This window comes from Mangrovimonas aestuarii, from assembly GCF_028767185.1.
Taxonomy (GTDB): domain Bacteria; phylum Bacteroidota; class Bacteroidia; order Flavobacteriales; family Flavobacteriaceae; genus Mangrovimonas_B; species Mangrovimonas_B aestuarii.
On sequence record NZ_JARACK010000012.1, the window covers coordinates 1 to 57,671 of the forward strand.

52 protein-coding genes and 1 riboswitch (1 of these 53 running past the window's edge) are annotated in these 57,671 nt (G+C 35.2%); of the genes, 27 read left to right on the forward strand and 25 right to left on the reverse strand.

What is annotated here, in order from left to right:
* The 5 genes from PWU04_RS12905 to PWU04_RS12925 all read left to right on the forward strand — a co-directional run.
* The coding region (locus tag PWU04_RS12905) for a T9SS type A sorting domain-containing protein (protein ID WP_274476536.1) at positions 1 to 1,249 on the forward strand (1,249 nt) is incomplete at its 5' end.
* A gap of 224 nt (positions 1,250 to 1,473) precedes the next feature.
* On the forward strand, positions 1,474 to 2,820 hold the full coding sequence (locus tag PWU04_RS12910; RefSeq protein WP_274476537.1) for a DEAD/DEAH box helicase: 1,347 nt from the start codon (positions 1,474 to 1,476) through the stop codon (positions 2,818 to 2,820).
* A gap of 25 nt (positions 2,821 to 2,845) precedes the next feature.
* Positions 2,846 to 4,156, forward strand: a complete 1,311-nt coding sequence (locus PWU04_RS12915; RefSeq protein ID WP_274476538.1) for a DEAD/DEAH box helicase — start codon at positions 2,846 to 2,848, stop codon at positions 4,154 to 4,156.
* Between the two features lie 40 nt (positions 4,157 to 4,196).
* The gene (locus PWU04_RS12920) at positions 4,197 to 5,552 is read left to right on the forward strand and encodes a DEAD/DEAH box helicase (RefSeq protein ID WP_274476539.1); all 1,356 of its coding nucleotides are present in this window, start codon (positions 4,197 to 4,199) and stop codon (positions 5,550 to 5,552) included.
* Between the two features lie 63 nt (positions 5,553 to 5,615).
* Entirely contained in the window at positions 5,616 to 6,077 is a 462-nt protein-coding gene (locus PWU04_RS12925) for a cold-shock protein (protein WP_274476540.1), read from the forward strand.
* A gap of 65 nt (positions 6,078 to 6,142) precedes the next feature.
* On the opposite strand, the gene PWU04_RS12930 is transcribed toward PWU04_RS12925, so the two are convergent.
* The 3 genes from PWU04_RS12930 to PWU04_RS12940 form a co-directional block, all read right to left on the reverse strand.
* Positions 6,143 to 6,511, reverse strand: a complete 369-nt coding sequence (locus tag PWU04_RS12930; protein ID WP_274476541.1) for a hypothetical protein — start codon at positions 6,509 to 6,511, stop codon at positions 6,143 to 6,145.
* A complete protein-coding gene (locus PWU04_RS12935) occupies positions 6,512 to 7,711 on the reverse strand; it encodes an alanine dehydrogenase (RefSeq protein ID WP_274476542.1) in 1,200 nt (399 codons plus the stop codon). It abuts the gene before it with no gap.
* Positions 7,712 to 7,853: 142 nt separating this feature from the next.
* Positions 7,854 to 8,270: a glyoxalase gene (locus PWU04_RS12940; RefSeq protein ID WP_274476543.1), complete on the reverse strand. Its 417-nt coding sequence runs from the start codon at positions 8,268 to 8,270 to the stop codon at positions 7,854 to 7,856.
* A gap of 121 nt (positions 8,271 to 8,391) precedes the next feature.
* On the opposite strand from PWU04_RS12940, the gene PWU04_RS12945 reads away from it, so the two are divergent.
* The 5 genes from PWU04_RS12945 (at position 8,392) to PWU04_RS12965 (ending at position 11,740) form a co-directional block, all read left to right on the forward strand.
* A complete protein-coding gene (locus PWU04_RS12945) occupies positions 8,392 to 9,294 on the forward strand; it encodes a DUF72 domain-containing protein (protein WP_274476544.1) in 903 nt (300 codons plus the stop codon).
* A complete protein-coding gene (locus PWU04_RS12950) occupies positions 9,294 to 9,683 on the forward strand; it encodes an acyl-CoA thioesterase (protein WP_274476545.1) in 390 nt (129 codons plus the stop codon). Before PWU04_RS12945 ends, PWU04_RS12950 begins: the two co-directional genes overlap by 1 nt.
* A 94-nt stretch (positions 9,684 to 9,777) precedes the next feature.
* A complete protein-coding gene (locus PWU04_RS12955) occupies positions 9,778 to 10,284 on the forward strand; it encodes a lipocalin family protein (protein WP_274476546.1) in 507 nt (168 codons plus the stop codon).
* 13 nt (positions 10,285 to 10,297) lie between these two features.
* On the forward strand, positions 10,298 to 10,966 hold the full coding sequence (locus tag PWU04_RS12960; RefSeq protein ID WP_274476547.1) for an OmpA family protein: 669 nt from the start codon (positions 10,298 to 10,300) through the stop codon (positions 10,964 to 10,966).
* A 180-nt stretch (positions 10,967 to 11,146) separates the two neighbouring features.
* Positions 11,147 to 11,740, forward strand: coding sequence for a Crp/Fnr family transcriptional regulator (locus tag PWU04_RS12965; RefSeq protein WP_274476548.1), 594 nt, complete (start codon positions 11,147 to 11,149; stop codon positions 11,738 to 11,740).
* Positions 11,741 to 12,462: 722 nt separating this feature from the next.
* On the opposite strand, the gene PWU04_RS12970 is transcribed toward PWU04_RS12965, so the two are convergent.
* Entirely contained in the window at positions 12,463 to 13,128 is a 666-nt protein-coding gene (locus tag PWU04_RS12970) for a sterol desaturase family protein (RefSeq protein WP_274476549.1), read from the reverse strand.
* A 157-nt stretch (positions 13,129 to 13,285) separates the two neighbouring features.
* On the opposite strand from PWU04_RS12970, the gene PWU04_RS12975 reads away from it, so the two are divergent.
* Positions 13,286 to 13,768 (forward strand): DinB family protein, encoded by a 483-nt coding sequence (locus PWU04_RS12975; protein ID WP_274476550.1) that lies wholly within the window; start codon positions 13,286 to 13,288, stop codon positions 13,766 to 13,768.
* Positions 13,769 to 13,894: 126 nt separating this feature from the next.
* Here PWU04_RS12975 and PWU04_RS12980 read toward each other — a convergent pair whose 3' ends face one another.
* The gene (locus PWU04_RS12980) at positions 13,895 to 16,675 is read right to left on the reverse strand and encodes a M16 family metallopeptidase (RefSeq protein WP_274476551.1); all 2,781 of its coding nucleotides are present in this window, start codon (positions 16,673 to 16,675) and stop codon (positions 13,895 to 13,897) included.
* Between the two features lie 304 nt (positions 16,676 to 16,979).
* On the opposite strand from PWU04_RS12980, the gene PWU04_RS12985 reads away from it, so the two are divergent.
* Complete coding sequence (locus PWU04_RS12985; protein ID WP_274476552.1) at positions 16,980 to 17,816, forward strand: OmpA family protein; 837 nt, start codon at positions 16,980 to 16,982, stop codon at positions 17,814 to 17,816.
* Between the two features lie 90 nt (positions 17,817 to 17,906).
* Here the strand turns inward: PWU04_RS12985 and PWU04_RS12990 are convergent, their stop codons facing one another.
* The 10 genes from PWU04_RS12990 to PWU04_RS13035 all read right to left on the reverse strand — a co-directional run bounded on the left by PWU04_RS12990 (position 17,907) and on the right by PWU04_RS13035 (position 29,495).
* Entirely contained in the window at positions 17,907 to 18,956 is a 1,050-nt protein-coding gene (locus PWU04_RS12990) for a HesA/MoeB/ThiF family protein (protein WP_274476553.1), read from the reverse strand.
* Positions 18,953 to 20,077, reverse strand: a complete 1,125-nt coding sequence (thiH, locus tag PWU04_RS12995) for a 2-iminoacetate synthase ThiH (protein WP_274476554.1) — start codon at positions 20,075 to 20,077, stop codon at positions 18,953 to 18,955. Before thiH ends, PWU04_RS12990 begins: the two co-directional genes overlap by 4 nt.
* Positions 20,078 to 20,079: 2 nt before the next feature.
* A complete protein-coding gene (locus tag PWU04_RS13000; RefSeq protein ID WP_274476595.1) occupies positions 20,080 to 20,853 on the reverse strand; it encodes a thiazole synthase in 774 nt (257 codons plus the stop codon).
* A 13-nt stretch (positions 20,854 to 20,866) separates the two neighbouring features.
* Positions 20,867 to 21,499 carry a thiamine phosphate synthase gene (locus PWU04_RS13005; protein ID WP_274476556.1) on the reverse strand — a complete coding sequence of 211 codons (633 nt, stop codon included), beginning with the start codon at positions 21,497 to 21,499 and terminating at the stop codon, positions 20,867 to 20,869.
* A gap of 3 nt (positions 21,500 to 21,502) precedes the next feature.
* The gene (locus tag PWU04_RS13010; RefSeq protein ID WP_274476558.1) at positions 21,503 to 22,246 is read right to left on the reverse strand and encodes a hydroxymethylpyrimidine/phosphomethylpyrimidine kinase; all 744 of its coding nucleotides are present in this window, start codon (positions 22,244 to 22,246) and stop codon (positions 21,503 to 21,505) included.
* On the reverse strand, positions 22,200 to 22,838 hold the full coding sequence (locus PWU04_RS13015) for a thiamine phosphate synthase (RefSeq protein WP_274476559.1): 639 nt from the start codon (positions 22,836 to 22,838) through the stop codon (positions 22,200 to 22,202). The genes PWU04_RS13010 and PWU04_RS13015 overlap by 47 nt, the downstream gene beginning before the upstream one ends.
* A 3-nt stretch (positions 22,839 to 22,841) precedes the next feature.
* Positions 22,842 to 24,701, reverse strand: coding sequence for a phosphomethylpyrimidine synthase ThiC (gene thiC / locus PWU04_RS13020; protein WP_274476560.1), 1,860 nt, complete (start codon positions 24,699 to 24,701; stop codon positions 22,842 to 22,844).
* Between the two features lie 45 nt (positions 24,702 to 24,746).
* Positions 24,747 to 24,950 (reverse strand): sulfur carrier protein ThiS, encoded by a 204-nt coding sequence (thiS, locus tag PWU04_RS13025; RefSeq protein WP_274476561.1) that lies wholly within the window; start codon positions 24,948 to 24,950, stop codon positions 24,747 to 24,749.
* A gap of 90 nt (positions 24,951 to 25,040) precedes the next feature.
* A riboswitch (TPP riboswitch) is annotated at positions 25,041 to 25,134 on the reverse strand.
* A 222-nt stretch (positions 25,135 to 25,356) separates the two neighbouring features.
* A complete protein-coding gene (locus PWU04_RS13030) occupies positions 25,357 to 26,373 on the reverse strand; it encodes a zinc-dependent alcohol dehydrogenase (RefSeq protein ID WP_274476562.1) in 1,017 nt (338 codons plus the stop codon).
* Between the two features lie 293 nt (positions 26,374 to 26,666).
* Positions 26,667 to 29,495: a M16 family metallopeptidase gene (locus PWU04_RS13035; RefSeq protein ID WP_274476563.1), complete on the reverse strand. Its 2,829-nt coding sequence runs from the start codon at positions 29,493 to 29,495 to the stop codon at positions 26,667 to 26,669.
* A 128-nt stretch (positions 29,496 to 29,623) separates the two neighbouring features.
* On the opposite strand from PWU04_RS13035, the gene PWU04_RS13040 reads away from it, so the two are divergent.
* Positions 29,624 to 29,905 (forward strand): DUF3817 domain-containing protein, encoded by a 282-nt coding sequence (locus tag PWU04_RS13040; protein ID WP_274476564.1) that lies wholly within the window; start codon positions 29,624 to 29,626, stop codon positions 29,903 to 29,905.
* Positions 29,905 to 31,155 (forward strand): mechanosensitive ion channel family protein, encoded by a 1,251-nt coding sequence (locus PWU04_RS13045; protein WP_274476565.1) that lies wholly within the window; start codon positions 29,905 to 29,907, stop codon positions 31,153 to 31,155. Before PWU04_RS13040 ends, PWU04_RS13045 begins: the two co-directional genes overlap by 1 nt.
* Here PWU04_RS13045 and PWU04_RS13050 read toward each other — a convergent pair.
* Positions 31,152 to 32,633 carry a T9SS type A sorting domain-containing protein gene (locus PWU04_RS13050; protein ID WP_274476566.1) on the reverse strand — a complete coding sequence of 494 codons (1,482 nt, stop codon included), beginning with the start codon at positions 32,631 to 32,633 and terminating at the stop codon, positions 31,152 to 31,154. The two genes, PWU04_RS13045 and PWU04_RS13050, sit on opposite strands and share 4 nt — an antisense overlap.
* A gap of 649 nt (positions 32,634 to 33,282) precedes the next feature.
* Here PWU04_RS13050 and PWU04_RS13055 point away from each other — a divergent pair.
* Genes PWU04_RS13055 through PWU04_RS13065 form a run of 3 tightly spaced genes read left to right on the forward strand, consistent with a single transcriptional unit; the run spans position 33,283 to position 38,356 of the window.
* Positions 33,283 to 35,187, forward strand: coding sequence for a polysaccharide biosynthesis protein (locus PWU04_RS13055; RefSeq protein ID WP_274476567.1), 1,905 nt, complete (start codon positions 33,283 to 33,285; stop codon positions 35,185 to 35,187).
* Between the two features lie 11 nt (positions 35,188 to 35,198).
* On the forward strand, positions 35,199 to 35,984 hold the full coding sequence (locus tag PWU04_RS13060) for a polysaccharide biosynthesis/export family protein (RefSeq protein ID WP_274476568.1): 786 nt from the start codon (positions 35,199 to 35,201) through the stop codon (positions 35,982 to 35,984).
* Between the two features lie 8 nt (positions 35,985 to 35,992).
* Positions 35,993 to 38,356 (forward strand): GumC family protein, encoded by a 2,364-nt coding sequence (locus PWU04_RS13065; protein ID WP_274476569.1) that lies wholly within the window; start codon positions 35,993 to 35,995, stop codon positions 38,354 to 38,356.
* Here PWU04_RS13065 and PWU04_RS13070 read toward each other — a convergent pair.
* Entirely contained in the window at positions 38,348 to 39,523 is a 1,176-nt protein-coding gene (locus tag PWU04_RS13070; protein ID WP_274476570.1) for a proline dehydrogenase family protein, read from the reverse strand. The two genes, PWU04_RS13065 and PWU04_RS13070, sit on opposite strands and share 9 nt — an antisense overlap.
* Before the next feature lie 105 nt (positions 39,524 to 39,628).
* On the opposite strand from PWU04_RS13070, the gene aroB reads away from it, so the two are divergent.
* A complete protein-coding gene (aroB, locus tag PWU04_RS13075) occupies positions 39,629 to 40,696 on the forward strand; it encodes a 3-dehydroquinate synthase (RefSeq protein ID WP_274476571.1) in 1,068 nt (355 codons plus the stop codon).
* Positions 40,697 to 40,786: 90 nt separating this feature from the next.
* Positions 40,787 to 41,089 carry a hypothetical protein gene (locus PWU04_RS13080; protein ID WP_274476572.1) on the forward strand — a complete coding sequence of 101 codons (303 nt, stop codon included), beginning with the start codon at positions 40,787 to 40,789 and terminating at the stop codon, positions 41,087 to 41,089.
* On the opposite strand, the gene PWU04_RS13085 is transcribed toward PWU04_RS13080, so the two are convergent.
* The 3 genes from PWU04_RS13085 to PWU04_RS13095 form a co-directional block, all read right to left on the reverse strand.
* On the reverse strand, positions 41,090 to 41,614 hold the full coding sequence (locus tag PWU04_RS13085; protein WP_274476573.1) for a DinB family protein: 525 nt from the start codon (positions 41,612 to 41,614) through the stop codon (positions 41,090 to 41,092).
* A gap of 81 nt (positions 41,615 to 41,695) precedes the next feature.
* Positions 41,696 to 42,175, reverse strand: coding sequence for an Lrp/AsnC family transcriptional regulator (locus PWU04_RS13090; RefSeq protein ID WP_274476574.1), 480 nt, complete (start codon positions 42,173 to 42,175; stop codon positions 41,696 to 41,698).
* A 78-nt stretch (positions 42,176 to 42,253) separates the two neighbouring features.
* Positions 42,254 to 43,408, reverse strand: coding sequence for a M14 family metallopeptidase (locus PWU04_RS13095; RefSeq protein ID WP_274476575.1), 1,155 nt, complete (start codon positions 43,406 to 43,408; stop codon positions 42,254 to 42,256).
* A gap of 358 nt (positions 43,409 to 43,766) precedes the next feature.
* Between PWU04_RS13095 and PWU04_RS13100 the strand changes: the two genes are divergently transcribed.
* Positions 43,767 to 44,195: a helix-turn-helix domain-containing protein gene (locus tag PWU04_RS13100; protein WP_274476576.1), complete on the forward strand. Its 429-nt coding sequence runs from the start codon at positions 43,767 to 43,769 to the stop codon at positions 44,193 to 44,195.
* A 36-nt stretch (positions 44,196 to 44,231) separates the two neighbouring features.
* Positions 44,232 to 44,603 (forward strand): DNA topoisomerase IV, encoded by a 372-nt coding sequence (locus tag PWU04_RS13105; protein ID WP_274476577.1) that lies wholly within the window; start codon positions 44,232 to 44,234, stop codon positions 44,601 to 44,603.
* 20 nt (positions 44,604 to 44,623) lie between these two features.
* Here PWU04_RS13105 and PWU04_RS13110 read toward each other — a convergent pair whose 3' ends face one another.
* Both PWU04_RS13110 and PWU04_RS13115 read right to left on the reverse strand, forming a co-directional pair.
* Positions 44,624 to 45,124 (reverse strand): hydrolase, encoded by a 501-nt coding sequence (locus PWU04_RS13110; protein ID WP_274476578.1) that lies wholly within the window; start codon positions 45,122 to 45,124, stop codon positions 44,624 to 44,626.
* 13 nt (positions 45,125 to 45,137) lie between these two features.
* On the reverse strand, positions 45,138 to 45,899 hold the full coding sequence (locus PWU04_RS13115; protein ID WP_274476579.1) for an MBL fold metallo-hydrolase: 762 nt from the start codon (positions 45,897 to 45,899) through the stop codon (positions 45,138 to 45,140).
* 105 nt (positions 45,900 to 46,004) lie between these two features.
* Here PWU04_RS13115 and PWU04_RS13120 point away from each other — a divergent pair, with 105 nt between their 5' ends.
* Positions 46,005 to 47,456, forward strand: a complete 1,452-nt coding sequence (locus PWU04_RS13120) for a TonB-dependent receptor (protein ID WP_274476580.1) — start codon at positions 46,005 to 46,007, stop codon at positions 47,454 to 47,456.
* A 51-nt stretch (positions 47,457 to 47,507) separates the two neighbouring features.
* Here PWU04_RS13120 and bcp read toward each other — a convergent pair whose 3' ends face one another.
* Entirely contained in the window at positions 47,508 to 47,963 is a 456-nt protein-coding gene (gene bcp, locus PWU04_RS13125) for a thioredoxin-dependent thiol peroxidase (protein ID WP_274476581.1), read from the reverse strand.
* A 34-nt stretch (positions 47,964 to 47,997) separates the two neighbouring features.
* Here bcp and PWU04_RS13130 point away from each other — a divergent pair, with 34 nt between their 5' ends.
* Complete coding sequence (locus tag PWU04_RS13130) at positions 47,998 to 48,660, forward strand: endonuclease III domain-containing protein (protein ID WP_274476583.1); 663 nt, start codon at positions 47,998 to 48,000, stop codon at positions 48,658 to 48,660.
* A gap of 28 nt (positions 48,661 to 48,688) precedes the next feature.
* Here PWU04_RS13130 and PWU04_RS13135 read toward each other — a convergent pair whose 3' ends face one another.
* Complete coding sequence (locus PWU04_RS13135) at positions 48,689 to 48,835, reverse strand: hypothetical protein (protein ID WP_274476584.1); 147 nt, start codon at positions 48,833 to 48,835, stop codon at positions 48,689 to 48,691.
* 58 nt (positions 48,836 to 48,893) lie between these two features.
* A complete protein-coding gene (locus tag PWU04_RS13140) occupies positions 48,894 to 49,478 on the reverse strand; it encodes an RNA polymerase sigma factor (RefSeq protein ID WP_274476586.1) in 585 nt (194 codons plus the stop codon).
* Positions 49,479 to 49,837: 359 nt separating this feature from the next.
* Between PWU04_RS13140 and uvrA the strand changes: the two genes are divergently transcribed.
* From uvrA to PWU04_RS13160, 4 genes are all read left to right on the forward strand, one after another.
* Complete coding sequence (uvrA, locus tag PWU04_RS13145) at positions 49,838 to 52,624, forward strand: excinuclease ABC subunit UvrA (RefSeq protein WP_274476587.1); 2,787 nt, start codon at positions 49,838 to 49,840, stop codon at positions 52,622 to 52,624.
* A gap of 716 nt (positions 52,625 to 53,340) precedes the next feature.
* On the forward strand, positions 53,341 to 54,645 hold the full coding sequence (locus PWU04_RS13150) for a tyrosine-type recombinase/integrase (protein WP_274476588.1): 1,305 nt from the start codon (positions 53,341 to 53,343) through the stop codon (positions 54,643 to 54,645).
* Positions 54,646 to 54,654: 9 nt separating this feature from the next.
* Positions 54,655 to 55,461, forward strand: coding sequence for a helix-turn-helix domain-containing protein (locus PWU04_RS13155; protein ID WP_274476589.1), 807 nt, complete (start codon positions 54,655 to 54,657; stop codon positions 55,459 to 55,461).
* Positions 55,462 to 55,700: 239 nt separating this feature from the next.
* Positions 55,701 to 57,671: the 5' portion of a tetratricopeptide repeat protein gene (locus tag PWU04_RS13160; RefSeq protein WP_274476590.1), read on the forward strand. 675 nt of this gene lie beyond the right edge of the window; only the first 1,971 of its 2,646 coding nucleotides appear in the window; its start codon is at positions 55,701 to 55,703; its stop codon lies beyond the right edge, outside the window.

The window sequence follows — 57,671 nt, forward strand, 5'->3', positions numbered from 1 at the left end:
ATCTCCAAGTGAAACTACAACTTACACTGTGACAGGTACTAGTGGATCTGCTACTGATACAGATCAGGTAGTTGTGAACATAAACGCATTGCCAGAGGTAAACGCTGGAAACGATGTGACCATTACATCAGGTGATAACGTAACCCTTACCGCAACTGGTAACGGAACGTTTGAATGGAGCAACGGTGAAACCGGAGCATCAATCACTGTATCGCCATCGGCTACAACAACCTACACAGTAACAGCTTCAAACAACAGCTGTACTGCAGAGGACACTGTAACGGTAACTGTTAATGAACCTACGGCACCTGCAATTGAAGTTAGTGCAGGACCTGATGTAACTATTTGTGAAGGAAACAGTGTTACACTTACAGCTACAGGAGCAGATTCATATGAGTGGAGTAACGGAGAGACAGGAGCGAGCATTACAGTATCACCATTTGAAACAATAACATATACTGTAACAGGAACTAGTGGAGAAGCTACAGGATCAGATCAAGTAGTGGTAACTGTAAACCCTTTACCTGAAGTAAACGCTGGTAACGATATAACAATCACTGAAGGGCAAAGTATAACCCTTACAGCTACTGGTATTGGAAACTTTGAATGGAATAATGGTGAAACCGGAGCATCGATTACTGTATCACCAATGGTAACTACAACTTATACTGTAACAGCTACTAACAATAGTTGTTCAACAACTGATATGGTAACTGTAACTGTTGTAGCTGCTGTACCTCCAGTAGAAGCTTATGCAGGTGAGGATGTAGATCTTTGTAAAGGTGAAAGCATTACGCTTACAGCTACCGGTGGAACAGAGTATTTATGGAGTACTGGGGAAACATCCCAAAGTATTATTGTATCACCTAATAGTACAACTACTTATACTGTGACAGTTTCTGACGGAATTACTTCAGATACAGATGATGTAAAAGTGTTTGTTAGCAACTGTAACTCTCTTGGAGGTGGAGGTGATACTAACTTTAAAAATGATCCTTTCGGAATTAAAGTTTATCCAAACCCAACTTATGATGTGGTAAACCTTCAAGTAACAGGTGCAAAAGCAGGAGCGACAGTACAGTTGTTCGATATGAAAGGAACTCTTTTAATGAATACGACATTAAGTGATGTTAATGAAAATGGTGAAACTTTAAATACATTCAACTTATCACAATATCCAAAAGGTTTTTATTTATTGACTGTTACCCAGGACGGGGCACAGGAAACCAAGAAGATTATACTTAAATAGTGATTCTGTTTGTTGATAATAGAACAATTATTTGATCCCCAAGCGCCCGATTTACATCGGGCGCTTTTTATATATATAAAATAATTATCAACTGTTTAATAAAGTGCTCTTTTCTTATACTCCTCATAATAAGTGTTTGTATTTCAAATAGCCAAAACATCAACATATCTCAATTCTATGCTATTACCGGAGAAAGAGTCCCTATCTTTGCAAAAAATCATTAGATGTCAAAATCATTTTCCCAATTGGGGATTATTGCTCCGCTGCAACAAGGTCTTTCCGATTTACAGATAAGCACACCAACAGAAATTCAAGAGAAAACTATCCCTGTAATTTTAAACCAACAGGATGATCTTGTAGGTTTGGCGAAAACCGGTTCAGGTAAAACTGCTGCCTTTGGGTTGCCGCTATTACAATTAATTAATACTGAATTACCCCATATTCAAGCTGTAATAGTAGCCCCTACAAGGGAACTTGGACAACAGATATATAATAATTTAATTGCTTTTGCAGCCCATCATCAAAAGATATCCATGGCCGCAATCTGTGGAGGCATCCCTATAAAACCACAAATAGAACGTCTTACTCAGGACACACACATAGTAGTAGCTACACCAGGGCGTTTAATTGATTTGATAAACCGAAAGGCTATTTCCATTAACCAAGCACAATATTTTGTTATGGATGAGGCAGATGAAATGATAAGTGTCCTAAAAGACGGTTTGGATAAAATTGTAGCCGAACTTCCTAAAAAGAGAAGGACATTCATGTTTACAGCTACAATGCCCGGAACCATAAAGCAATTGATACAAAACTATATGTCCAAGCATGTTGTGCAGCTGTCTGTCGATATGAAAACGTTGGGACATCAGGGCATAGACCATCAATATGTTGTGGTTAATCCTATCGAGAAACTAGAGGTGCTTATGCATTTTCTAAGTGCTAGAGAGGGGCAGCGTGGTATTATTTTCTGCAAAACTAAAGCGGCCGTGAATAAACTGGCAAAAAATCTGGCCATCAATAAGTTTTCCTCAGGTGCACTCCATGGAAGTTTAACACAAGGGATTCGCAATCGAATTATGGGACAATTTAGGGAAGGACATATTAATATTCTTGTAGCCACAGATTTAGCCGCAAGAGGAATAGATGTTAAGGATGTTGCTTATGTGGTTAATTACCATCTTCCCGATGTTTACGAAGTCTATGTGCATCGAAGTGGGCGTACAGCAAGAGCTGGAAGTAAAGGGTTGTCATTAACGGTAATACAAAATGATGAACTGGAGGATCTTGCTGATTTTGAAAACGTTTTAGGTATTGATTTCAAAATGCTTAAAAAAGCTACTCCACAAAGTATTGAGGAGAACAATGCATTATTATGGGCTAAGAGAATATTTAAGACTAAGCCTAATCATGAGGTTGATAAAGCGTTTAAATCTAAAATCCATACCGTTTTCCATCATCTAACTAAAGATGAATTAGTCGAGAAATTACTAGCTAATTATCTAGCACAGCAATCTGCTATGAATGTGATAGCCCTAGATAAGTCTAAATCAAAAAAGAAAAAAAAGTAATCCCTTATTTATATATAATATAACTATGGCAAGCGTTATAAAAAACCAACAGGAGGTTCTTAACAAATTAGGGATTCCTAAATTGAATCCTATGCAGGAAGAAGCTCTTGCAGCAATTGGCTTCAATACGAATACTGTAATCCTTTCACCAACGGGGACGGGAAAGACCCTAGCTTTTTTAATGCCCTTATTGGAACTTTTAGATCCTGGTATTGAGGGAATTCAAGCTCTTGTCCTAGTGCCGTCTCGTGAATTGGCAATACAAATAGAACAAGTGGCCCGCGATATGGGTTCAGGATACAAAATAAACGCTGTTTATGGGGGAAGGGATATTTACAAAGATAGAACCGATTTAAAACATCCACCGGCTATTTTAATAGGAACGCCTGGACGAATTGCAGACCATTTTAGGCAAGAGCGTTTATCTACAGATAATATTGAAACCTTGGTTTTGGATGAGTTTGATAAAGCTCTTGAAACTGGTTTCGAAAAGGAAATGAAAGAGATTATCAAAGCTTGCTCCAATATTACAACACGTATCCTTACGTCTGCAACCCAAGGGGTGAGTATTCCAAATTTTGTACAGGCAGAGCAAGCAATTACTATCGATTATCTCAACTCAGGAGTTTCAAAGCTTGTCATTAAGTCGGTTGTATCTCCGACAAGGGATAAACAGCATACACTTATTAAGTTGTTGAATTATATAGGTGATAAACCTGGTATAATATTTTGCAACCTTAAGGATAGTATTCAAGTAGTGAGTGATTTTCTAAAGGAACAGAATGTTGAACATGAATGTTTCTATGGAGGAATGGAGCAGCGCGATCGTGAGCGTAGCCTGATTAAATTCAGGAACGGGAGCTGCCAACTTATAGTGGCTACAGACCTAGCTGCACGTGGATTGGACATTCCAGAACTACAGTTTATAATCCATTATGAGTTGCCTTTTAAAAAGGAAGAATTCATTCATAGAAATGGACGTACAGCACGTGTTCATGCTGAAGGAACTGCCTATGTATTAAAATGGGCTGAAAAGCCATTGCCTCATTTTATTGAGGAAGCTCCAGAAATTACTCCTACACAAGGCGGAAAGCGTCAAGCTCCTTATTGGAAAACCCTTTTAATTTCAGGAGGTCGACAGGATAAAATATCAAAAGGTGATGTTGCTGGCTTATTCTTTAAACAAGGTAATCTTGGTAAAGAAGAGCTCGGTGTTATCGAATTAAAACAAGATTGTACCTTTGTAGCCGTGCCGGCAATAAAAGCAGTAGCATTGACAGGACAATTGAACAATACCAGGCTAAAGAAAAAGAAGGTCAGAATTACCCTCGTTTAGGTTGGGTATATCTAAAGAATAATAAACAAAGAATATAACTATGTCTACTTTCGACGATTTTAAGATTTCAAATCAACTCCGTTATGCCATTGATGATTTAGGGTTCGAAAAACCAACTCCAATTCAGGAAAAGGCATTTCCTGTAATCCAATCGGGAAGGGACGTTGTTGGAATAGCTCAAACCGGTACGGGAAAGACATTTGCCTATATGTTGCCGATACTACAAGGTCTAAAATTTTCCAAGCAAGTTACACCAAGGATTTTGGTAATGGTGCCTACACGTGAATTGGTGCTACAGGTTGTTGAGGAAATAGAAAAGTTCTCAAAGTATATTAATGTTCGCGTTATAGGTGTATATGGTGGCGTTAATATAAATACCCACAAAGCGGAAGTAGCTCAGGGAGCAGATATTATTGTAGCTACACCTGGTCGTTTATACGATTTGGTATTAAGTCGAGCCTTACTCTTAAGAGATATTAAAAAACTGGTTATTGATGAAGTAGATGTCATGCTTGATTTGGGCTTTAGGTTTCAGTTAACCAATATTTTTGATCTGCTACCGGAAAAACGTCAAAATATTATGTTTTCTGCAACAATGACCGACGATATTGCAGACCTTATTCAGGATTTCTTTAGAGGAACCGAACAGATTTCAGTTGCATTAAGCGGTACGCCGTTGGACAATATTAGCCAGCATAGTTATGCGGTCCCTAATTTTTACACCAAGGTAAACCTCTTGACTAATCTTTTAAGAGATAAGGAAACCTTTAGAAAGGTATTGGTGTTTGTTTCCAATAAAAAGAGTGCAGATCGTTTATTTGAAGCTTTAAGCGAAACTTATAACGACGAACTTTGTGTAATACACTCAAATAAAACCCAGAATTACAGAATCCGCTCAATTAATCAGTTTGACGAAGGCATCAACCGAATTTTGGTTACTACCGATGTTATGGCTCGTGGATTGGATCTTGATAAAATATCCCACGTAGTGAATTTTGATACGCCTTCCTTTCCTGAAAATTATATGCACCGTATTGGTAGAACTGGTCGGGCAGAAGAGGAGGGAACAGCTCTTTTGTTTCATACTGAAAAAGAGTTGGAAGCCAAAGAAGCCATAGAAAACCTTATGCAGTTGCAAATTCCTATGGAAGAAATGCCAGAAGAGGTTGAAATCTCCAAACAGCTTACTTCAGAAGAACGTCCAAAGGTGACAGAACCAAACAATCCGTTAAAACCTTCAGAAGAATATGTTCCTGGACCTAGTTTTCACGAAAAGAAGGAAAAAAACAAAAAGACCAATCAAGGCGGGTCTTACAAGCGTAAGATTAAAGAGAAATATAAAAAGCCTAAAACAAGGGGAGATAAAAACTATAATAAGCGTAATAAACGAAAATAATTAGCCTTATTTTTGAATCAAAATATATTATTTTACTAACTTATACCCACATTAAATTTTTAAATGGCAAAATCGCAGCAGACATACAACAAGATTGAAAAAGAGAAAAAACGTTTAAAAAAACGTGAAGAGAAGAAAAAGAAAATGGAAGCTCGTAAGCTAGAGGCTAAGGAAAATGGAAAAAATGGAATTGAGTTCGCTTATGTAGATCAATTTGGAAATTTAACTGACACTCCTCCTGATCCTTCAGAAAAAATTGAAGTAGACATTGAAGATATTGAAATTAGTGTTCCGAAATCAGTAAAAAGTGATAATGACACTTTTGATCCTGTAAGAAGAGGAACTGTAGCATTTTTCAATACCTCAAAAGGTTTTGGTTTTATCGTTGATTCAGAAGACCAAGAGAAATACTTTACCCACGTGAGTGGCCTTATTGATGAAATTACCGAAAATGATAAGGTAACTTTTGAATTGGAAAAGGGTATGAAGGGAATGAATGCTGTTAAGGTTACCTTGGATAAGTAACCCCTTATCATGCTTATATAATACTTTGATTAATTAAACGCGATTCCGCGTTTTTTTTATATGATTTATTTGAAAATTCGCTTTACCGTAGCGATACTATCACAATTTTCAACAGTTAACTTCACTGTTTCCTCCTTGATAGATCCTTCTATTAGGTAAATGCCACAAGGTTCTTTTCTGGTATTACTTTCAGAAAAATTTATATCACCAGTTCTTAAAGCTTCCCTAAGCTGAACTGTATCTATGGATTTATTTTGAATTAAAATTTTAATTGAATCACTATACATCATTGTTTTGGTAAGTATATTCTTCTTTACACGAGATTCAGGTCCATAGCTACAGGACACTTTTTTACCTGTTAAAAAAAAGAATAAAACCACTAGCCCTATGGAGAAGCCTCCTAGGTAATATCCAACGCGTTGTAATAAAGTCATTTAGAAGATAAGTAAATTAATATCACTGTGTTTAAGGTCGAACCATTCACCAACTGCTTTGTTGGTTAAAATTCCGTGATAAAAATACAACCCATTTTTTAAACCTTTGTCAAATCGAACAGAATTTTCCAAACCACCATCCTCGGCAATTTGTAGCAGATAAGGGGTAAATATATTACTTATAGAAATAGAAGCCGACCTAGAGTACCTTGCAGGAATATTGGGTACACAATAATGGATAACCCCATGTTTGATAAATGTTGGGGTTTTGTGTGTAGTAACTTCACTGGTTTCAAAACATCCACCCATATCAATACTCACATCAATTATTACCGCACCAGGTTTCATTCCTTCAACCATTTCCTCAGTCACTAAAATAGGGGCGCGGTCTTTACCACGTACAGCAGCTATAGCAACATCGCAACGTTTTAAAGCTTTAGTTAATATTTTAGGCTGTAGAGTAGATGTAAATATGGTTCGCCCTAAATGAGTTTGTATGGTACGTAGTTTAGTGATTGAATTATCAAAAACCTTAACATTGGCACCTAATCCTAAAGCACTTCGTGCGGCAAACTCCCCAACAGCACCAGCACCTATAATAACGACCTCAATAGGTGGCACACCACTTATGTTGCCAAGCATTAATCCATTACCTTCATTTACGTTTGACAATAATTCCGAAGCGATTAAAACCGAGGCCGTACCTGCTATTTCACTAAGCGATCGTACAGCAGGGTAGGTCCCATCATCGTCTCTGATAAACTCAAAAGCCAAGGCAGTAATACGCTTAGCAGCTAAAGCTTCAAAATATTTTTTGGATTGAGTTTTTAACTGAAGGGCAGATATTAAAATAGTCTGGGGATTAATCATTTCTATTTGCTCCAAAGTAGGTGGTTCTACCTTGAGAATCATAGGGCATGAATACACTTTCTCTGTATCCTTTGTGATTTCCGCACCTGCTTCACTATAATCGGTATCTGTAAAATTAGCTCCCTTACCAGCATCCGACTCAATTAATACCTTATGGCCATTGCTAATTAAAGCAGAAACAGCATCTGGAGTAAGGCATACTCGTCGCTCCTGAAAAGCGGTTTCTTTAGGGATACCTATATATAAGTTTCCTTTACGTTTTAAAATCTCCAGTGTTTCCTCTTGAGGAAGTAATTCCTCTTTGGTGAATGGTGACTGTGAAAATGCCATGAACGAATTAATTAATCATAAGTAGTAATCTACGAATTTAGTTTAATTATTTAACATTTTTCAATATAAAATAGCATAATACCGTATCTATTGGGGCTTTCTTCAACCTTGCTATAGATACAGTCTTACATTTCAAACTGCATTAAACTGCTTCCAGTATTTCGTAACGTTCAAAAAGTTGAATGTTATCCATTAGATGTTGCTTAACAATATGCATCATCCTCTTATTAAGAGCTGAGGAGTTTTTGATGTAATTATTGTATTCCTCAACTGTAAACATACCTATAACCATTCCTTTGAGGGAGTTTCTAAACTTCATATCCTTATGAACGGCATTTTCAATGTAATCAATACGTTTATCCAACGTAAGATCATAAAATACACTTTTGTGTTTGTGGATATAATTCCTAAACACAGCAATAAACAAATCCCCTTGCAGTTTAACCACAGGTCTAATGGTTAGGGATTGAAAGCGCTCGTCATGACTCATGTTGTCATGAATGGTAATCGACTCAATTTCAGGTCTAATTTGCTTGAGATACTGTTGTCTTGTATTCATGATTAATGGTGTTTACTTAAAGTTACTTATAATCATTATCTATATCGTTATGTAATAATTAACTTGTTAACCGCTTTATCAACATTGATAAAACTTTATATTTAACTCAAAAATTAAGCTTATGAAATTTGGAAGTGTTCCTAATCCAGAGGAAATAAATTTTAGTCTTCCTCAAGATCATCTAGACACGCTATCGGTTTTAAATAAATTCAAACAAATTGGCCAGTCTTCTGATGTTTATGTTGGCTGCGCCAAATGGAACCGTGCCGATTTAAAAGGGTTTTACCCTAGAGGTACTAAAGACGAATTGGTATATTATTCCTCTCAGTTTAATGCAGTAGAACTTAATGCTACGTTTTACAGAATATTCCCTGCGGAGCAATTTGCCAAATGGAAAGAAAAAACGGAAGAAGGATTTAAGTTTTTTCCAAAGTTATATCAGGAAATCAGTCACTGGAAACGATTGAATGATGTACAGTCAATAGTTGAGAATTATCTCTACAACGCTTCTAATCTAAAGGATAAACTTGGTACAATATTTTTACAAATGCACAACAACTTTAGTCCCAAGGATTTTGATAGAGTTGTCAATTTTGTAGAACAATGGCCCAAAGAAGTACCGCTTGCTATTGAGTTTCGCCACACCGATTGGTACAACGACCCAACAGTAGCTACTCAACTTTATATGTTACTGGAAGAAAATAATATCAGTAATGTCATTGTCGATACTGCTGGCAGACGGGATTTAATGCATATGCGATTGACCAACGGAACTGCTTTTATACGTTATGTGGGATCCAATCACCAAAGTGATTACACACGTTTGGATGAATGGGTAGGTCGTCTAAAAAAATGGCAAGATCAAGGGGTACGAGAAATAGACTTTTTTATACATCAAAATCTTGAAAAGGAGTCTCCATTGCTGTCGGCACATTTTATTAAAAAACTTAATGCCTCGCTTGGTTGTAATTTAACCATTCCCAACAATCCTAACAATTATTATTCACAAAAAATCTTATTATAATGCGATTTCACACAAGAAAGTGGGTAAAACCCGAAGACCTAAATCCAAATGGCACCTTATTTGGCGGGAGACTTTTAGCTTGGATAGACGAAGAAGCGGCTCTTTATTCTATCATACAGTTAGAAAACCCGAAAGTAGTAACCAAGTTCATGTCTGAAATCAATTTTATGAGCTCAGCAAAAGCTGGTGATATAGTTGAAATTGGTATTGATGTAGTTCATTTTGGTAAAAGCTCGATAACCTTAGCTTGCGAAGTACGTAATAAAATGACCCTAGAAACTATAATTACAGTCGATAAGATAATAATGGTTAATCTTGATAAAAATGGTAAGTCGAAGCCTCATGGTAAAACAGAAATTGAGTTTGTTAAAAATCGCTTAGAAAAGTAAATTTCAATTCGTTTTACAACTGATTGAATTACAGCAAAATATTACATTTTATTTTGTAACTTGTAGAGCACTAACCTATTAATCAATATTAAATATGAAGTCAATATGTTATTTACTCATTGTTTGTCTAGTGTTTTCTTGCTCTTCAAGTAAATCAACTACCACCGGAATCCCCGGTAAAAAAACACTAAAAGGAACGTGGCAGGTCACCAATATTCGCTTTGTTGGTGATAAGGGATTGTACAAAGCATTTTTATTCGACGCAGCCGATTCAGCTTGCTTTAATGGCAGTGAATGGGTGTTTATTCCAAACAACGGCTCAGGTAAGTTTACAACTGCAGCTTCCACATCGCAATGTAGTGCAGATTCTTATAGAATCCATTGGTCGTTTTATGACGAAACTGAAGGAGTTACCCAATTTCAGTTTAAATATGTTGATGATAAGAACAAACCAACTGATGCAGGTAATAGGGGATATAGAGCAACTATTGATAAGTTGGATGAATCTTCTATGGAAATGCGAGTGCCAACCACTTATGAAGGGAATCCATTTGATGTGGTAATGACTTTTAGCAAAACTTCTGACGATATATCATTATAAAAATTTAATTCTCATGAAAAAATTAATAAGTATAAGTTTGGCATTGGCATTGGTAGCCTCAATTTCGGGATGCGATGCCATCAAGAATGCAAACAAAACTCAAAAAGGAGCAGGATTAGGTGCTGCCGGTGGTGCTCTTGTTGGAGGGCTAATAGGAGGTAACATTAAAGGTGCTTTAATAGGAGCCGCAATTGGAGGAGCTGCTGGTGGTATAATAGGTAACCAAATGGATAAACAGGCCGATAAAATTGAGGAAGCAATCCCTGGAGCAGAAGTAGATCGAGTAGGGGAAGGTATTCAAGTCTATTTTGATGAGAAGAGTGGTGTAACCTTTGCTACCAACAAAGCTACACTTACTGATCAGGCCAAGCAAAATCTAGATGCTGTAGCAGATGTTTTCAATGAATTTCCAGATACTAATCTTATGGTTGAAGGGCATACTGACGATACTGGAGCTGAAGATTATAATATGAAACTGTCAAAACAGAGAGCTCAATCGGTTGTAGATTATTTGATTTCCAAAGGGGTCTCATCAGGTCGTTTTACAGTTCAAGCTTTTGGAGAAACCAAACCTCGCTTTGATAATTCTACAGATGAGGGACGCTCTAAAAATAGACGGGTAGAAATAGGCATTTCAGCCAACGAAGAAATGATAGAAGATGCTAAAGCACAAGCAAATTAGTTAATACAAATTTATGACTTTTCAAAAACCGAACTTTAAAGTTCGGTTTTTGTTTTATTTTAGGTTAATGAGTATTAACTTTTTCTTGATTTACAAAAATTGTTGTTATTTCGATTAGTCACAAAACACTCTGTTTTAACTTGTATAAATTATACCATAACTGCCTAAGTATTTTTTACCATGAAACATAAAAAAATTAGTTTGTGCTTGTTCTTCTTGGAAAAAATCATCCCCTTATCAGCTGATTTTAAATCATTTTTTCACGATAGAATACAACACACAATTTATAAAAAAGGGGAACTGCTAAACAAAAGTGGCGAAATATGTGACAAATTGTACTTTGTTAAAAAGGGAATGATACGTGGGTATCATGTCATAGAAGGTAAAGAAATAACAACTTGGCTAAGCACAGATGGTGAGTTTGTTACATCAATTACTGGCTTTTTTAAGAATGAAACAGCTAAAGAAAATATACAAATCATTGAGGATACTGCTTTAGAATACTTATCATACGATGATCTTTTAAATGCTTTGGAAATCTTCCCTGAAATGAATAAAATATACACATCACTTTTAATAGAATATTATATTCATGCTGAGAACAGAACATTAATGTCTCGTATTCCTTCAGCTAAAGGTAGATTTAATCACTTCTTGGAAAATGGCAATAAATTTCTTCTTAATAGAGCCCCTCATAAATACTTAGCATCAATGTTGAATATACGGCCAGAAACTTTTAGTAGAATGCTGAGAGAATTAACAGTTGTGCAATAATTTTTTAATTGTTTTGAAATCGTATAGGACGACTCATACAGTTGACAAACACCAATAAAGCAGCGGTTATTCTGTCAATTTATACATTTCACATAACTAAAATTATATTTTAGCTTTATTGTATTAGTTTTTTTAATACTTCTTTGAGGTAAAATCTTTTTACCCAATACTAAAATCATATTACTAATTATGTCATATTTAATCATATATGCTGTTGCTTTATTCGTAGTAATATTCGGACTAGGTATCGGTATAGGATATCATTTGGGGCGCTATAAAAACCAAAACACTTTTTATAGCAAAAGAGTGAAATGCATAAGCAATAATTGATAATTAAGTAATATTATTTTTTAGCAATATTTACCAAAACCCGATTGTTACAATCGCTGAAAAAATAATTAATGAGATTATTTTTGGTCAACTTTATAAGGTTTAAAGTTATTCTGATGACTATTTATAGAGTTTAATAGTTCAAAAAGACAATCGCTGAGAATTGCGTATTTGAAAATTTTCTTGACTAAGTCCCGAATACTTAATTTTGTAATGAACCTGCAAAATCAATACAATTAAATTCTAAATGCCTTTTTGTGTGTAGTAGTTTCAAATTGGCTTTGAAAACGGAAGTTTACTAAAACATAAAACGTTCTATAATTTACATTATGTAAAATAGAATATTATAAAATCAATTCACCCTTAATTAGTTTTCATATCTTGTGAAATAATTAAGACGGATCGATATACTCCCCTTGTTTGGCTTGATTAGGAATTTGTTCTGGCATCGTTCCAAAAACATAATCCCATAATGGTGATGACACCCCAAAAGCTTTGTTTGGATCACGGTAATGATGAATGGCATGATGATGCCATAAAATTTTCAGAAAGTTATTGGGAACCTTAAAGATATGCACTGAATAATGTACCGACAAATACAATGTATATCCCATTAAAAAACCGGCCAAGAATCCAAAAACATAATCGCCCATAATGGCACGATAAAGAATAAAGAAAAAAGTAGATAAAATCAGGGCAATTACTGGAGGCATAGCCAAACGTTTTTTGTCCTTGGGGTAATCGTGGTGAACCCCATGTACCTTATAACTGAACTTTTCAGGATTGTGATCGTAATCTGGACCTAAATGGTACAAAAATCTGTGCATTAAATATTCAACCAGCGTAAAAACAAACATCCCAGCAAAAAACAAACCTATCATTATAGGTGTAGTGAACCCTTTTTCTATGATTCCATAGTAAATAAGACAACATGATATAATGGTGAAAAGACTTAATGGAATGGCGATGTGTGTTTTGGTGAGTTGTTCTAAAAAAGGATTTTTAAAAACTATTCCTGAGCCTTTGTGGTGTGGCCTCATACGCTTTTTAGTTGTCATATAAAATCTGATTTTAGCTAATTAAATGTACAAAAAAATATGGTTGTACGCTTGACATCTTCAGATTTTTCTTATGTATTGACATACAGATTATAATATATTTTCTTATTAAGAAAATGCGTAACTTTATTAGAGAAACCAATTAATTCATCGCCTTATGAGACCTCAATTAGAACAGTTGTCCCTTATCTTGCAGATGAACCAACGCCTTTTTCTAAACACCTTGGCAAACATTACAGACGAACAGTTTAGCTATCGGATTACTGAACATAACAATTCTATTGAATGGATTGCTACCCATACGGTTTGGGCCCGGTTTAACATGCTTGTGTTCTTAGGAAAACCATGGCCTAACCCTTATCAGGGTCTTTTTGAAGGTTTTAAATCCATTAAATCAGGAAAATCGTATTCTAACCTAGACGAGGTAACCGAAAATTGGAAGCGCGCCTCTGCCCTTTTATGGGACGCATTGGAACAAGCCAGTGATGAGCATTTACAGGATGAAGCTCCTATTCCTAACCCTATTGGCGATAACAGTAATTTGGGAACCTTGGCATTTTTGGTTCAACATGAAAGTTATGATATTGGCCAGTTGGGATTTTTAAAAAAATACTTCACAAAAGAAGCTATGGCGTATTAAAATATTGCTGAAAATCAGAAAACGTTTGAGCAATAACGTTCCACTGAAATAAAACATCCAAAGCATCTCCCCTCAAAATGAATACTATCACTCTAATTTTTCAATACATTAATTACTGCTCTTTAACTAATTTTTCATTTTTTCGGCACCATCTTTAATTTCTGGAGTAATTGGATTGCCGTTTACATCCAACTCAACAATGGCATCAAAATTCAATTCTTTTAGCTTGTCCATAACCTTGGCTTTGTCACCCACAACGAACCAATCCATTGCATCAGGTTTAATAACTTTTTTGCTGACATCCCTGACACTAGAAACCGATAAATCCCTGACCATACCATCGTACTCTTGATAATAATTATCTGGCAAATCGTATCGTACCAGATTATAAACAGAACTATTCACAGAAGTATTGGTTTCCCACTGTCCAGGCATTTGTAAAATCTGGTTGGTTTTTACTTTTTCTACTTCAGCTTCAGTAGCTGGTTTGCTGGAAATAAATTCTGAAACCTCTCTTTTGATTTCCATTATCGATTCGGCAGTTTTATCGGTTTGTACTGGTGCATAAACTATAAAAGGGCGAACGCTTTTGGCGTTTAAAACCAAGCCTCCAGCACCATAAGACCAATGTTTATCCTCTCTAAGGTTCATATTAATGCGAGAAGTAAAACTACCACCAAGAATATTAACCATTTGTTCTACAGCTACTTCGGACATCTCACCATATTTAGTAGTTAAATTACCTGCAATAATGACAGATTGTTGCGATTCAGGGCGATCGATAAAATACAGTGTGTTCTTACCTCCTGTCTTAGGTCTGTTAAACGCTACCTTAGGAACCGATTGTTCCTTCCAATTATCAAAAGTTTTTTCAAGCATTGGTTTTAAGGTTTTCATATCGATATCTCCTGTAACAAGAAGCGTAACGTTATTTGGTCTCACCCATGTTTTGTAAAAATTAACAACATCCGAACGTTTTAATTCTTTAACACTATGTTCGTAACCAGAACCTGTATAAGGGTTGCTATACGGATGGTCTTCACCATACATGTACTTGGTCATTACACGAAGTACCATAGTAATAGGTTGAGACTTTTCTCTTTTTATAGTATTCAGTTGTTCTGCTTTTAGTCTATCAAACTCTTTTTGTGGGAATTCTGGGTTGGTTACTACATCTGCAAACAAATCCAGGCTTTCTCCAAAACTCTGTTTTAAAGTATTCATTGTAATACTTGAATAATCCATATCAGAGCCAGTACTCAAGTTTGCTCCCAAAAACTGTAGTTTTTCATTTATCTGAAGACTATTTAACTCTCTTGTACCTTCATCCATCAAGTCCATCGCCAATTTAGCTGTACCAGGTTTTGACAAATGATCTGACTTATATCCAGCGTCTATCATCATGTCCAGAACCATAGTAGGAACATCACTGCGTTGAGTTAATATCACTTCAAGCCCGTTGGAAAGTGTTGCTCGCTGAAGTGTTGGAAATTTAGATTCTTTGGTTGGTCCCAATACCGGAAGTTTAGAACGGTCTACAGTAGATTGAGTTGTAGTATATTCGGGAAACGGAGAGCATACTAAAGTGTGTTTTCCTTTGGTCAACCATTTTTTTGCAGTTGCTTTAATATCGCTAGGTGTAGCATTTTCAAGGTATTCCAGTTTAGTTTTATAATAAGAAGCATCACCAAAATAAGTTTGGTTCGAAGCTAATATGTCCGATACTCCACCAAAGCCCCCAATCCGCTCCATACCTTTAATGAAATTAGATAAGTAATATGCTTTGACCCTATTTAGTTCATGCTCAGAAGGGCCATGTGTCATTAACTGTGTTAATGCATCATTAATTATTCTAGTTATTTCTTCTTTGTTTTTCTCATTCTTGAAGTTTACTTTAATTATAAAATTACTGGCAATTTCCCTAGAATATTGAAAGGCATTAACTGAATTTGCCAATTGAGTGTCATATATCAATTTTTTGTAAAGAACAGAGTTTTTTCCATTAGCTAAAATACCAGCAATCAAATCAAAATAAAGGTCTTCTTTATCTCCAAATTGTGGCGTATTCCAAGCCATTACCATTCTTGTTTCTGGCACACGATCTTGATACTCTTGATATGTATCCGTTAAACGTTCTGGAATATTGATTTCCTGACGTTCTATAGTTGGTCCAGACGGAATATCCCCAAAATATTTGAGCACTTTATTATAAGCTTCATCAGGTGTAATATCACCTGCAATAGCAACTACGGCATTAGCTGCTCCGTAATATTTTTTAAACCATTCATGTACGTCTTCTAAAGATGCTGCGTTAAGGTCCTCCATTTCACCAATTACCGTCCAAGAATATGGATGTCCTGAAGGAAACATTGCCTTGGTTAAATAGTTGTTTTCCTGACCGTAAGGTTGGTTTTCCCCTTGTCGCTTTTCATTTTGTACCACGCCACGTTGTTCATCAAGTAATTCCTGGGTTATGGCACCTATCATATGCCCCATTCGATCAGATTCCAGAAACAATACTTGATCTAAAGCTGAAACAGGTACATTTTGAAAATAGTTGGTCCTGTCAGAATTTGTGGTTCCATTAACATCAGTCCCTCCTATTCTTTCGATTGCCTGAAAATAATCGTCATTGAAGTTTTCACTGCCGTTAAACATTAAATGTTCGAATAAGTGTGCAAAACCACTTTTTCCGGGTTTTTCATTTTTTGAACCTACATGATACCAAACATTAACCGCTACAATCGGAGCTTTATGATCTTCATAAACTAACAGCTGTAATCCATTGGGAAGTTTGTATTGTTTGTAATCTATATTAATTTGATCTGAAGAGAATTGAAGTGTTTGTGAATAAGTGGTCAAGTGAAACATAAGGGTGCAAATTAATGCGAGCAGAAATTTTTTCATGACAAACGGATATGAAGTTAGTTATCGATTAATAGTCCCTCTAAAATACAAAAAGAGATTAACATTCTCACAATCAATGAAATGCAATTATTACAAATTATCCCAAATAATAAAATTAAACCAACTTATTTGTTTGAATTTCCCCAAGGAACGATGAAATAAACATGAAAAAACAATTTTATAACACGTTGATTATCAAGAATTAAAATGTTAAAAAAACGTTAAATATAATCTTAAATAAAACTTAAAGCATCTAATTCAACCTTATCAGCGTAGATAATAGTAAACAAATCTAATTTTAACTATGAAGAAAATTTCAATTGCCCTACTTAGTTTAGCTTTAATGAGTTCATGTGTATCTAAAAAGAAATATATGGCGTTAGAGCAAGAAAATGGAGAAATTAGAAGCGAGCTTGCCAAAACTACCTTAGAGAAGGAAGATTTGGAAACCAAGTTTGCCATTATTGAAGAGCGTGTTAATTCTTATAACGATAAGATTAACAGTCTTACCGAAGAAAACAATGCTCAAATGGTTAGCGTAGAAGGTGTAGCCGTTATTTCTAACGACACGAAAGCTAAAATGCGCGAAACCCTAAAAAATGTAGATCCTGCTAAATTGAGTCAAGCCAAAACTTTAAAAGACTCTATGGATCTTGCAGTTGCTTACAACCTTGAAAAATCTATTGACACAAGCACTTTGGAAGAAGATGAGGATATCTCTATCAATATCAATGAGACTGTAGTGATGATTTCTATTTCGGACAAAATGTTGTTCAATAGCGGAAGCTATAGAGTAAGCAATAAAGCTGACCACATTTTACAGAAACTTGCCGATGTTATCAATTCTGAGCCAAGCATCGAGGTTATGGTTGAAGGTCACACTGATTCAAAAAGTATTCAAACCGATAAAGTTCGAGATAACTGGGACTTGAGCGTGTTGCGTGCAACATCTGTAGTTCGTAAGCTTCAAGACCAATACAATGTAGATCCATCTAAATTAATCGCTTCAGGAAGAAGTTTCCACAAACCATTAGTGGAAAACGACTCTAGGGAGAATAGAGCTAAAAATAGAAGAACGAGAATTATTATTCTTCCAAACTTAGATAAGTTCTTCGCATTAATGGACAACAACAACGGTTAGTTAATTAGTCCAAATTTTCATATCCATATTACTCTGAATTCCCTCGAGAAAGAGGCTGCTGAACAGGCAGTCTCTTTTATTTTTTTAGGACTATCCGTTAAGTCCTCCTTTAAGGTTTAACAACTCAATATTTAACAGTTTTTCTAGCCTATTAATTGCTAAAACACTCCGTTTTCCTGATTGACAATACACAACAACATCTCTTTCTGTTGGAATTTCATGAAATCTTGCTTCAATTTTATCTATAGGTATGTGTAGCCCCCCAATATGATGATTATTTCTCTCTTTAAGAGTCCTCACATCCAAAAGATTGTATTGGTCTTTGTTTTCATTTAGCTCCTGAAGAGTAATTTCTTTGACTAAAACTTCACAATTTATGTCATATTGATTCTTAAGCTCTTGAATATGTCGTTCTTCAGTAGCACGATATTTAATGCAACTAAAACTCGTCTTAAGTGCATCGAACAATAATAATTTCCCTGTTAACAGTTCTCCTATTCCACAAATTAATTTAATGACCTCATTAGCTTGTAAACTACCGATAACTGCTGGCAACATCCCTAAAACACCAATTTCTGAACAATTTGGAATATTATCCACTTTTGGAGGGTTAGGATATAAACAGCGGTAGGTTGGTCCGCTCTCGAAATTATAAACACTTACTTGCCCAGTGAACTTAAAAATGGAACCGAAAACAACAGGTTTACAAGTTAACACCGCGGCATCGTTTACTAGGTATCGCGTAGCGAAATTATCGCTGCCATCCACTATTATATCGTAGTCGCCAAATAAACTTAAAGCATTAGTTGAAGTAAGAGGTTCAATGTACTGTGAAAACTGTATGTTTGGGTTGTTTTTTTTAAGACGACAAGCTGCTATTTGAGCTTTCGGTTTACCTATATCTTCATATGTGTAAAGTACTTGTCGCTGTAAGTTTGAAATAGCAATAACATCTGGATCGATAATGCCAATAGTACCAACTCCGGCGGCAGTTAAATATTGAAGTGTTGGGCACCCCAATCCGCCTGCACCAACAACCAACACTTTTGCAGATTTGAGCTTTTTTTGTCCTTCCTCGCCTATCTCATCCAGTGAAATATGTCGCGCATAAAACTCTTGTTCTTGTTTTGTCAGTGTCATAGTCCTGTATTTTGCCATTGCGGTTCCCAGTCTTTCCAAACAACGTCTTTGCCTTTATTTCGTAGCATAGTTGCTATAGATTCTGTACTTCGTTCGTCACATATTTCAAACTGCTCTAAAGATTGAGGCTCTACTGTATACCCTCCCGGATTGGTTTTGGATTCTGCACTTATGGACGTAATGCCTAAATCCACAATATGATCACGGAATATTTCACTTTCCCTTGTAGATATTGATAGTTCAACATCTTCATCTAGCAACCTGAAAGCACAAATAAGCTGTAACAAATCGGAGTCTGTCATTTCAACTTTGGGCTCTATTCCGTCACTATGCGGTCTTAATCGTGGAAATGAGATAGAAAATCGCGATTTCCAAAATTGTTTCTTTAAATACTGTAAATGCAAAGCCGTAAAAAAGCTGTCGACATGCCAATCTTCCAATCCAAATAAGGCTCCTAACCCTATTTTATGAATTCCGGCTCTCCCCAGTCGTTCAGGTGTTTCCAATCGATACTCAAAATTGGATTTCTTACCCTTAGGGTGATGAATTTTATATGTGTCTTTATGATAGGTTTCCTGATATACCAAGACGGCATAAAGTCCTGCATTTATGAGCCGCTCGTAATCTTTCTGTTCCAATGGTTGAACTTCAATGCTTATGTTGGCAACTTTATCCTTTATCAGTCTGATTGCGTTTTCAAGATATTCTACACCAACTGTACGATTGGCTTCACCTGTAACCAACAAAATATGGTTGTATCCTTTGGATTTTAAATAGTTAACCTCTTTAAGGATTTCGGCATCCGTAAGTGTTCTACGGGGAATTTTGTTGGTAAAACTAAAGCCGCAATACGAACAGATGTTTTGACATTCATTACTGAGATACATAGGCGCATACATTTGAATAGTATTTCCAAACCGCTTTTGTGTAAGTACCTGACTCTTTCGCGCCATAACTTCCAAAAAAGGCTTAGCTGCAGGTGAAATAAGCGCCTTAAAGTCTTCAATATCTCGATTGGTCTTTCCTAATGCAATTTTAACATCTGCTTGGGTTTTAGTCAAAATGCTATTCAGAGTTGCACCCCAGTCATAATCTCCTAAAACTTCTGAAAACGTCTTCATCATTATAAGTTTAAGAAAGCGGTTAAAGGACTACTAGCTTCAGCTTTATCACTGACAGCAGCCAATTTTGCATTATAGGCCATCCTACCAGCTTCTACCCCTTGTTTAAATGCCTTTGCCATAAGTACCGGGTTGTTAGAAACCGCTATTGCAGTATTGACCAAAACAGCATCGGCACCCAGTTCCATAGCGTATGCAGCATGCGATGGACTACCAATTCCGGCGTCGACTATCACAGGCACATTACTTTGATCGATTATAATTTGAAGGAACTCCAATGTTTTCAATCCTTTGTTACTTCCAATCGGCGCGCCCAAAGGCATAACGCATTGAACTCCCACTTCCTCCAAACGTTTACATAATACAGGGTCGGCGTGAATGTATGGCATCACCACAAACCCCTGATTTACTAGCTCTTCAGCTGCATTGAGGGTTTCAATAGGATCAGGCAGTAAATAATTAGGGTCTGGATGGATTTCTAATTTAATCCAATTGGTTTGGAGAGCTTCTCTTGCCAGCTGCGCTGCAAAAACGGCTTCTTCAGAAGTACGAACCCCAGAAGTATTTGGCAATAAATTAATATTGGAATGATTTAAGTGAGATAACATAGAATCTTCTTCATTCTCAACATCTACTCGCTTTAAAGCAACCGTAACCAATTCACTTTCTGAAGCCAATATAGCTTCTTCCATAAGGTTTGAACTGCTAAATTTACCAGTTCCCGTAAATAATCGAGAATGAAATGTTTTGTCTGCTATCTGAAGTGTATCATTAATCATAATAATTTGTTTATTGGTTTAGTTCCTTTTTAGAGCATCCTTGAATGAGTTTGATCAATTCTTCATCGGAAGTGTTTGTAAGCATTCCTGAAGCGGCAACACCTGTTATTCCGGTTTCGTATATAGGAGTGATATCGGTTTCCAAAATTCCTCCAATGGCAAACACTGGGATATGAATGTTTCTCTCTTTGAGTTTAGTTAGAATATTATTGTAGCCTTCCAGCCCTAAAATGGGACTTAATAATTTTTTCGTAGTTGTAAATCGATATGGCCCCAAACCAATGTAATCGACACCTTGTTTGTGGAGTTCCAAGCAATCTTCGAGTGTATTTGCTGTCCCTCCTATTATTTTATACGGACCTAATATTTCTTTAGCCAATCCTGGATATGTATCATTTTTACCTAAATGAACACCATCAGCATCAACAGTTTTAGCAACGTCAACACTATCATTGATAATCAATAATGTCTTGTATCTAGAACACATGGTTTTTGCCCGCTGAGCGGTATCGATTAGAACTTTATCGTCTATATTTTTTAGTCGGAGTTGTACTTGTCTGCAACCAGCTTGACATACCCGTTCAATATTAGCTAAATGTTCTTCTGGCGTTTGTCCTTGTGATATATAATAGAGTTTTATCATAGTTTAAGAGTGATATCCCAAAAGGGAATTATTTGAAGCTAAAAAGCGTTCTGTATATTGTTTTCCCATGTTGCAAGCTATGTCCAAAGGCTTACCCAAAGCCATATATGCAGCAATAGATGACGCTAGAACACAACCACTGCCATGCTTTTCGGAACAGTCTGAACTACTAGGGTGAAAAACATAAATATTACCATCTGAGTCAAATAATTGATCCGTTCCTATGTTAGTATTGTTGTGCCCTCCTTTTAAAATGATATTCGTTTTTCCTTCAACTATACCAGGAATGTTTTCTTTATTTTTATCGGGAAATAATTGTTGAAACTCAAGGTAATTAGGAGTCAATAAAAAGATCTTATCCAATAAAGAATGAAAACCATTTGAAGCTTGATGGAAGCTATAATTGGTCGATGATTTTAAAATAGGATCTAAGACGATTTTTACGTTAGGATTTTTCTCTATCAGAAGATTAATCACAAACTCTAAAACCTTCCAGTTTTCAATTAATCCGATTTTCACAACATCTATCTGAAAACGTTGAAAAAGCATTTCAATTTGCGATTGAATAACTTTAACATCAGTCCAAATACAATCTTTAAAATCTTTATCTGTTTGAATGGTATTGACAGTAACAACCCCTAACCCATATACTTTTAATGTTTCGAAAGTTTTAAGATCAGCCGTTAAACCAGCACCACCACTAGGATCGAATCCAGAAATGCTCAATACCTTTGGCCTTTGTAACATAGTGTTTATAATATGCTTCTTGAATGTTTATAAATGCCTCAAGAGGGTTGTTATGCTCCCAAATACTTCCTAAAACAGCCACACCGTTATAGCCTAAATCCTTTATCATTCCTATATTTCCCGAATCAATCCCTCCCAAACCTATTACTGCTTTAGAAATATTGTTCACGTCAAAAGCTTTCCCCAAATAGTCAGGTTTTGAAATAGAATTTAATACTGGGCTCAGTAAGTGATAATCAAAAGGAATATCACATAATCTCAATGTTTCTAAATCATGAAAAGCAGTACTAACTGTAAATCCTGAATCTTGCATTTGCCTAACAAAATCTTCTAGTTCGCTTCCCATTTCTTCACGATTGGATTCTGTGAGATGATATCCTTTTAAGCCAAATTCATGACACAATTCAGGGTAATGGTGTATCACAATACGATCGTGATACACCATGTTTATTCCCTGTAGAAATGTTCTGTAATCATCTATTGTTGAATCAGGCTTTCTTAAATGTAACATCTTCAAACCTATTGTAAATAGACGGTTTACAACATCTTCATCAAGCTTTACTTTAATAGGACTTGTAACAACTATAAACATCTGTTATAGATAAACTTCACCGCCTTTTTCAGCAAATTCCTTGGCTTTACCTTCCATTCCCTGCACTAATGCTTCGTTTGTTTTCAATTCTTCCTTAGCAGCATAATCACGTACTTCTTGAGAGATTTTCATGGAACAGAATTTAGGTCCGCACATAGAACAAAAATGCGCTAGTTTAGCACCTTGAGCAGGTAGAGTTTCATCATGATATTCTCTAGCCAATTCAGGGTCTAGAGACAGGTTGAATTGGTCTTCCCAACGAAACTCAAATCGAGCTTTACTTAGAGCATCATCTCTATGCTGGGCACCAGGGTGTCCTTTGGCTAAATCGGCTGCATGTGCCGCCAGTTTATAGGTTACGACACCTGTTCTTACATCATCTTTATTAGGTAATCCTAAATGTTCCTTAGGGGTTACATAGCACAACATTGCCGTACCATACCAACCGATCATAGCTGCTCCAATCCCGGAGGTAATATGATCGTACCCAGGAGCTATATCTGTGGTTAATGGCCCTAAAGTGTAAAATGGCGCTTCACCACATGCTTCCAACTGCTTGTCCATATTTTCCTTAATCATGTGCATAGGAACATGGCCTGGCCCTTCTATAAAGGTTTGCACATCGTGTTTCCACGCTATTTTAGTCAATTCACCAAGAGTCTCCAATTCGGCAAACTGGGCTTCATCATTGGCATCGGCAATACATCCTGGTCGTAAACCGTCTCCTAATGAGAAAGCAACATCATAAGCTTTCATGATTTCACAGATTTCCTCAAAGTGCGTATACAGAAAGCTTTCTTTATGATGAGCCAAACACCATTTTGCCATAATTGATCCACCTCGGGATACAATTCCCGTAATACGTTTTGCTGTCATTGGTATATAACGTAAACGTACACCTGCATGTATAGTGAAATAATCTACCCCCTGCTCAGCTTGCTCAATCAAAGTATCTCTGAAAACCTCCCAAGTTAAATCTTCAGCCTTTCCATTAACCTTTTCCAGGGCTTGATAAATAGGTACTGTTCCTACCGGAACGGGAGAGTTTCTAACAATCCACTCACGTGTTTCATGAATATTTTTACCTGTGGAGAGATCCATAATGTTATCTGCTCCCCAACGACAAGCCCAAACAGCTTTTTCTACTTCTTCCTCAATACTCGATGTGGTAGCCGAGTTACCAATATTTGCATTGATTTTCACCAAAAAATTACGTCCAATAATCATTGGCTCACTTTCCGGGTGATTAATGTTCGATGGAATTACAGCTCGTCCTCTTGCTATTTCTTCCCTAACAAACTCGGGTGTAATTTTTTCGGGAATACTGGCTCCAAAATCCTTTCCGGAGTGTTGCTCTGCCAATCGGGTCATTTCATCAATACGCTGGTTTTCACGGATGGCAACATATTCCATCTCTTGAGTGATAATGCCCTGTTTGGCGTAGTGCATTTGGGAAACATTCTTACCGGCTTTAGCACGTAAGGGTTTCTTCAGGTGAGAAAATCGTAAATGATCTAAACTACTATCGTTGAGCCTTTGATTGCAATATTCAGATGAGTATTCATTCAATTGCTCAACATCACCCCTATCTTTTATCCATTGTTCCCTAATACGTTCCAGACCATTATGTACATTGATCTTTTTATTAGGATCTGTATATGGTCCAGATGTGTCGTAAACCGTTACTGGTTCGTTAGGGATTTTCTTGCCCGTTATCGCATCAGTAGTGTCGTTTAAAGCAATCTCACGCATAGCAACCTTAATGTTGGGGTGCAATTCCCCTGGAACATATATTTTCGTTGAATTAGGAAATGGCTGTCTTGTAATACCGCTTTGTTTCGGAGCTTTATCTTTTGGTTTCATAAAAATGGATTTTAACTATACAAAATATCTGTACAATGAAGAAAATCAACCGCCTTGGGTCGCTTGGATAATAAGAATATCATCATTATCCTTTAGCTCTGTTTCAGTCCAATTATATTTTGGAATTACAATATTATTAATAGCAACTGCAATGCCATTAACCGGACTTTTTAGGGTTGATAAAAGTTGTGCAATAGAAGTGTTTACTTCCAGTTGATGTATAGTGTTGTTAACGTTTATGGTTATCATTATTCTAATTTAGAATTAAAGTAATCATAAACTTTCGGGAGGTACTACAAGAGGCTTCTTGCAGTAAAAAAGAGAGTATGAGTTGCCAAGCAACTATCTTTAACTTTTTCCTACGGCTGTATGAACAGCGTCAGGTTCAAAGGATATGTCTCAAACCACAAAGTGGTTACTCCTAAAGTTTACAGGGCAAACATAGGAATAATTAATCAATTCAAAAATGGAAAAATGTTAAATGTATAATTTACTTACAAAAAAATGAACTTGGAATAAGCCTTAAAATTGCAATAAAACTACAGGGTAATTTTTAATATTTTATACTAATATCTGGAAAGTATGTTTTAACGACTCACTGCAATGATTATTTTACACCCTAACCTGTAATTAGCATTTATTAAATGGCAAAGCTCTAAATTGCATCTACAATAACCTTCACAGATTTTGAACTGTCAGCTTGTACTTCAAACGCCTTCGGCAATTCATCTAAAGAAAAATGGTGTGAAACAATAGGTGTAACATCTAATTTACCTGAGCTCACTAAATCTATTGCTTCTAAAAAATCCTCACTCGAATAAAAGAGAGATCCCATAATATTTAAACGTTTGTACACAACATTGTTGGGATCTATGGTCATTTCTTTACTATATATTGCCAAAACCGTGAGGTTTCCATCAGGTGCCAAAAGCTCCGTTGACTGTTTTAATATTGGACTTACTCCACTACATTCAAATGCAGTGTTTAGATTAGGTAAGTTTCCAGCATAATTAAGGGAAGGCACTGTGCCAAACTGTTTTTCAATGAAATCTTTTAAATTTCCATCTGTTTTTGGATTAAAGGTATATTTTGCTCCGAGCTTTTTGGCTAACTCTAGTCGTTTTTCACTAATATCAGAAGCAATAATATTTTCTACCCCTTTTGTTTTCAAACTTGCTATTGTCACTAGACCAATAGTTCCACACCCTGTAACCAAAACATTGTCTGTTTTTTTATATTTGGTGTTTCGTATAGCGGCCAACCCAACACTTATGGGTTCTATTAGAGCACCTTTCTCGCTAGTCACACTATCTGGGATTGAAAATAGATTGGAGTTCTTTTGAGCATTATCAATTTTCACATATCGAGCAAACCCTCCAGGTGACAAGCCTAATCCTGTACCATCAATCATGGGGTTTACCACCACTCTTTCTCCTACTTCAAACGCATCTACTTCTGCTCCTATTTCTATTATTTTACCACAAAATTCATGACCGATAACCGAGCCTGACGGCACTAATCCTTCATGGTAAATATGTAAGTCAGTACCACATATTCCTATCATCTCTACCTCTATAATTACTCCTTTATCACTTATTTTAGGAGACTCTTTTTCTTCTACTCTAATATCATGTACATTATGAAATACACCTGAAGGATTCACTGGTTTCATACTTTATTGATTTTAACAAACAACTATTTAAACATCTAAAAAACATAAAGTTACATAATAACAAAATAGAATTCCAAGCAATTTCAATTTATATATTCTATTTTATGAACATTCATCTATAACATGTAACTGATTTTGAGACTTACTTTTCATAAATTATTTCATTTTATGACCAACACAACTATAAGCCTATAATATTCTGAAAAACGACTTATTATTCATCTTTCCTTAATAAAAAAGCAACCTAATAATGTAGGCTGCTTTAAAAAATCGGATTATAAAAAGTAATTTGGCTATATAGGGTTACCGTGGATATCTAGTTCCACTACTGGTTTTCCTAGTTTTTTCACTTCCTCCAATTGTGTAGCCTTATCGCCTACTACCACATAAATCATATCATTTTCATTGAGATAATTGCTAATGATATTTTTATAATCCTCCAAAGTCATAGCAATTAGCTCTTGTTGGTCGTTTTCAATATAATTTTTAGGCTTATTGTATTTACTGATCCCCCTTAAGATACCAAGCTTTGCACCCAAACTTTCGTAAGCACGGGTATTCCCCTTTAGGATTTTGTCTTTAGTAAGCTGTACATCATCTTCAGAAAAATCGGAAGGATATTGCTTCAACATATCACTTATAATTTGCAAAGACGGCAATGTGGCATTGGCACGTACATTTGTTCTAACTGTGAATGGCGCAATGGATTTGGCTTGCGATATTCCTGAATAAGCACCATAAGTGTATCCTTTTTCAATTCTTAAGGTCTGGAACAATTTTCCACTTGAGCCACCACCTAAAATCTCATTGGCAAAATCCAAATTATTGGCAATATCATCATCGGCAGAAACTGCTAATTTCCCAGCATAGATTACCGATTGCTTAGCGTCTGGAACATCGATAAAATAGATGGTGTTTGCTTTTGCTGTATTAGGTTCTTGGTTATAGGAAATAGCAATCTCCTCTCCCGTCCAGTCGTTTAACTGTTTCATGGTTTCCACAGCCTGTTGTTTACTCACAGCTCCTACCACGTGAATTGTAGCCGATTTAGGTGACAAGTTGCGGTAATATGTTTTTAAATCTTCCATATTGATATCTGCAACAGACTCTAAAGTCCCACTTGAAGAAACACCTAATTTATGGTTCTCTCCATACAGCAACTTACTGTATACCAGTGATGCAATAGCACTTGGGTTGGCTTCACGTCCTTTAAGGCTAGTTTCCAGAGCTTGTTTCAGTCTGCCAAATTCCTTTTGCCCCCATCGTGGTTCTAAAATCATTTCTTTTACCAACGCTACTGTTGGTTCGAAGTTTCTAGTTAAACAAGAACCGGTAATGTGAAAGTCTTCACCAGAACTGTACATGTTTATGTTGGCGCCAAGCATCCCGATGGCTTCTTCCAATTCTGCTGGTGTTTTTGTAGCCGTTCCTTCTTGCATTAAATCACCAAAAAGTGATGCCACACCTGCCTTATCATCTGGGTCAAGCATATGTCCGCCAGGAATAGTGATATCGAATTGCACCAAAGGCACTTCATTGTTTTCTATGCCATAAATATCAGCTCCGTTATCTAAAGATACTGTCCAAACATCAGGTGATTTAAATAAAGGTAATTCTCCAAAAGAAGGTTCACTCCTATCGTATTTACTTGGTGTTTTTTCATATTTGGCCTCTTCACCCTGACTAACCTCTTCACTAGCAACGTTTTGCTTTATTTCTTCCATCCAAACGGTAGCTTTGGAAGCACCGTCAACGGCCAAGTCTTTTTGTCCTTTAGGAACAACGCTGGTCATTAAATAATTTTTGTTTTTGACGTATCGGTTATAAACATCCATCACATCATCAACAGTAACGTTGTTGGTCAATCTGGCGGTCTCACTAATGTATCCTGCATCGCCTTTAAACTCATTATCCTTAACCAACTTAAAGGCTTTTTTTAAAACAGTACTTACACCTTGGTATAATTGGGTTTCCAATTCGGCTTTTATTCGTTTTAAATCCTGCTCACTAACACCTTGGCTTTCAAATCTTGTTAAGCCTTCATCTATGGCTTTTTTCACATCATCCAGATCAGTACTTTCATTAGCACGCACACTAAAGATAAATTCACCAGCCAATTCACTGCTGTTTTGGTAACTACTTACGTTAGGAGCCAGTTTTTGCTCTTCAACAATAACATTGTATAACGGTGCTTTTTTGCTACCACTCAATAATTGTCCAAGAATTTGAAGAGCATACACATCCTTATTGTATTCTTCAACAGTAGGAATTACAATCCTTAATTCTGGTAATTTGGCAAAGTTGTCTTCAAAAAAAAGTGACTTCGATTCATTCAAAGTAATAGGCATTGGAGACATAGGCTTTACTTCTGGTCCAGAAGGAATTTCACCAAACCAGCGTTTCACCTTTTCCTTGGTCTCTTCAATATCAATATCTCCGGCTATAACTAGGGAAGCATTGTCAGCTCCATAAAATTCACTATAGAATTCCTTAACATCATCTAGAGTGGCCGCTTGTAAATCCGGCAAGGAACCAATAACGGTCCAACTGTAAGGATGGCCCTCTGGGTATAAGTTCGTTCTGATGATCTCATCGGTATAGCCGTAAGGTGAATTATCAACCCGTTGACGCTTTTCGTTTTTTACCACTTGTTTTTCACGTTCAAGTGCGGCCTCTGTTACGGTATTTATCATATAACCAAAGCGATCGGAGTCTATCCAAAGGATTTTATCAAAAGCGTCCTTAGGAACCACTTCGTAGTAAACGGTACCGTCGCTCCAAGTTCCACCGTTACGGCTTCCACCCCATTCGGGAATCATTTTACGGTTGGCGCCAACAGGCACGTTTTCAGAATCGTTAAAGCTCATGTGCTCAAAAAAGTGAGCAAAGCCAGTCTTGCCTGGTTTTTCACGGTTAGATCCAACGTGCATCATGGTAGCTACCGCTACAATTGGATCACTATGGTCTTCATGTAGAATGACCTCAAGACCATTGTTGAGAGTGAATTTTTCGTAATCAATCTTAAATTCGAACTCCTCTTTTTCTACAGCAGCTTGCTTGTTTTCCTTCTGGCAGGAAACCAAAACTGTAGCCATAGCAAGGCACAAAACATTATATCTCATATTTTTTTGTTTGGTTAGGAGTGAAAAGTTATTGAAGAAAATTTTAACTGCTCTTAAATTTTAGTTAAAACACCCGTTAAGACATTACTCTGACCTATTTTTGTGTGAAAATCTAAGCCCTGTTTTCAATGTTGAATATTTTTAGAATAATTGCTTTCCTTGAAGGAGTATCATACATCCTTTTGTTGTTTATCGCAACACCGGTTAAATACTTAATGGATGAGCCCATGTATGTGAAAATCTTAGGAATGCCTCATGGTTTGTTGTTTATTGCCTATCTTATACTGGCTTTCATGATTGGTTCTGAATTGAAATGGAAAAAAGGAAAACTGTTTACCGTTGCCATTGCATCTGTTATTCCTTTCGGAACTTTTTATGTAGATAAAAAGTATTTAAAAAAACAAGCTTAATGCATCAATACAAACACTTTTTTTACGATAAGTTTATTGATTTAGGCATTTCTGCCAACCTTTCTGAATACCTCAATATGGCTGTGCTGCTGATAGCACTGATTATTATTGTTTTTATAAGTGACTTTATTACCCGAAAAATCCTTGTTGAAGCATTCAATAGGTTTGCAAGTCGCACAAAAAACAAACTGGATGACTTGTTGGTTGCTTACAAAGTACCTAGAAACATTGCTCATATTGTCCCTTTACTAATTACTCTTGAACTGTTTCCTATTGTTTTTTCAGATTTCTTACAGTTTGAAACGGCTATTGAAAAACTTTTAAAGGTTTACGGTGTCCTCATTATTATTTGGATTATCAAAAGCTTTCTTCAGAGTGTTGAGGCCCATCTAAAGACCCGCCCGCGATTAAAGGACAAACCAATAGATAGTTATGTGCAAGTAGTTATGCTATTTGTTTGGATTGTTGGCATTGCTGGCTGTTTTGCAATTGTTGGGAACATAACCTTTCAATACTTTTTCACCACTTTGGGTGCCGCTTCGGCAGTGCTTTTATTAATCTTTAAAGACACTATTTTAGGGTTTGTTGCTAGTATTCAGGTTTCTGTAAACGACACTATTAGAATTGGCGACTGGGTTACGATGGAAAAATACGGCGCCGATGGAGACGTTATAGAAATTAACCTGTCTACAGTTCAGGTTCAAAACTTTGATAAAACTATTACCTACATTCCAACCTATGCCCTACTATCGGACTCTTTTAAGAACTGGCGAGGAATGAACCAATCCGGTGGCCGCCGTATTAAGCGTTCAATAATCCTAAAAGCTTCGAGTGTTCACTATTTAACCCGAGAGGAAGTAGATAAATTAAAAGGCGTTCAATTGATCCACGATTATTTGGATCACCGTCAAACAGATATTGATAAATACAATTCTGAAAACAACATCGACAAGAGTATGTTGATAAACGGAAGAAACATGACCAATTTAGGGGTGTTTAGAAAGTATTTACAAACATACATCCAGAATCATTCGGCCATCAATAAGGATATGACCATTATGATTAGGCAGATGACACCAACTTCTGAAGGGATTCCTTTGGAAATCTATGCCTTCAGCAGTGATAAACGATGGGAAAACTACGAATATATTATTGCAGATGTATTCGATCATGGTTTGGCTGCCGTACCGTATTTTAAGTTAGAGGTTTTTGAATTAGGATACCCAAAAACGAGAGAACTACCAGTTTAACGTATTACCAACTTTTTGGTAAGCGATTGCAAGTTATTTGTAATTGAAGCGAGATACATTCCGCTTTGCAACGACGGTAAAGCTATATTGTTATAGTGCTGATTCAATGTTTGCTCTAGAACTAAACTTCCATTTGCTGTATAAAGCTTAAATAAAACCTTGTCACCATTTGTATTTACCGTTAAGTGGTCTTTTGCTGGGTTAGGAAAGAAGGTGACATCTGCTATTTCATTTTTTCCTATGGAAAGTGTTTGGCAAGCAGCCTCACTATCTAGGAAAATAGTTACATCATCGACAATCCATGTACTTAAAAGTGTATCTGCACTATTATCAACAAATATACAGGTTAAGTTTAGATTTTGAGAAGCATCAAAGATTTGAACAATTTCATTTGCGCCATTTCTAATATCGATATATTGCAAATTGTTTTGTGACACTAAAACATATTTTAATAATGGGTTATTGCTTAGGTTCAATGCTGTTATTTCATTATCTATTAAATTTAACATCATTAAATCTTCAGCAAAAGTTGTGTCAAGCGTACTTATGTTATTGCCATTGGCTATAATGTGAGTCAATCTAATGTTCTGGGAAATATCCAGCATACTAATGTTGTTATTTGACACTTCAAGATATTCCAAAAATGTAGTACCAGAAAGAATGATCTCAGAAAGATTGTTTGAATTACATGCAAGTGTTTTCAAGACGTTATTTGCCCCTAAATTGATTGTGGTTAAAGCGTTATCTGCACAAAAGACCTGCTTTAGAGCGGTATTCGAAGAAAGGTTAAGTTGAGTCAAATTATTGGAATAACAGCCTAAAAATTCTAATGCTAAATTGCTTGAAACATCTAACGTATTAATATTGTTTAAACTACACCCTAAATACGTTAGAACTGAGTTGTTAGACACATCAATATTAGAGAGTTGACAATTATTAATATGAAGCTCTTCCAATAACGTATTATTAGACAAGTCTATACTGTTTAATGCTGTATCATCTAAACCTAAACCTATTAAGTTTGTATTAGCTGTTAAATCCAAACTTGCTAAAGTATTATTTCCGCTTAAGTTTAAAACAGTTAATGATTGGTTATTGGAAAGATTTAAGGATGTTAAGTTGTTTCCGTTAACCTGTAATTCTTCAAGGCTTGGATTTGACTGTAAATCAAGTGTAGTCAAACTGTTGTCGTAGCACTGCAGTTTTTTTAAGTTAATAAATGCTTCAATACCTGTTAAATCGGAAATACCCCAATTTCCAACATTAAGATTAATCACACTTTCGGCATCAGAATTTAAGATATTACCATTCATCCCGTTAGTATCTATACCCAAAACGGTTAATGCTAATTCAAAACTGTTATCGGGGATGTTTGTTGTTTGACCGTAAATTGATAAAGAAAAAGCAAACAAAACTGTAAGAGCTGTCTTTTTGCCCCCCTTATGACACACTGATGGGATTACTTTTAGAATATTCATAACACTTAAGGTTAAAGGATTGATATTTGGGAGGTTAGAATTCTAAAAGTATAACATTTAGGTCGCTAAAAGTAACTATCTAACTTAAAATCGATAAGATGTCACACAGACAGACAAACAACTGTACATCTGCTTTTTAGCATGTTTTGACTTACAGAAAATATACATATGAAGTAGATTCATCATCAAGCATATTAATCCTAATCTTACTATTTTTTAGCATTAAATTAAACTCACCATATATTTTCGTGAATACTCAGTATTATGCCTAATTAAATTTACTCTCAACTCCATTAAAAATTTAGCATTAGTTTATATTCTTTATTTTTATGTATAACACAGAACAACAGCTATAACAAACAAATAAAACAACGTAGAAATCAGTTATTTATCGTATTTATTTGAACAATCTCAAATAATCATAGATATTTACTTTTCTTTTAAATGCATCACTTAAATAAGCTGCATTTAAGAGTTTATCCCCTTAATCTAACCATAATAAACCTTATGTAATAGGTTATATTTCGATTAATAGCTCAATTTATTGCAAACAGATAGCTTTTTAGTTAGCTAACAGGATTTTTATTTGGATACCATACTTCCAATAAAACCCATAACTCATTTATTGACGTTTAACAAATACTTTAATTTGGATAGACTAATCGAAATATTAAAACAGCTTTCTAACCGCTATGCCTCCAAATGGTTGGTTTTGGCGTTTGATATTGCAATAGTAATTTTTACATTCTTTTTAGCATATGTTATTCGCTATAATTTTGAATTGGAATTCGATTTCAAGTCTTTTCTCATAGAGATCCCTTTTATCATTTTATTTTCTGCAATCAGTTTTATAGTAGTAAGCACTCATAAGGGCGTAGTACGGTTTACTGGTTTTCAAGATGTTGTCAATTTAATTGTAGGCATGAATATACTGGCTACAATCTTAATCGTTACAACTTATTTGAGTCGGGAGTTTGGCTTTGGTGAAATTTATGACATTCCAGGATCCATTATATATATTCATCTACTTCTAAATATGCTCTTCTTAATCGGCGCCAAGTTTTTTATTAAATCTATGTATCACAGTATTATTTCTGACATGAATATTACTGATCGGGTTTTAATTTACGGAGCTGGAAACTCAGGTATGGTAACATATGATGTAGTTGCCAATGATCCAAAAAGCAATTTAGATGTAGTCGCATTTGTTGACAGAAATGAAAGTAAGGTTGGAAAAAAGATAAATCAATTAAATGTTTACCATCCTTCACAAATAAATCAGGATTTTATCACTAAATATCAAATTGATGAAGTTATCATTTCCATTCAGAACATCGACCCTGATGATTTGATTGAAATTACCAACAAACTATTTATGTTAAACCTTAAGGTGAAGATTGTACCACCTGTGCAGCATTGGATAGATGGCGACTTAAGCGCTGGTCAAATTAAAGATGTTAAAATAGAAGATCTGCTTGGGCGTGAACCTATTCAAATAAACAACCCGGTTCTCGAAGAAGAATACAACAATAAAACTATGCTCATTACAGGTGCAGCTGGATCAATTGGAAGTGAAATAGTTAGAAAATTAGCCCTTTACAACTATTCTAAGATGATTTTGGTTGACAATTCAGAATCAGCCATCTACAATCTTCAGCAAGAATTGATTCAATCCAACACCTCCAGATTTATTGCTATTGTTGCTGACGTGAGAGATGAAGTGCGAATGGATTACATATTCAACCAGTATAAACCTGATATCGTTTTCCATGCAGCAGCCTACAAGCATGTTCCTTTAATGGAGGACAACCCCTTTGAAGCGGTTAAAGTAAATGTAATTGGCACTTGTCTTACAGCCAATTTAGCAATGAAATATTCTGTAAAAAAGTTCACTTTAATTTCCACAGATAAAGCAGTAAATCCAACAAATGTAATGGGAGCATCTAAGCGAATTGCAGAAATGTATCTCAACTGTCAAAAAAAGCAAAGCAATACAAAATTTTTAATTACTCGGTTTGGAAATGTTTTAGGTTCAAATGGCTCTGTTATCCCTCTTTTTAAAAAACAAATTGAAGCCGGCGGCCCTTTAACAGTCACTCATGAGGATATTATTAGGTATTTCATGACTATTCCAGAAGCCTGCCAATTGGTTTTGGAAGCTGCAGCTATGGGGTTTGGAAATGAAATATTTGTTTTCGACATGGGTAAGCCAATCAGGATTTTTGATTTAGCAGTTAATATGATATCACTATCCGGTTTTAGATACCCTGAAGATATCAATATTAAGATTATTGGATTAAGACCTGGCGAAAAAATTTGTGAAGAACTATTGATTGACGGTGAGAACACTAAACCCACCTATCACGAAAAAATAATGATAGCCAAATGCAAAGGCATAGACAAATCAACAATACTACCAAAGATTGAAAAACTATGCAATGCCACCCCAAACACATCCAATGCAGAAATAGTAGCTATGATAAAAGATATTGTGCCTGAGTACACTCCTAATAACACAAAATACAATTTCCTAAATATTGAAGTTAAATCTTAACCCTAAAGAATATGAAGTCTAAATCCTATAGGTTCTTACTAACATATCTTATTATACTTTTTATTGGCATGAACACATCTTGCAAATCGCCAGAGAATGTTGTTTACTTCCAGAGTGATCAGGCGTCAAGCCAGGCCAACATCAAAAATAATATTGATTTAGTATATAAACCCAATGATATGTTAACCATTGATGTAGCTGGATTGGACCCTCTAGCCGTACAACCCTTTAACCTTCCTGCAGTTGCTTACAGTGAAACCGTGATTTCCGCTCAAGGGATACTTAAAATGCAAACCTATTTAATAGATAATGATGGCACTATTGATTTTCCGGTAATAGGAATAGTAAAAATTGGTGGTCTCACCAGAATGGAAGCAACAGCCCTGTTGAAAGAAAAAATATCGGAATATGTAAAAGATCCAATAGTAAATATTCGCCTAGCTAATTTCACGATTACAGTTTTAGGTGAAGTTAACAGACCTGGAACCTTTGTAATACAAGATGAGAAAGTATCGCTAACAGAAGCATTGGGGCTAGCGGGTGATCTGACCATATATGGAAAACGAGAAAATGTGTTTTTAATTCGTGAAGAAAACGGAGTAAAACAATTCAAAAGGTTCGATCTTACGTCTTTAAACGTAGTCAATGACCCTGAATATTATCTACAACAAAACGATGTTATTTATGTAGAGCCCAATAAACCCAAAGTTCGCTCATCATCATATAACCAAAACAATGTAATCATCATATCGGCTGTGGCCACATTAGCAACGATAGTTGCGATCCTCATAAAATAAGCTTTTGTATGTCTTCCCAAAAATCAATAAACAATAAAGAACATTTAAGAGAGTCTATAGAAGTATATCTTTCCAAATGGAAATTTATCCTGTTAGGATTGATTATAGCATTGGTTTTAGGCTTCCTTTATCTACGTTATGCTACATACGAATACAAAGCATCGGCAACCATTAAAATAAAAGACGACGAATCCAATAATAAGCTCCCAGAAATTTCATCACTTCAAAACTATGGTCTATTCAAAACAGACCTAAACAACGTAGTTGATGAAATTGAGGTTATAAGATCTCGCTTCTTAATAGGCCAGGTTGTTGAAGAGTTAAAGTTAAATATCCAGTTTTATGTACAAGGCCGATTTAAGGGGCATGAAGCCTACAAAAATCCACCCCTGAACATAACTTTCAGTACTCCAGATTCAATCTTAAAGCAAGTAGACACTACTTTTAATATCCAAATTAAATCCGCTACTGAATTCTATTTTCAAGGTATCAATAATGAAACCTCTAGAGCTATAATTCAAGGGAAGAAAATTGATGATAACTTAGTACTATTCAATTTCGGCGAAAGTGTTCCTACTGGTTTTGGGAACGTAATTATCACACCAAATATTGGGGAATACGGTAGCACCCCGGGCAGTGACATAGAAATTAAAATCTCACCTATCAATAACGTAATAGGATCTTATAAAACAAGATTAATCACCGAAATCAAGGAAACTTCAAGTGTGATTAAGTTATCAATCAACGACAATTGCAAGGAAAAAGCGGAAGATTTCTTAAATAAACTTATTGAAAAATACAATCAAGATGTTATTAACGACAAGCAGTTGGTGGTTAAGGCAACTTCCGATTTCATTAACAACCGATTAGAGGTAGTTTCACAAGAATTAGAAGCTGTCGACTTAACAGCCGAATCATTAAAGAAAACTAATAAGCTTACCGATTTACAAACACAATCCAGTTTGTTCCTGGAAACCGAAAAGGAAAATGAGACTCGTTTGATAGAAACTTCAAACCAAATCCAGCTTATTGATTACATGTCAAATTATTTGGGCGACAACGACAAACCTTCAGACTTACTCCCCTCAAATATTGGCATCCAAGACCCATCTGTCGAACAAGTAACAAGAAGGCATAACCAACTAGTTTTAGAAAGAAACAGGATTCTGAAAAATTCGAGTGAAAAAAACCCAACAGTAGTAAATCTGGACAATGAAATCAATGCAATTAAAGAGAACCTCAAGCAGAGCTTAAACAATTTTAAAACTTCCAACGAAATCACACTTAACAACCTGGAAGCTGAAAGCGCAAGAATTAATTCTCAGATTTATTCTGCGCCAAAAAAAGAACGACAATTTAGAGATATAAAACGTCAGCAAGACATCAAAGAAGCCCTATATCTCTATTTGCTTCAAAAGAGGGAGGAATCTGCAATAAAGCTGGGGGTTTCTGCCCCAAACGCAAAAATAGTAGACCAAGCTTATGCTTCATCGGAACCCGTTACTCCCAAAAAAATGATTGTACTTCTATCTTCATTTTTACTCGGCCTGAGTGTGCCAGTAGGTTTTATATACCTCAAGAATATTTTAGACTCTAAAGTACATACCATGAAGGATGTAAAACAGTTTGTTGATCTTCCTTATTTAGGGGATATCCCAAAAGTATCTAGTAAACAACAATTGGTTAAAGAGTTTGATTATTCTCCTAAAGCAGAAGCGTTCAGGATTGTTAGAACAAACATTGATTTTATGCTTCAAAACATAAACGATAGAGCTCGGATTATTTTTATAACATCTACCACCAGCCAAGAAGGCAAATCACACACCTCAATCAACTTAGCCTTGTCATTATCATTTTCCAGAAAAAAAGTCTTATTAATAGAAACTGATATACGTGTACCAAAAGCCACAAACTATCTTAATATGAAAAATGAAAATGGCGTAACGGATTATATAAGCAATACAGATTTAATACCGGAAAATGTAATTAGTCACATAAAAGACAACGACTATTTAGATATTATTCCTTCAGGGCCAATACCTCCAAACCCAGCAGAATTATTACTCAACCACCGTATTGATAAATTGTTTGATTCGGTTAAAGGTATTTACGACTACATAATTGTAGACACAGCGGCAGTAGGTTTGGTTACAGATACCTTGTTGATAGCCAAACACGCCGACTTAACAGTTTATGTGGTACGTGCAAACTATATGGATAAACGTCAATTACATGTTTTAGAGAAACTACAAAATGAAAGCCGTTTGCCTAACCTAGCTGTTCTAATAAACTCCGTTACACCTAAAAGTGGTTATGGCTATGGCTATGGCTATGGTAAAAACCCTAAAAAGAAGAAGTGGAAACTATTTTAACTTTCTTCTCTTCTTTTCTTTTGTCAATAAATTCAATTCACGTCCTGTTTGACCAGCAACAGAAGTATTTTCCTCTGCACGACGAATCAGATATGGCATTACATCTCTTACAGGTCCAAATGGTATATATTTGGCTACATTATAACCAAAGTTTGATAAGTTGAAACTAATATGATCGCTCATTCCGTATAACTGTCCAAACCATATGCGTCGATCGGACACATCAATACCTTTCTCCTTCATTATATCCATAATCATATAGCAACTCTCTTCATTATGAGTTCCCACAAAAATTGCCATATCATCTAGGTTGTCCATCATATATTTAGCTCCTTCATTAAAATTAATATCGGTAGCTTCTTTGCTTTCGCAAATTGGAGTAGAATACCCCATTTTCAAGGCGCGTTCATTCTCTTTTTCCATATATGCTCCACGCACCAATTTATAACCCAAATAGTAACCGTTAGCTTTAGCTAATTTGTGTTCTTTCTTTAAAAACTCAAGTCTATCGTGGCGATACATTTGAAGTGTATTATATACCACAGGTTTCTCTGTGTTGTATTTTTGCATCATTTTGGTAACCAAGTCGTCTGCGGCATCCTGCATCCAACTTTCTTCACCGTCAATAAGTACTGCTACATTGTTTTCTTTTGCGGCTTTACATACAGCATCAAAACGAGCCACCACCCTATTCCACTCAACTTGTTCCTTATCTGTTAACTGTTCGCCTCTCCCTAGTTTTTCATAAAGGTAAAAACGTCCAAAACCAGTAGGTTTAAAAACTGCAATAGGAATTGCTTTTCGTTCTTGCGCAAAATTTATGATTTTAAGCGTAGTATGAAGTGCTGCATCAAACTCCTGTTCATTTTCCTTACCTTCAACAGAGTAATCCAAAACAGAGCTTACACCTTTCTCATACATTCTATCTATAACTGGCAAACAATCCTCTTCGTTTACCCCTCCACAAAAATGGTCGAACACAGTAGAGCGAATTAACCCTTCTATAGGTAAGTGTGCCTTAATAGCAAAATTGGTAACAGCAGTTCCAATTCTAACCATTGGCTCAATAGATATCATTTTAAATAAGAAATAAGCTCTTTCGAGCTCAGAATCACTTTTTAACGCAAAAGCGATTTCAGTATTTTCAAAAATCTTATTCTGTGGCATAAAGCGAATTACTATAACCCGACAAATATAGGTATTGTTCAATTATTATTGGTGAATAACAATTATAAAAATTAGCGTAATTTCACAGCCTATTACAGTGATATCATGACAACCATTCAAGCAGAAACATATCCTATTCATTTTAACGAAAACTGCAATACAGAGATTAACAGCTACTTAAAAAACAGTGATCATTCACAAATATATGTTGTTGTTGACGAGAACACCCATCAATATTGTCTTTCTCAGTTTCTTGCAACTATAGAAACCAAAATAGCTATTGAAATCATTGAAATTGAAGCAGGTGAATCCCACAAGAACATAGAAACCTGCATGGGAGTATGGAATGCACTATCTGAATTAGGAGCGGATAGAAAAAGTTTGGTAATCAATTTAGGCGGAGGTACAATTACTGATTTGGGGGGATTTGTAGCGTCTACTTTTAGACGCGGAATAAAATACATTAATGTACCGACAACCTTACTTTCCATGGTTGACGCTTCCATAGGAGGTAAAACTGGAGTGGATTTAAATGGGTTAAAAAACCAGATTGGCGTAATAAATACTCCTGAAATGGTTTTGATAAATACGACGTTTTTAAACACACTTCCAACCAACGAAATGCGTTCAGGACTAGCTGAAATGTTCAAGCATGCTTTAATAAGCAACTACCAGTGCTGGCATAGGCTAAACGGCCTACCTAAACTAACACTTGAAGACCTAGATTCATTAATCCACGAATCAATATTAATCAAGAAAACCATTGTAGAACAAGACCCTACAGAGGAAGGTTTAAGAAAAACTTTAAATTTCGGGCATACACTGGGACATGCTATTGAAACCTATTGTTTAACTGAATCAGACAAAGAAAGTTTGCTTCACGGCGAAGCAATTGCAGTTGGAATGATATTGGCTTGTTACCTTTCTAAAGAATTATTTGGTTTCCCTGAGCAAATGTGCAATGAAGTTAAGAATACACTTCAAAAATATTTCGGAAAAATTCATTTTAACACAGAAGATCAAATTAAAATCATTGAGCTTCTCAAGTATGATAAGAAAAACACTTACGGCAATATAAACTTTGTATTACTGGAAAATATAGGAAAACCTTTATTTGATCAAAAGGTTAGTAACAGATTGATAATCAAAGCATTTAATTATTACGCTATCTGATTTTTAAATTAAAAAATTTGTAACTTTAACCTAGTTGATATCAGCAAAAACTACACTAAATTATTTACCAACACTAAAAGAGCTTTAGTTATGAAACGTGTTATTGTTGATTATAGAAAGTTAACACCTGAAATACTCCGTCTTTTAACCGATAAGTTTCCAGACGGTTACAATGATGATGATATTATAATCTTTGACGATCACCACAACCAAATTGTGGAAGCTGTTGAAGTAAAAACCAATGATACCATTTATTTGGTAAAGGTAAGCAGTAAACTACACTACACCATGACCAATTTTGACGACAACAAAGAAGTAGAATTGGACGAAATGGGTTATGTTGTTCTAAACAAAGATTTAGTTCAGGAGGGCTATCTTGACGAAGAAGAATAGTTATTTTGCTGTTAAGTAGCGCTTATTGATCACCTCAAAATGATGGTTTTCATGACCTAATACAACAAAACCTATAGCCCTAACAGACATCTTAGCATTGTTAGCAACCCCCATTCTCATTAGCATAGTATCATCAAAACTCTTAAACAGCGCAATAGTAGACCTTCGTTGCGCAATGTATTCTTCAATAATATCTATATAAAGCCTAGCCCTTACATTGGTAACTTCTGCATAGCTATTTTCATCAAAGCCCGGTAAAGATGTTTTATCCTCACGCGCAAAACACAATGCCCTGTAAGCGAATACACGTTCTGCATCGATAATGTGCTGAACAACATCCATAATGGTCCACTTTCCAAGATCATACCGAAAATCAAGTTTATCTTGTGGAATTGACTTTAAGAACGTCATTGAATTTTCTATGCTATTACTTAGCCCATAAACCAGTTCCATGCCACCTGATTTTTTTATATAATCGGCATAATAGGGCTCATATTCTTCTTGAGATAATTGATTGGCTTTCATGGTACTGTGTTTTAAGTTAAAATAAAAAATCCTTTTCAAATAATGAAAAGGATTTAAAGTAATTTATATCACTTAAATGATTTAAAGCTCATTAAAAATATAATGCATCAATCTCTTTTTATCATTAATACTTTCCTCAAGAGAGATCATAGTTTCAGTTCTGTAAACACCATCTATATCATCAATGCTAAAAATGACATCTTTAGCATGTTCTGTGTTTTTAGCTCGTATTTTGCAGAAAATATTAAACTTACCAGTAGTAATATGAGCTACTGTAACAAAAGGGATTTGGTTAATTCGCTCTAAAACAAATTTAGTCTGTGACGTGTTCTGTATAAACACCCCCACATAAGCTATAAAAGAGTATCCCAATTTTTTGTAATCTAAGGTTAAGGAAGACCCTTGAATAATTCCTGCATCTTCCATCTTCTTAACCCTTACGTGAACTGTTCCAGCAGAAATCTGCAACTTTTTTGCAATATCAGTAAAAGGAATTCTAGTGTTGTCGATCAGCATATCAAGGATTTGATGATCCGTTTCGTCCAACTTAAACTTTGGCATAAAAAATTAAGTTTAAAAATTTAAATATTATGCAAAAATAACACTTTTAATTTAATTTTTATTAAAGAATCGTTACAATTACAAGGTTTTTAGTACTTTTTCTTCATTACCAATAACAACGAAATCGTTTTCGTATCCCTCAAAAACCGATTTATAATTATGTGTCAACACCTTAATATTAGAAGCATTTATTTCCTTATGCCCAAAATATTCATTCAGCCCACCAATTTTTTCTATTTTTGGCACAAATTCAATCCGTTCTTCCAAAAGAATTTCCCGGAATTGGATTGCTATATCATTGTTTATCCATTCACCATCCTTCTCCACTAGCGCATTTCTAATGATTACATCATAAAACAACTTTTCATTTTGAGGTATATCAAAATACCTTTCAAAATCATTCCCTATTTGTGGTTTAGTAGCAATATAATGAAGTCCACTAAGCATAGATATGAAGATATACTCTCTTGTTTTCTCCCGTACATAATCGTCATAATAATGACCTGCTTCAAACAAAACCGTAGGAACCCCTAAACTTTGAAACATATCTCCTACACAGTTTATATTAAAGGTGTCGTCGTAAACCCCAACCTGGTTAGGAATATAGTCTTGTAGATATTTATTCATCTCGCCTATTATATCCATTGCTTTTTGCCTAGTAGCAGTGACTGTTCGCTCTTCATCCTCTGCTGGCGACAAAAACGAAACCGTAGCAGGTTTATTAGATTTACCGGCACTAAAAATTGTTCGTTGACCATGAAGGTTAAAACAATAATCAGGTTTGAATTCGTCAAATAAGCGCCTTAAAAGAGCACTTTCTGGTTGAGAAAGCTCCTTAGAATCTCTGTTTAAATCAACTTCATTAGCATTTAAACGTGTATAAGCCTTAGCACCATCTGGATTTAATATGGGCACTATATATAAGGTACAGTTGCTTAAAAGCGTATCTGCAAACTCCAATTGGCTAGCGAGTACTTTAAACACATCAAAAAGAGATTTAGTTGTAGTAGATTCATTGCCGTGCATCTGTGACCACAATAACACTTTAATGGGGCCAGTACCGACTTTTACAGAATAAATAGGAACATCAAGAACAGAGTACTCTTCGATATTCACCTGAAAGCGATCTCCTAATTGAAGGAGAAGTGGTTCAATATGTCTATTTGTAATATATCGTCTGTACAACGATTTTTCTTTGAATTCTGAAAATACCGGGAATTGCGTTTGATCCATTTCTTGAGGATTAGGAGCTACAAAGGTAACAAGAAAACTAGAGTATTAAAACAGAAGGTTTACGAATGTAAACAAAGGGTAATTTACAATTGTATACAAAAAATTTTATCTAAATGTTTACATAAGTAAGCACTCTTGAATGGATTAATTAACAATAATAAACCTTGCAGTAGAGGTGTAGTCCTTGATAATAAATAATTTAACGATAATATTTCTTAAGCTTGAATATCAGTTATTTACGAATACTTATCTAAAGTGTTAATTGAATATATGTAGCTTATATTTATCTACCTTATAGTTTAATTAGTCTTGATTTATTACATTTGTAAACACAACAACCCAAAACCATTTGTTTACAATGGTAAACACAGAAGATTTCACTTTACGCCTGCAGAAAGTAATGGAATATTACAATGAATCGGCATCATCGTTTGCGGAAAGCATCGGCGTACAACGTTCATCTATTTCACATATATTATCTGGACGTAATAAACCCAGTTTAGAATTTGTTTTAAAAATCTTGACGGCCTACCCCGAAGTGGATTTGTATTGGCTCCTAAATGGAAAAGGTAATTTCCCTAAATCTTCTAAAACTCTTTTTGATGACCCTCAGGACGAAATACGCGATTCTCCGGAAGCAGAAATAAAAGAGGAAAAAACAATAAAAACGAAAAAAGAAGAAGTAACAGCCGTAATAAATTCTGAAGCTGTAAAAACTTCAAAGACGATAGAGCGTATTGTTATTTTCTACACAGACGGAAGTTTTAAGAATTTTGAAAATCCATAGGATTCTTTCTTACTTTTGCAGATATATCAAACGCACATGAAATCGTTACTTACTCTACTTTTAGTTTTCCTTTTTTTAGGTTGTTATAATTCTGAACGCAATTGTGAGGATTTTAAAACCGGGACATTTTATAGTGAAGTAACTATAGATGGAACTATCTACAAATCGGATTTTGTTCGAACAGACAACATACAGGTAGAAACCTATAACAAAAAAACAGACTCGGCCCAAGTCCGTTGGATAAATGATTGCGAGGCTATTTTTAAAACTATCAACCCAAAGCGAATGACCGATAAAAAAGACATTCACTTAAAAATTCTAACCACAACCGATTCATCCTATACTTTTGAGTATTCCTATGTTGGGGAAACTAAAAAGCAAAGAGGTGTTGCTTTTAAAAAGAAGTGATTATTTTTTGATGGTGTTAATTATTCCAACGGATAAAGAAATGAATCAATAAGGTTAAACTTCAACACGCCTTCTTCAGTCATTTCGTATTTCACTAACATTTCACCCCAAAATACTCCATCACTAAAATCGGCTATAATCCATTTATGATTTAATAACTTAACGGAATTGATCATCATTTTTCTTCCTTCACCAGCAGCGTAAGGTACCAATGGATGTTCTCCTTTTGGTTCGTTTAATTTGTATAGTTCATCTTTGATAAAAGGAATTAGCTTTACAACATCGTAGCCATTTTGTTCAAAATAAGTTAGAGCGCCTTCATTACCTTCTATACCAAAATGTGATAAATCGAAAATTTTATCCTCAAGTGACGTGATAGAATCCTTATATGTATTGGTATGCTCTGTACATTCAGTTAAGCGTTTATCCATATCCTCGAAAACGTTTTTAGAATTCACATATTGGAAAACAACCAACAATACTGCAAATATGAACAGGTACATAAAAATTCTACTCTTCATCTAATTATGTCTTTTAAATTGTGATTTTAAGATTATCGAACGCCAAATGTACATTTTTTGGCAATTGTTTTTCCACTTCTTTGTGAAATCCCAGCATATGACTAATATGGGTAAGATATGCTATTTCTGGATTGACCTTATTTATAAAGTCTAGGGCTTCTTCTAAATTAAAATGTGATTGATGCGGTTTTATTCTTAACGCATTAATCACTAACACCTTCACGCCTTTCAATTTTTCAATTTCCTTTTTGGCAACCGTTTTCATATCGGTGAGATATGCAAACTTATCAAAGCGATAGCCAAATACCTGAAGTCCGTTGTGATCGCCATCAATAGGAATCACTTCCATCCCATCTAATGTAAAAGGTTTGTTTTTAATAATGACTGGTTCAACATGAGGCGCTCCTGGGTATTTGTTTTCCTTTTGAAAAATATAGTCAAACCTAATAGACAAAGCATTCATTACACGTTCATGGCCATATAAAGGAATATCTCCCTGACGAAAAAAAAACGGACGAATATCGTCTAGTCCAGCTGTATGATCTGCATGTTCGTGGGTGAAAATAACGCCATCCAATTTATGGCAATTGACATTTAACATCTGCTGACGGAAATCCGGTCCGCAGTCAATAACGTAAGTGTTATCATCCCATTCAACAAGCACCGAAACCCTTAAACGCTTATCCCTAAAATCGTTACTTAAACACACAGGGTGATCACTCCCTATAACGGGGATTCCCTGCGATGTTCCAGTACCCAAAAACGTGACTTTCAAAAGTGTTAAGTTTGTACTAATTATGGGACAAAAATAAGGTTTTATTTTTTGTTTGACATGGTAAATTGATACCTTTGTACTAAAGATTCAATCACAGAAGATACGATGGAAATTACTCTTAAAGGAGACAAGGAATTTGAAGATGTACCCTCATTAAAAACCAAGGCACTTCGCATCAACTTAAACGAGAATATTTACGGAACTTTTGCAGAAATTGGAGCCGGACAGGAGACTGTAAGACAGTTTTTTAGAGCTGGTGGAGCCTCTGGAACCATTGCCAAAACCATGTCGGCTTACGACAAGGACTTTAGTGATGCCATCTATGGTATGGAAGAAGACGGTCGTTATGTAACGGAGGCCCGTTTACGCAAAATGCTTCAACATGAAATGGCCTTGATGGAAGAGCGTCTTACAAGAGACAAGCATCCTAACAAGCTTTTCTTTACTTATGCAAATACTGTGGCAACCATCGATTTTGCCAAGAAATACAAAGGACATGGCTGGGTTGGAATTAAATATCAATTAGAGCCAGATCAAGATTATAACGAAATCATCCTTCACCTTCGCTTTAAGGAAAATGATGCCAGATTACAGCAGGAAACGTTGGGTATTTTAGGAACTAACCTAATTTACGGGGCTTTCTATAAATATAATCAGCCCAAAAAACTTTTAAGATATCTCTATGACCATTTGGATAAAGACCAATTGGAAATAGATACCGTTAACTTCTCTGGACCTGCTTTTGAAGAAGTAGACAACCGATTAATGAGTTTGCAGCTTGTAAAGAACGGTATGACCGATGCGGTAATGTTCGATCCAGATGGAAACAATGTTCTTCCTGCGCGTGTACTTTATAAAAAGAACATACTTGCGCTTCGTGGTAGTTTTAGACCGGTAACCAAAGTAAATATGGACATGTTTCAGAAGTCTTATAACATGTTTATTAAGGAAAATAAGGTTGACGAAGAAAACACCAAGGTTATTTTCGAAATTACTTTGTCTAATTTAAGAGCTGAAGGAGAGATTGATGAACAAGACTTCATGGACCGTGCTCGATTACTTTGTTCTTTAGGACAAACGGTGTTAATCTCTAACTTCAAGGAATACTACAAATTGGTTGAGTATTTTTCTCAATACACTAAAAGCCGTATGGGACTCGCTATGGGAGTTAATAATATGGTTGAGATATTCGATGAAAAATATTATCGCCATCTAAGTGGAGGTATTTTGGAGGCCTTTGGTAAGCTTTTCTTTAAGGATTTAAGAGTATATCTTTACCCTCTTCAAGATGATGATGGAGCACTCACCACTAGTGAAAACCTTAAAGTACATCCACGTATGAAAGAGCTTTACAAGTTCTTTAAATACAATGGTAAAGTTGTAGATATTTCTGATTACGATGCTGAAACACTGGGTATTTTCTCCCGTACTGTACTTAAAATGATTGCAGAGGGTGAAGAAGGTTGGGAAAACATGCTTCCTGGTGGTATTGCTAAATTAATTAAAGAAAAAAGTCTTTTTGGTTATGAGGCCGAAGAGATTTTTAGAGAGGATTAATTCAATAATCAATTCATACAAAAAAGCGACCTATAACATAGGTCGCTTTTTTTAGTTGTCTAGAATTTGTTCGGTATGAGTTTTGGTTTTAACCTTGGTGATTATTTCTCCTATTACCCCATTCTCGTCAATAATAAAAGTAGTTCGGTGAATACCATCATATTCCCTGCCCATAAATTTTTTAGGTCCCCAAACACCGAAAGCTTCTATAACAGTCTTATCAACGTCTGCCAACAATTTATAAGATAGGTTATTTTTATTTTTAAAGTTTGTTTGCCGTTTAGCACTATCTGCACTGACACCTAATACATCGTATCCCTGAGCTTGAAAACGTTCGTAATTATCACTTAAGTTACATGCCTCTACTGTACATCCTGGTGTACTTGCTTTAGGGTAAAAAAACAGCACAAGCTTTTTTCCTTTATAATCGTTTAAGGTCACTGTGTTTCCGTCTTGATCTAGTGCAGAAAAGTGAGGGGCCTTGTCTCCTACTTTTAAATTCGTCATATTTTTTAATTTTGTAAACTACAAAAATAGGACAATGACCAAACAAGAAAAAATTGAATTTGTAATACATACGCTTAAAGACCTTTACCCAGAAATACCTATACCTTTAGACCACAAAGATCCTTATACCCTATTAATAGCGGTACTCATGTCTGCACAGAGCACCGACGTAAGAGTAAACCAAATCACTCCTTTGTTATTTGAAAAGGCCGACAACCCTTACGACATGGCAAAGCTAAGTATTGATGAAATACGTGAAATTATTAAACCAGTTGGTCTATCCCCTATGAAAAGTAAAGGCATTCATGGGTTATCTGAAATACTGATAGAAAAACACAGTGGAAAAGTCCCAATGACATATGAAGAACTTGAGGCTTTGCCAGCCGTTGGCCATAAAACAGCTGCTGTTGTTTTATCACAAGCCTTTGGAATTCCAGCCTTTCCTGTAGACACCCATATTCACAGATTAATGTACCGATGGAACTTGAGCAACGGTAAGAACGTAACACAAACAGAAAAAGATGCAAAGCGCTTATTCCCCAAAGAGCTCTGGAACGATTTACATCTACAAATTATTTGGTATGGAAGGGAATACTCTCCAGCTCGTGGGTGGGATCTTGAAAAGGATATAATCAGCAAGACCATTGGCCGAAAATCAGTTATTGATGACTATTATAAAAAACAGAAAAAGTCCTGAGAGAATCTCCACTCAGGACTTTTTCCGTTTAGTTAAGAATTGTATCAAATTTAAGACCGCCACTATCTACTGTATGTAGGGCTTTAGAATAATCTAAAAGAAACTTGACAGTTTCCTTTTTAGGGGTCAAACCATTGTTAAGTTGTTTGGGGTCTTGAGAGTAAAGTTTAGCCATTGAAAAAAATATTTATGGTTTTATACTCTCAGAACGTATTAAATCACTAAATATTGTATTAGTTGGTTAAAACTATATTATGCTTTTCAATAATCTTGCGCATATTTATCAAAGCATAGCGCATACGTCCTAAAGCCGTATTGATACTCACTCCAGTTTTATCTGAAATTTCCTTAAAACTCATATCTTTATAAATACGCATAATTAATACTTCCTTTTGGTCTTCAGGAAGTTCATCAATCAGACGTTTAACATCGTTTTCCACTTGATCTTTAATAATCTGTTTTTCAACATTAAGAGAACCATCGCTAATTACTGAAAAGATGTTAAAATCACCCGTATTATCAAACTTAGGCATACGGTTGCTTTTTCTAAAATAATCAATTACCAAATTATGGGAAATACGCATTACCCAAGGCAGGAACTTCCCCTCTTCATTGTAAGATCCTCTTTTAAGGGTTTTAATAACTTTAATAAAAGTGTCTTGAAAAATATCCTCAGCCACATCGCGGTCGAAAACCTTTGAAAAAATAAAACTGTAAATTTTGTGTTTATGGCGTTCGATAAGTACTTCCAAAGCACTTTCGTTTCCTCTAATGTACTGAGATACCAGTGTAGCGTCGTTGATAAGTTCGTTTTGCATAATCATTACTTTTAGTGCACAGAACAAAGTTCTCTGCTTTGGGGTTATTTAATGTTCTAAAAAGTAATGTTACAGCTATAGGCTACAGTTTTTGTTGATATATGATCAAATATAACAACAAACCTATCAATAATGCAAACTAATGATTAAATAATCGATAAATTAACATTTTGAAGTTTAAATATTATAACGGTTATCGGGTATGAAAAATAGCATATCAGAAAGAACTTCAGCCATCTAGAGGCAATTTGAATAACTCATCCATATATTGTCTATTTGTTACTTCAGATTGAGAATAAGTTGACTTAGAAACTTGTCTAGTATTATTATCTTTGCAAGATTACAGATAAACATAGTCTATGAGTACTGCGATTTCCAACGTCAATCCAAAGGAAAACATCATTATAAAAGGGGCCAAACTTCACAATCTTAAAAACATAGATGTAGTTATCCCAAGAAACAAACTTGTAGTGATTACTGGTCTTTCGGGTTCAGGGAAATCCAGTCTTGCTTTCGATACTTTATATGCTGAAGGGCAACGCCGTTATGTAGAAAGTTTATCAAGTTATGCCAGACAGTTCCTTGGCAGGTTGAATAAACCAAAGGTAGACTATATTAAGGGAATTGCTCCAGCTATTGCCATAGAACAAAAAGTAAATTCTACCAACCCAAGATCTACAGTTGGAACAACCACGGAGATATACGATTATTTAAAACTGTTGTTTGCCAGAATAGGAAAAACCTATTCCCCAAAATCGGGAAAGCTGGTAAAAAAGGACACGGCTACAGATGTCGTGAACTACGTAAAAACATTTAACGATAGGGAAAAATTGCTTCTACTCGCTCCTATTTATTTGGAAGCTGGGCGTGCATTTGAAGACAAATTAAAGGTATTGCAACAACAGGGCTACGCCCGTATAAAGCTTAACGACACTGTCTTGCGTATTGAAGAAGCAGAAAGTTTCACCGATACCATCAAGAGTATTTATCTGGTTGTAGACCGAATAATTACCCTACACGAAGAAGATTTTTACAACCGATTAGCCGACGCTGTTGAAGCTGCCTTCTTCGAAGGTAAAGGTGAGTGTTATATAGAAACCTTACACGACCATACCTTACACCATTTCAGCAACAAGTTTGAAGTGGATGGAATTAACTTTTTGGAGCCTAACATCCATTTGTTCAGTTTCAACAATCCCTATGGTGCCTGCCCTACTTGTGAGGGCTATGGCGATGTAATAGGCATTGACGAAGATTTGGTTATACCAAATACGGGATTATCGGTTTATGAAAATGCTATTTTCCCTTGGCGCGGAGAAAGCATGAGCTGGTACAGAGATCAACTAGTGAACAATTCGCATAAATTTGATTTTCCTATCCATAAGCCCTATTTTGAACTCAGTGAAGAACAAAAACAACTTGTCTGGAGCGGTAATCAATATTTTGAAGGCTTAAATGACTTTTTTGCCGAGCTTGAAGCCAAAGCCTATAAGATTCAAAATCGCGTGATGTTATCGAGATATAGAGGGAAAACACGTTGTAAGTCCTGTGGTGGTATGCGCTTACGACCAGAAGCAAACTACGTAAAGATTGGCAACGCTACCATTACCGATTTGGTTGAAATGCCATTAAACGAATTGGTAGTTTACTTTGATGCTCTTGAACTTAACGAATATGAGGAAAAGATAGCCAATAGGCTTTTAAAGGAAATCAAGAACCGTCTTTCATTTCTGGAAAATGTTGGGCTTGATTACCTTACTTTAAACCGAAAATCGAATACACTGTCTGGAGGTGAAAGTCAACGCATCAATTTAGCTACCTCGCTGGGAAGCAGTTTAGTTGGGTCTATGTACATATTAGACGAACCCAGTATTGGGCTTCACCCAAAGGATACAGAGCGTTTAATATCTGTTTTAAAATCGTTGCGCGACTTAGGCAACACGGTTATTGTAGTAGAACATGATGAAGATATTATGCAAGCTGCAGATGAAATTATTGATATAGGTCCAGAAGCAGGTTCCCTTGGAGGTGAAGTTGTAGCTACCGGAGATTACAATTCTATTCTACAAAGTGAATCACTAACGGCTAAATACCTTAACGAATCCCTTAAAATAGAAGTTCCAGAAATACGTCGTGAATACAAATACCATATCGATGTTATTGGAGCACGTGAAAACAACTTAAAGAATATAGATGTTAGTTTTCCGCTGGGAGTACTAACTGTTGTAACAGGAGTTTCAGGTAGCGGTAAGAGTACTTTGGTAAAAAAGATTCTCTATCCTGCCCTTCAAAAAAAATTAACTGATTTTGGGGATAAACCCGGTCATTTCACCAAACTGGATGGCAAATTTAGTAATGTAAATAAAATTGAATTTGTAGACCAAAACCCTATCGGACGCTCATCAAGATCAAATCCAGTTACTTATATAAAAGCTTATGATGACATTAGAAATCTATTTGCAAGTCAGAAACTTAGTAAAATAAGAAACTTTAAAGCTAAGCATTTCTCATTTAATGTGGATGGTGGTCGCTGTGAGACCTGTAAAGGTGAAGGTGAAGTTACTATTGAAATGCAATTCATGGCCGATGTTCACCTAGAATGTGAAACTTGTAACGGCAAACGATTTAAAAAAGAAGTGCTGGAAGTAACCTTTAGCAACAAGAGCATTGATGACGTACTTAACATGACCATTGATGATGCCATAGCATTTTTTGATGGTCATAAACAAGAGAAAATAAAGAACAAACTTCAGCCATTACAAGATGTAGGTTTAGGCTATGTTACCTTAGGTCAGAGTTCTTCTACCCTTTCCGGTGGGGAGGCGCAGCGAATTAAGCTAGCATCGTTTTTAGGAAAGGGACAGTCGTCTGAAAAAGCCCTTTTTATTTTTGATGAGCCTACCACAGGACTTCATTTTCATGATATAAAGAAGCTTCTTAAGTCATTTAATGCCTTAATAGACAATGGTCATTCAATTATAGTTATTGAACACAATTTGGAGCTTATCAAGTGTGCCGACCATATTATTGATTTAGGACCTGAAGGAGGTAAACGCGGCGGACAATTGGTTGCTCAAGGTACTCCAGAAGAAATCATAAAGGAAAATAATTCACTTACAGCAGCATTTTTAAAGGATAAGATTTAGAGTTTTTTCTTGATATGACTTAATTAAAGTCAGGACACAATTTATCTGGGTTTGAAAACAAATTCTCGTCAATAATAATTGAGAGCTAACAATACAGTCTTGCTTTTAGCTACTATGTTTTTTATTTACTGTTCTTTGCCCAAAAGCTGACGGAAAATGTGTGTTCGGTACGCATAGTTGTCGTCTTTAAAATAGTTAAACAATTTGTCAAGACGAAAGTCAGATCAACTATAGCTAATGATTCGGAAGAAGCAGAGAAATGTTGAAACTTAAAAAAAAGTTGAATTCTCCCACAGACCGAATTACTACCATAATATAGCAAATTTTATCAATTTTAATGGAATTTGTTAAAAACAAAAAACCACGTAAATCATAGGAAATACGTGGTTTTCGAGAGTTTTGTAAGAAAAATCAGTTATCGCGACAGGATTCGAACCTGTGACCGTCTGCTTAGAAGGCATATTTGCAGGATTATTTTTCCTTATCAAATTTTATCAAAACGCAATATTTACAAGGCTTTACAAAATTTATGTAAGTTTTTATTTTATCATTGTTTATCATCATTTATTATCGCAAAACAATAATTTTATGTACTTTTTGTGCACATTTTGTGCACATAAAAATACAAAAACCTTGATTATATCTGGGATTGTCCTTAAGTTTGTGTACACGGATACCTTAAAAAACCCATTTTAACCATTTTTTAACATTTTAAAATGAAGCAGTTTTCCATCCAAATCAAGCATGATAAACGACGCCCAATACGTAATTCAAAAAATGTTTATCCAGTACGTTTAAGAGTATATTCCACACTCACGAAAAAGACAAAAATGTACCCTACTGATATCAATTTGTCTGTGAAAGATTATGAGGATGTCTTTGATAAAAACCTAAACTTAAAAGGCAAGAAAAACGAATATAGACTGTTCTTAAATGAATTAGAGAATAGAGCAATAGAAGCAGCCTCTACCCTAACCACATTTACATTTCCTGCATTTGAAAAGAAATTATTCAGAGCAAAAAATGCATCTATTAGTGTTATACATCATTACAAGCAAAAAATCGATCTGTTAAGGAAGAATGGCCAGGTTGCAACCGCTAGTAATTATGAGCTCAGTTTGAAATCATTGGGAATGTTCATTCTGGATAAAACCAAGTTTGATTCACTAGAGGCCAAAAACAAAGAACTTATGGCAGCTTTAAAAGACTTAACCTTTTACGATATTACCGTAAACTGGTTGAATAGCTATGAGATTTTTATGGTTAGAAGAGAGGAAAAGTCCCTTACCACTGTATCCATGTACCTAAGAGCATTGAGAACTGTTTTTAACGATGCTATTAGCGAAAATGATATCAAAAAGGACATTTACCCCTTTGGACGCGCAAAGAACCAATATCAAATACCTACAACCCAGAAAAAGAAAAAGGCACTGACTAGTGAACAGATAACAAAACTCTTCCATGCCGAAGCTGAAGATGAGGATCAGCAACGAGCAAAGGATTTTTGGTTTTTAAGCTACGCGCTTTACGGAATGAACTTTAAGGACATTCTGCTTTTGAAATTTGAGAACCTAAAACAGGATACCATTGTGTACTTTAGAGAAAAGACAAAATCTACCTCTAGAGGGAACTTAAAGGAAATCAATGTACACTTAAACGATTTCAGCAAAGGTGTAATTGAGAAATACAAGAGAACTGGACGCACCAATAAAAACGACTACATATTCCCTATTATTGAAAAAGGAGACGATGTATTTGAGCAAAAGCGAAAAGTAAAAAACTTTATTAGTAATATAAACCTGTTCTTCAATAAATTTGCCGAAGCTCATGGCTTTGATTTTAAGATATCAACCTATTGGGCACGACATACTTTTGCAACGCTTTCCATTCAAAGAGGGGCTTCTATGGAGTTTATCAGCGAAGCTTTAAGCCATAGCAACCTGAGTGTAACCAAAAACTACTTTGCAGGGTTTGAAGATGATACCAAAAAGGAATTTGCAAAAAATCTTATGAACTTTTAATTACATTAAATGATCAATCACTATACAACCTACACAAATTGCTACAAAGAGATATATAAAGAAACTGAGAATGATCTTAAAGAGATTCTAATAGAATGCAACAAAGAATATCGCCCCTTCAATTTTGCTAATAACAAATGTCTTGAAGAGCTTTCAAAGCGATGTAATACAATCAGATCGAAAGTTCAACCCCACTACCCTAACTCACTTAGAGTTTTTAATGATAGGGCATCTTTTTACAACAAACAAGATATCAAGCTTATTATTCAAAACGAACTCAATCAAAGTTTTGTAGAGGAAAACATCAATAAAACAATCAGTTTCGAAGACTTCATTATTGATATAGCTGCTCTTGAAGCATTTGTCAATGCCAAGGTTATATTTACTCAAAACCAAGAGTTCAATGAGAACATGTATCTTCTTAATAATTTCAAGCATTTCAAACTGATTTATTTTAGAAGAAATGAAATCCTAACAAAACTCAACATCGTATTTAGAGAAAAACTATACGGTAAACCTGTCGACAACGCATTGTTTGCTCCTGAGAAAACAGACAAGAAACAAGAGAATACATTTAAGTCTCTGGTTCAAAATGGAACTCCTGAAAAAGTCTTTTTAGACATCAATGAAGCTGCTGCTCTTTTAGGAAAAGCCAAACAAACCATATACGGCTTGGTAAACAGAAAACAAATTCCATTCCACAAAAAAGGTAATAAACTATACTTTATTCGAGAAGAACTTATTGAATGGGTTACTAAGGAAAAACCTATAAAGAAATCGGCTACAGAAAAGCTGGATGATTTTTTGAGTAGATAGCCTACATATTTACTATAACAATACTTTCAAAAAAATACGTATAAACACGTATTTCTGATTGATTAAAGATCTAGTACTTTTGACAAATTCCTACCAATAGAGTAGGAATTATTTTTATTTAGTAATAAAAAATATTAGTTTTATTCCTAAATAAAAGTTCAAATTTAACTCTATATAACAGGGCTATCAACAATGGTTTTTAGCCCTAAGTTAGGCTCGATATAAAAATATAATAGTAGATGTCAAAAATTACAGAAACTAGATTAACACTCGCTGCTCTTATTTATGGAGTAGAATTAGATTTAAAAAATACAATCAAAAGAAATATTACACCTTATTTTGAAAATTTGGCTTTTTTAAAAAATATTGAATTAGAAAAAAAAGTTATTGAAAGATTTCAAAAAGATAATCCAGGAGTAAACCATTTAGAAAATCTTGATGAAGTAATTGAATTTTTGGACTTTCAAGACACATTTACAATCTTAAATCAAAATAAGGAATTTTTAAAAAAAGAGGCTGCTCAATACATAAAAACTAATTTCAAAACATTATCAGATTTAACACCAATTAGAAATCGAGTAATGCATACTAGACCTCTACTTGGCGGAGATTTCTCTTTCACATATGATTTTATCTCAAGTCTTAAGAAATCTGACCCAATTGAATGGGCTGTGACAATAGAAACAAGAGAGAAAATAGATAATGATCCTTCGTATGTACTAACCTTAAAATTCCCTACAAATCATTTAGATGAAGAAATATCAAAAGTCAGCCATAATTTACCTGTTCCTGATTTTGATGAAACAGGTTTCATAGGTCGTAGTCAAGATATTGAAGCCTTAACAAAATTAGTTTTATCTAATAGAGTTGTTTCAGTTTTGGGTGATGGAGGAATTGGAAAAACTGCCCTCGCCTTAAAAGTTGCATATGATATTGTTGATATGAATGAAGATTGTCCATTTGAACTTATAATTTGGACATCGGCAAAAACCACAATGCTAACATCAAAAGGAATCGAAGATATATACACTACAATTACTGATTACACTGGATTAATTTCTGAAATAAGTGATTCAATTGGTACAGAAAGTAAACTTGATGAAATCTTGGAGTATTTGGACTATTTTAAAACTCTACTAATTATAGATAACCTTGAAACAATTCAAAGTGAAGAAGTAAGAGATTTCATACGAAATGCACAAACAAAATGTAACATTTTAATCACTTCAAGAATTGGGCTTGGCGAATTAGAATATCCTAGAAAATTAAATGGGCTTTCAGAAACTGAATCAGCTAAATTAATTAGAGAGATTGCAAGGATTAGAAATAGCGATACATTAATAAAACTACCACAATCAACTTTGGTTGATATATCTAGTAAGCTTTATTTTAATCCTTTGGCAATCAAATGGTTTGTGAGCACAGTTGAAACTGGTATTCCACCGCACGAAGTAATTAATAATAAAGAAAATTTACTTGACTTTTGTTTGACAAATGTCTATGAAAAATTAAGTGAAGGAGCTATATCCATATTAAAAACGATAAGAGCTTCAAGAAAAAAAGTGACTAATGCAGAAATTATATATTTATCTAATTACAAACCATTAGACACTCGAAAATACTTAATCGAACTTTTCAAAACAACCCTTATTTCTAGACAAATTGAAGACGGAAATAATTACGAGGAAGTGATTTATTATATATCCGATTTTGCAAAAGATTTTCTTTCAAAAAAATATCCAATAGAAGAGTCTTATATCAAAAATAACATCAAAAAATCTAAAGAATTAAATATTGGGATTAGACAAATTAATAAAGTACAAAAATATAATGAGTTTGCATTAAACGCTTTAGTCTATGACAATCAAAATCAAATGATTAGCGCTAAATTTTTGCAAGAAGCTTTATTTCATTCTAGAAATGGTGATTTTGATAGTGCTTTATTAAAAGTTAAAGAGGCGAAAAATATAGACCCAAATTACTTTGAGGTATATCGAGTTGGTGCATTTATAAAGGCATCTCAGGGTGATTTACTCAGTGCTGATGAAGATTACCAATTAGGTCTGGAGATTGCACCTGAGAACCCTAGACTTTTGTTTTACTACGCACAATTTTTAATGTTTCAATTAGAGGACATTGATGGTGCTCTTGAATATGCGAAAAAGGTTTATGAACAAAAACCTAATCACCCATATACAGCATTTTTAATT

Coding starts and splice junctions, on each gene's coding strand:
- PWU04_RS12930 (WP_274476541.1), bottom strand. CDS start 6,511: ATGACTTTATTACAACGCGTTGGATATTACCTAGGAGGCTTCTCCATA.
- PWU04_RS13050 (WP_274476566.1), bottom strand. CDS start 32,633: ATGAATATTCTAAAAGTAATCCCATCAGTGTGTCATAAGGGGGGCAAA.
- PWU04_RS12920 (WP_274476539.1), top strand. CDS start 4,197: ATGTCTACTTTCGACGATTTTAAGATTTCAAATCAACTCCGTTATGCC.
- PWU04_RS13085 (WP_274476573.1), bottom strand. CDS start 41,614: ATGAAAGCCAATCAATTATCTCAAGAAGAATATGAGCCCTATTATGCC.
- PWU04_RS13035 (WP_274476563.1), bottom strand. CDS start 29,495: ATGAGATATAATGTTTTGTGCCTTGCTATGGCTACAGTTTTGGTTTCC.
- PWU04_RS13090 (WP_274476574.1), bottom strand. CDS start 42,175: ATGCCAAAGTTTAAGTTGGACGAAACGGATCATCAAATCCTTGATATG.
- PWU04_RS13015 (WP_274476559.1), bottom strand. CDS start 22,838: ATGTTTATAGTTGTTACAAGTCCTATTAAAGTAAAGCTTGATGAAGAT.
- thiH (WP_274476554.1), bottom strand. CDS start 20,077: ATGAAGACGTTTTCAGAAGTTTTAGGAGATTATGACTGGGGTGCAACT.
- PWU04_RS13150 (WP_274476588.1), top strand. CDS start 53,341: ATGAAGCAGTTTTCCATCCAAATCAAGCATGATAAACGACGCCCAATA.
- PWU04_RS12960 (WP_274476547.1), top strand. CDS start 10,298: ATGAAAAAATTAATAAGTATAAGTTTGGCATTGGCATTGGTAGCCTCA.
- PWU04_RS13030 (WP_274476562.1), bottom strand. CDS start 26,373: ATGAAACCAGTGAATCCTTCAGGTGTATTTCATAATGTACATGATATT.
- PWU04_RS13010 (WP_274476558.1), bottom strand. CDS start 22,246: ATGTTACAAAGGCCAAAGGTATTGAGCATTTCTGGATTCGATCCTAGT.
- PWU04_RS13070 (WP_274476570.1), bottom strand. CDS start 39,523: ATGCCACAGAATAAGATTTTTGAAAATACTGAAATCGCTTTTGCGTTA.
- aroB (WP_274476571.1), top strand. CDS start 39,629: ATGACAACCATTCAAGCAGAAACATATCCTATTCATTTTAACGAAAAC.
- PWU04_RS13100 (WP_274476576.1), top strand. CDS start 43,767: ATGGTAAACACAGAAGATTTCACTTTACGCCTGCAGAAAGTAATGGAA.
- uvrA (WP_274476587.1), top strand. CDS start 49,838: ATGAGTACTGCGATTTCCAACGTCAATCCAAAGGAAAACATCATTATA.
- PWU04_RS13130 (WP_274476583.1), top strand. CDS start 47,998: ATGACCAAACAAGAAAAAATTGAATTTGTAATACATACGCTTAAAGAC.
- PWU04_RS12910 (WP_274476537.1), top strand. CDS start 1,474: ATGTCAAAATCATTTTCCCAATTGGGGATTATTGCTCCGCTGCAACAA.
- PWU04_RS12955 (WP_274476546.1), top strand. CDS start 9,778: ATGAAGTCAATATGTTATTTACTCATTGTTTGTCTAGTGTTTTCTTGC.
- PWU04_RS12935 (WP_274476542.1), bottom strand. CDS start 7,711: ATGGCATTTTCACAGTCACCATTCACCAAAGAGGAATTACTTCCTCAA.
- PWU04_RS12990 (WP_274476553.1), bottom strand. CDS start 18,956: ATGACACTGACAAAACAAGAACAAGAGTTTTATGCGCGACATATTTCA.
- PWU04_RS12980 (WP_274476551.1), bottom strand. CDS start 16,675: ATGAAAAAATTTCTGCTCGCATTAATTTGCACCCTTATGTTTCACTTG.
- PWU04_RS13060 (WP_274476568.1), top strand. CDS start 35,199: ATGAAGTCTAAATCCTATAGGTTCTTACTAACATATCTTATTATACTT.
- PWU04_RS13040 (WP_274476564.1), top strand. CDS start 29,624: ATGTTGAATATTTTTAGAATAATTGCTTTCCTTGAAGGAGTATCATAC.
- thiS (WP_274476561.1), bottom strand. CDS start 24,950: ATGATAACCATAAACGTTAACAACACTATACATCAACTGGAAGTAAAC.
- PWU04_RS13110 (WP_274476578.1), bottom strand. CDS start 45,124: ATGAAGAGTAGAATTTTTATGTACCTGTTCATATTTGCAGTATTGTTG.
- PWU04_RS12985 (WP_274476552.1), top strand. CDS start 16,980: ATGAAGAAAATTTCAATTGCCCTACTTAGTTTAGCTTTAATGAGTTCA.
- PWU04_RS13080 (WP_274476572.1), top strand. CDS start 40,787: ATGAAACGTGTTATTGTTGATTATAGAAAGTTAACACCTGAAATACTC.
- PWU04_RS13155 (WP_274476589.1), top strand. CDS start 54,655: ATGATCAATCACTATACAACCTACACAAATTGCTACAAAGAGATATAT.
- PWU04_RS12940 (WP_274476543.1), bottom strand. CDS start 8,270: ATGAATACAAGACAACAGTATCTCAAGCAAATTAGACCTGAAATTGAG.
- PWU04_RS13135 (WP_274476584.1), bottom strand. CDS start 48,835: ATGGCTAAACTTTACTCTCAAGACCCCAAACAACTTAACAATGGTTTG.
- PWU04_RS13140 (WP_274476586.1), bottom strand. CDS start 49,478: ATGCAAAACGAACTTATCAACGACGCTACACTGGTATCTCAGTACATT.
- PWU04_RS12925 (WP_274476540.1), top strand. CDS start 5,616: ATGGCAAAATCGCAGCAGACATACAACAAGATTGAAAAAGAGAAAAAA.
- PWU04_RS13005 (WP_274476556.1), bottom strand. CDS start 21,499: ATGATAAAACTCTATTATATATCACAAGGACAAACGCCAGAAGAACAT.
- PWU04_RS13120 (WP_274476580.1), top strand. CDS start 46,005: ATGGAAATTACTCTTAAAGGAGACAAGGAATTTGAAGATGTACCCTCA.
- PWU04_RS12915 (WP_274476538.1), top strand. CDS start 2,846: ATGGCAAGCGTTATAAAAAACCAACAGGAGGTTCTTAACAAATTAGGG.
- PWU04_RS12945 (WP_274476544.1), top strand. CDS start 8,392: ATGAAATTTGGAAGTGTTCCTAATCCAGAGGAAATAAATTTTAGTCTT.
- thiC (WP_274476560.1), bottom strand. CDS start 24,701: ATGAAACCAAAAGATAAAGCTCCGAAACAAAGCGGTATTACAAGACAG.
- PWU04_RS12965 (WP_274476548.1), top strand. CDS start 11,147: ATGAAACATAAAAAAATTAGTTTGTGCTTGTTCTTCTTGGAAAAAATC.
- PWU04_RS12970 (WP_274476549.1), bottom strand. CDS start 13,128: ATGACAACTAAAAAGCGTATGAGGCCACACCACAAAGGCTCAGGAATA.
- PWU04_RS13045 (WP_274476565.1), top strand. CDS start 29,905: ATGCATCAATACAAACACTTTTTTTACGATAAGTTTATTGATTTAGGC.
- PWU04_RS12975 (WP_274476550.1), top strand. CDS start 13,286: ATGAGACCTCAATTAGAACAGTTGTCCCTTATCTTGCAGATGAACCAA.
- PWU04_RS13095 (WP_274476575.1), bottom strand. CDS start 43,408: ATGGATCAAACGCAATTCCCGGTATTTTCAGAATTCAAAGAAAAATCG.
- bcp (WP_274476581.1), bottom strand. CDS start 47,963: ATGACGAATTTAAAAGTAGGAGACAAGGCCCCTCACTTTTCTGCACTA.
- PWU04_RS13065 (WP_274476569.1), top strand. CDS start 35,993: ATGTCTTCCCAAAAATCAATAAACAATAAAGAACATTTAAGAGAGTCT.
- PWU04_RS13105 (WP_274476577.1), top strand. CDS start 44,232: ATGAAATCGTTACTTACTCTACTTTTAGTTTTCCTTTTTTTAGGTTGT.
- PWU04_RS12950 (WP_274476545.1), top strand. CDS start 9,294: ATGCGATTTCACACAAGAAAGTGGGTAAAACCCGAAGACCTAAATCCA.